The following is a 57671-nucleotide window of genomic DNA, read 5'->3' as shown; positions in this document are numbered from 1 at the left end:
CACACCCCCGACAAGGGCGCCCGGCGGTGCCGGAAGGCCCTCCGGCGGGGCCGCACCGGGCACCGGTTCGCGCGACGGGGCGGTCGTGTGGGACGGGGCTCCGCGGCGCCGGCTCTGCCCGGGGGTCTGACCGTGAGCCTGCCCGTGTCCCTGTCCCTGCCCCGGTTCGCGTGCCACGGAGCCGTCGGCGGGAGATATCAGCCAGCGCGAGGCCGGTGTGGCGTAGGCCGACACCGAGAAGGAACCGGCGAGCGACTGCCAGATCCCGCCACCGCCGCGCCGACCGGCGAGGTCGAGCCGGTAGAGGTCGGTCGCCGAGCGCACGGCGGCCCCCACGTCCCGCGGGAAGGCCAGCCCCACCTCGGGCGCCGGATCCGCGTCCGCGAGACCGATCTCGTGCAGCGGTACGGGCCGGCCCAGCTTCGCGCCGATGGCGGCCGCGATCAGGTGCGGGGCGGCGCCCTGCGGCACCATCCCCTTCGACACCCACCGGGCCACCGAAGTCTTGTCGTACCGAAGCGTCAGGCCGCGCTGTGCGCCGAGGTCGTTGACCCGGCGTGCCAGCCCGGCATTGCTGATGCCCGCGAGGGCGAGGACGGCGCCGAGCTTCTCATTGGGCTCGCGGAGCTCCCTGGACATGCGCCACCCCTCGTCACACGCGGAACGCATACGCCGCCGGGGCATAGGCGCCCGGCATTTCGTAAACCCAGCGTAGTTCCCCGCCTCCCAAGCGTTAAGGCCCCGAGTTCCGTATGGCGGGATTGTTGTCCGTATGCACAGTCGGGCGGGATCCCGGGCCCGGGGCGCACGTGTCACGGCGTGCTCCGCCCGTGTGGCCGTGCGCCCGGCCGTGCGCTCTGGCCGCTCCGCCGGACCGACGATTCGATGACGGTGCGTGGGTCGGCCCGCTGCGTGAATCCGGCGGGCCGGGGGATGCCGCTGCCTCAATCCCCGCGGGTGGCGGAACGGTCCGGGGGGTGGATTCCGCCTCCCGGACCGCGCTCCGCGCACCGGGCCCGGTGGGCCCCCGGTACGGCCGCGGTGCGGCCGCAGTACGGCCTCGGGACGGCCGCAGGATGGTTTCGGCACGACCGCAGGACGGTCGAAGAATGGCCGAAACCGACCTATGGGACGGTGGGAACGGAACGCCAAATACCGCATGGACGGGGCGTGTTCGTTTGCATGTGCGCCCCCTTTAACCACTCTCGCACGCCTGTCACGTGGCAGCATGGACCCCGAGCCACCCGGGGTCCCGCCGGCCGCGCCCAGTAGCGCCGACCGCGCGGTTCGCACCCCGGTCAGGTGCCCACGGGCTGTGGAGGCGGCGGTGCGCTGGTTGGTGGGTTGGAGCAGTATCGCCGCGAGCTTCGGCACGGCCGGACGGGTCGCGGGGCAGAGCCCTGCGCAGGGCTCCGGCCAGGGGGGATACGGCTCCGCGCACGGAAACGGCTCCGCCCCGTACGGAAACGGCTCCGCGTACGGGAACGGCTCCGGCCACGGCGAGCGCTGGGGCGAGGGCCGGGGCGACGGCCTCCTGCGCGGCGGCCTCGCCGACGCGGACCACCCCGACGCCCCGGGCGCCGCCGATGCCGACCGCACCGTGGTCCCCGTGGGAGCCCAGCTCCTGTGGGGCGACCCCGACCCCCTGTGGGCCGTCGGCGACTGGCGCCCGGACGAGATCCGCACCCTCACCGCCGACCCGGCCGACCCCTTCACCCGGCTCGCCGTCCTCGGCTGCTGCGGGGCCACCGACGAGGAACTGCGCCGCGCCCTCTACGCCGCCCGCGGCGGCGCCCTGCGCCATCTCACCCAGTGGCCCGGCAGCTACACCGCCGTGGTCCAGGCCGGCCGCCGCATCACCGTGGTCGGCGACCTCGCGGGCGCCCGGCCCGTCTTCTACACGCCCTGGGCCAGTGGAACCGCGTACGCCACCGCCGCCCTCCCGCTCGCCGACCTGATCGAGGCGCAGCTCGACATCGGCCACCTCGCCGCCCTGCTGGCCTGCCCCGACAGCCCGGAGGCGCTGGGCGACGGCACACCGTACGTCGGCGTACGCCGTATCCCGCCCGGCCACGCGCTGATCCTGCGCGAGGGCTCGCGGGAGATCACCGGATACGAGCCGGTGGCCTCCCTCGCGGTGGCCGCGCCGACTGCCGACCCCGAGCGGGCGGTGGAGGGCGTACGGGAAGCGTTGGTCGACGCGGTGCGCGCCCGGCTCACGGCTCCCCGCCATGCCCCCGACACACTGCCCCACGATCCCGGGCCCGTTCCCGGAATGGGCCCCGCCGACCGGCGGGCGGCCCGCGGCGCCCCCGTACCCGGAGTCGGCGCCGACCTCTCCGGCGGCAGCGCCTCCGCCACCCTCGCCCTGCTGGCGGCCGGCCTGCCCGGAGCCCCCGGCACGGTGGTGCGGCAGTCCGGCGAACGGCTCCTGGCCGTCACCTTCAACGACCTCGCCACCCCCCGGGGCCGCGAGGCCGAACTGGAACGCGCCCACGCCATCGCCGCCAACCCCCGCCTGCACCACGTGGTCGTCGCCGCCGCCGAGGAAGCCCTCCCCTACGCGGACCTCGACGGCCCCCTCACCGACGAACCGGGGCCCTCCCTCGTCTCCGCCGCCCGCGAGCGCCGCCGCCTGGCCGCCGGCTCGGCCGACCACTTCACCGGCCACGGAGCCCGCCAGGTCCTCGACGCCCACCCGGCCCGCCTCGCCGACCTCCTCCTCGACCGCCGCCGCCGTCACCTGCTGCGCCCGGTCGCCGCCCTCACCCGCTCCGCCCCCGGGGAGTCCCTCCTGGTCCCCTTCTCCATCTACTCGGCGGCCCGCCGCCTGGCCCGTACTCCGTACCGCGTGGGCATGGAGACGGCCGCGGCCCGTCTGCGCGAGGGCGCGGTCACGGGCGCCGCCGCCTCGTCCCCGGTCGACGCCTCGCTCGCGGCCCTGACCTGGTCCCGACCGGGCCCGGCAGCGGCCTGGCTGACGGGCGAGGCCCTGGCCGAGGTATCGATCCGCCTCCACGCCGCCGCGGGCCGTCCTCCCCTCTCCCTGCGGCCCGGGGAGGCCAGGGCCCGCGCCGTCCTGGCCCGCCACGCCGCCGACCACCGGGTCTTCGAACAGGCCGTGGAGGTCCGCAGCCAGCGCCTGCACGCGCCCTTCCTGGACAACCAGGTCGTACGGGCCGCCCGCGCCCTTCCCGAATCCCTGCGCGTCCAGCCCGGCGCGCGGGCGGCGATCCTGCGCAGCATCCTGTCCTCGGCCGGGGTCCGCGAGCTCCCGCCCGGCTGGGGCGCCACGGCCCACGCCCCGAACGAATCCGCGACCCGCCTGGGTCTGAGCGCGGCCCTGCCGGCCCTCCTGTCCCTCTTCGCCGCCCCCCTCCTCGCGGACGTGGGCCTCATCGAAGCCAGAGTCGTCCGCCAGGCCCTGCTCGACGCCGCGGACGGCCGCCCGGTCCCGCTGGACGGCCTCGCGGAACTCGTCTCCATGGAACTGTGGCTGGGCCGCCTGATGTCCCGCCGGGGCACCTGCTGGACCGGCACCTCCACCCCGCGCCGCCGGGCGGTCCCCAAGGGCCTCCCCAGCCGCCGCCCCGCCCTTTCCTGACTCCGGGCCCGGACAGACGGCGCCGCAGCCGAAAAAACGGGCCCGCACCAGCACCCACCACCTGTGCAGAATGACCCCGTGCCCTACCTCATCCTCGGCAACACCGAGGCCCGCGACGGGACGAACACCCCACTCCCCCTCGGCGGAGCCCGCCTCCGCGCCCTCCTCACCGCCCTCGCGATCCGCTCCGCCGCTTCCCCGGCAGCCCCCGGCCCCGGCTCCAACTCCGGCTCCAACTCCGGCCACAGCCACGGGCACGGCCAAGTCCCCGTCCCCGACCTGATCGACGAAGTCTGGGGCGACGACCCGCCCGGGGACGCCCCCGCCGCGCTCCAGGCCCTGGTCGCCCGCCTGCGCCGCGCCCTCGGCGGCAGGGACACCGTCCTCGCCGACCCTGCAGGCGGCTACCGCCTCGCCGTCGCGGGCCCGGACGACGTGGACCTGCACCGCTTCACCCGGCTCGCCCGCCAGGGTGCCCAGGAGCTGGCCACCGGCCAGGATCCCGCCACCGCCGCCGGAACCCTCCGCTCCGCCCTGGCCCTCTGGCGCGGCCCCGCCTTCGCCGACCTCGCGGAGCCCGCCCGCACCGCCCACGCCGCCGTCGCCGAGGCCCACCGCAGGGCCGCGCTCCGCGACCGCATCGAGGCCGACCTGCGCTCCGGCCTCACCGCTCCCGCGACGCTCCTCCCCGAGATCGAGGCGCTGATCCGCGAGCACCCGTACGACGAGCCCCTCCGCGCCCAGCAGCTACGCGCCCTGCGCGCGGCCGGCCGCCCCGCCGAGGCCCTCGCCGCCTACGACAGCACCCGGCGCACCCTCGCGGACGCCCTCGGTACGGACCCCGGCCCCGAACTGGCCGCCCTGCACGCGGAACTCCTCCGGCCCGCGCCCCCCACGCCCACCCCCCAGGGAAACCTCCGCCCCCGCCTGACCTCCTTCGTCGGCCGCGAACCCGAACTGGCCGCCCTCCAGGCCGACCTGGCCCGGCTGCGCCTCATCACCCTCACCGGGCCCGGCGGTTCGGGCAAAACCCGCCTGGCCGAACACGCGGCAGCCGCGTACGCCGCCGCCACGCCCCACCACCCCGAGCCGGTCTGGCTGGTGGAACTGGCCCGCCTGGACCACCCGGCCGCCGTCCCCGGCGCCGTCCTCAGCGCCCTGGGCCTGCGCGAAGGCAGCCTCGTCGCCCGCGAGAAGACCGCACGCGAGAAGGCGGTCCGCGAGAAGACCGCCCCCGAGGACGCGACCACCCTCCTCGTGGAGCACTGCGCGAACCGCCGCCTGCTCCTGGTCCTGGACAACTGCGAGCACGTCGTCGCGGCCGCCGCCGACCTCGCCGACCGGCTCCTCGCGCACTGTCCGGGCGTGCGCATCCTCGCGACCAGCCGCGAGCCCCTCGGCGTCCCCGGTGAAACGATCCGCCCCGTGGAACCGCTCCCGCCCGCCCCCGCGCACCGCCTCTTCGCCGACCGTGCCCGCGCCGCCCGCCCGAGCTTCACCCCCGCCGAGGATCCGGCCGCCGTGGCCGAGATCTGCGCCCGCCTGGACGGCTTGCCGCTGGCGATCGAGCTGGCGGCGGCCCGGCTGCGGTTGCTGACTCCGCGGCAGATCGCGGACCGTCTGGACGACCGGTTCCGGCTCCTGACCAGTGGTGCGCGCACGCTCCTGCCGCGTCAGCAGACCCTGCGTGCGGTGGTCGACTGGTCCTGGGACCTCTTGGACGAGCCCGAGCGCACGGTGCTGCGTAGGTTGTCGGTCTTCGCGGGCGGCTGCGATCTGACGGCCGCCGAAGCCGTCTGTGCCGAGGGCGGGGACCTGGACGTCGCGGACCTCCTCGGCTCCCTCGTCGACAAGTCCCTCGTCCTGGCCGAGCCGGCCGGCCCCGCCGGCATGCGCTACCGCATGCTCGAAACCATCCACGAGTACGCCACCGAACGCGCCGCGGAACACACGGCCGCCCAACAACCCCCACCCACCTCCACGCCCACCTCCACGCCCACGCCTGCCGCCCTCCGCCACGCCGCCCACTTCACGGCCCTGGCCGAGGAAGCCGAACCCCACCTCCGCTCCGCCGACCAGCTCCCCTGGATCCGCCGGATCGAGATCGAGCTCGACAACCTCCGCGCCGCCCTCCACACCGCCGTCACCCACCGCGACACGGGCACCGCCCACCGCCTCGTCTTCGCCCTCGGCTGGTTCTGGTGGCTGCGCAACTACCGCGACGAGGGCTCCGCGTGGGCCACCGAGGTCCTCGCCATCACCCCGCGCGACCCGTCCGAGGGCTCCCCGGAGTACTGGAGCCTGATGCGCCTGCACGTCCTGCGCGTCTTCCTGCTCGCCGAGGGCCGCGCGGTCGAGGAGTTCCACACCCCGGAGTACGCCGCCCTCTGCACCCGCATCACCGAGGCCTTCCGCCACGGCACCCCCGAGACCGCCCGGTTCCCCGGCATGCTCTGGCCCATGGCCGCGTACCTCACCGGCGGGGTCCTCGACTTCCACGCCCACCTCGACACCACCGTCGAGAGCTGCCGCCGCCACGGCGGCGACTGGGAACTCGGCGTCACCCTCATGCTCCGCACCCACGTGGCCATCGACATCACCGGCGGCCTGCCCACCGTCGACGAGGACATCGCCGAACTGCGCGAGATCGCCGGCCGGGTCGGCGACCGCTGGACCCGCTCCACGGTCGCGAGCGCGGCCGGCGAGCTCGCGCTATCGCGAGGCCGGTACGACGAGGCCCGCGCGGAGTACGAGGAATGCCTGCGCCTCGCCCGCGAGGTCGGCGCCTACATCGAGGCACCCTTCGCCCTCGTCCGGATCGCCGAGTCGGCCTTCTCCGCAGGCGAGTTCGACACCGCCGAGCAGCTGCTGGCGCAGGCGGACCGGGAGGCGGAGGAGTACGGCGTGGCCTCCGACGTGCGCGCCTACAGCCGACTGGTCGCCTCGCTGCTCGCGCTCTTCCGGGGCGACCTCGACCGGGCGCGCACCGAGTGCGAGCTGGCCCGTGCCGAGGCGGGGCAGGTCACGGGGCCGCCGCAGCTCACCGCCGGGCTCGACAACATCGACTCCGTCCTGACCGCCCGCGCGCACGGCCCGGCGGCCGGACTGGCCCGGATCGCGCCCGCCCTGGCCGCGGCGGTGGCCGGGCACTGCGCGGAACGGGTCCTCGCCGCCCTCGCCGAGACCGCCGCCGGTCAGCTGGCCGGCGTGGGCCGCTCCGCCGAGGCCGTACGGGTCTTCGCGGCCGCCACCGCCTGGCGCGCGGGCAACCCGCGCTCGGTCCCGGAGCGGATGGCCCTGGCCGAGTTCCCGGCCCGTACCCGCGCCGCCCTCGGCGCCCGGGACCACGCCCGGGAGGAGGCGGCGGGCGCCGCACTCACCCCGTCGGAGGCGGCGGCCCTGGTCACCGGAGCAGCCTGCGCCCTGACCCTCAACGACAGCTGATGACGGCGTCCGCCCAGCTGGCCAGCGTCGGCAGGCGGCCGCCCCCGGCACGCTCCACGACCAGGCGCAGCGTCTTGTGCCCGGAGAGGGGTACGGACACGCTCGCTGCGGCGTCCTCGTAGCCCATGGGCCGGGACTGCCACAGCCGCTGCCCGTCCTCGTAGACGGAGAAGACCACCTCCCCGTCGGTGTGCACCGCCAGCCCGTCCACACCGACCCGCGCGGAGAAGTTCGTGCACTGCCGGTTGAGGGCGATCTCCACGGAGGAACGGGGGCCGACGGTGATCCCCTGGGCGAAGCGCTGTCCGCCGACCTTCAGCCCCCAGCGCTGCCACACCCAGCTGCTCTGCCAGGTTCGGATCTCGGGGTCTTCGTGATCCCCGTAGGCGGACTGGCCCAGTGCCGCGAGCCGGAACGGCTCCGGGGCCTTCGGCGGCGGAGGCGGGGTGGGCTTCGGAGTCGCCTTCGGACTCGGGCTCGGGGTGGCGCTCGGGGTCGGACTCGGCGACGGCCGCTCCCGGGTCGGCGAGGCCACCGGAGAGGCCGGAGCCTTGCTCGCCGGGGGCGCGGGCGTCGACGCCGGCGGCGGTACGGGGCCTCGTGCGGGCGGCGGCTGCGCCTTTGAAGGGCTCGGCTCCTGCGCGGCCGGGCTCGGACCCCGCGGCGCCGGCACGACCGGCGCGGCCACGGCCGGAGCGGGCTGCGCCCGGGCGGGCGTCTCGGCGTCATCGCCGGTCAGGGCGAAGACCACTCCGGCGGCCGCGGCGACCACGACCCCGGCGGCGATGGCGGCCTTGGCCGGAAGCCCCAGCCCTTCCGAAGCCAGCGCTCCGCCGGCCCCGGAAGCCCCACCCGACCCGGCGGCCCCACCCGCGGCGGCTCCCGCCCCGGCAGCCCCGCCGGCCCCGGCCCCGGCGGTCGACCCGCCGACGGCGGCCGCCGCAGCCCCGGCACCACCAGCGGCCACGGCCCCGCCGGCCACGACTCCGGCCGCCTTGGCCGCGTACCCGGCGGCGAACCACCCGATGACGGCGACCGGCAGCAGCGCGGGAATGCCCGCGTTGACGTCCTTGAGCTCCCCGGCGGCGACCCGGCACCGGGCGCACTCCTCCAGGTGCTTGCGCAGCCCCCGCTCGGCCCGCATCCGCAAGCCGCCGCGGGCATAGGCCCCCAGCCGGTCGGCGAACCGGGCGCAGTCCCCGCCGGAGCTCAGCGCGGTGCTCACATGGGCCTGCAGGTAGGCCTGCTTGAGCCCTTCCCGGGCCCGACTGGCCAGTACCGCGGTCGCGTTGGCGCTCAGCCCGAAGAGCGGGGCGATCGTGCTGGGCGAGGCCTCCTCGACGGTGGTGTGCCAGAGCACGGCCTGCCACCGCTCCGGCAGGCTCCGGAAGGCCTGCATGGCCAGCGACTGTTCGGCTTCGTGCATCGCCCGCACATCGGCGCCGAGTTCCAGGGTGTCGTCCCCGGTGATCCCGACCGCGCCGTCACCGGAAGGCCCGGAGGCCTGCTCCGCGAACAGCGCGAAGTCCTCGACGAGATGCTCCCGCTTCGCCGTCTTCGCCCATGCGGCGGCGACCCGTCGCACGGTGGTCAGGAGATAGGCCCGCACCGACTGGTCCGGACCCGCCCCGCCCCGTACCGCCTGGAGCGTGCGCGCGAACACCTCGGCCGTCAGATCGTCGGCGGTGTGCCCGTCGCGGCAGCAGGTGCGGGCATAACGGCGCACGGCATCGGCGTGCCGGCGGAAGAGTTCCTCGTACGCGCCGTCGTCGCCCCCGCGCATCCGCGCGATCAAGTCCCCGTCGGACGGCGGCAGCTCACCGCTCGCCCCGGCGGCGTGGCGCCCGCGCGGTTCGCGCTGCGCCGGTACCTGCCGGGCCGGCAGACTCCCCGCCTCGAGCTCGCCACCGGCGCCACCGCGTGGCTCTTCCCGCCCGTCAACGCTCATCGCGGAAGCTCTCGCACGACACACTCAACCGGTACACCGATCCAGCGTGTCACATGGCGAGTGCGTGGCGAGACCCTCTCGACACCATCCACTCATCCGGGCATGATCCGGCGAATTGCCGTAGACCGGCCCACCCGTTCGAGCGAACGCCCGCCACCTGCCCCAGGTTGACCGCACGACCTACGCGAGACGACCTGCGTCGGACAGACGACCTGCACGAGACGACGCGCATCAGACGGACGACCCGCCCCGGACGACCTGTCCAAGGCGAACCCGCCCCGGACGAGCCCGTACGAGACGGCCCACTAAGGACCGTCCGCACGAGCACGTCCAGCACGAGCACGACCACACGACCCCGCCCCGACCAGACGACCGGCCCGAACCAGACGACCAGTCCCGACCGGACAACCGCCCCGAACCGGATGACCCGCCCCGACTAGACCGTCCGGGACCGCAGCCCCTCCAGCAGGATGTCGAGCAGCCGGGCCGAAGCCGCCGCCTGCTGCGCCGCGTCCGGCAACGCGGGCGCCGCCGTGGCTATGACCAGCAGGACATCGGCCACCGTGACATCGGCACGCAGCTCACCGGCTTCCCGGGCCCGGTCCACCAGACGGCCGACGACCTCCAGCAGTTCGCCGGCGCCCGCGTCGTCCGAGGGCTCGTCGTCCTGGCCGCTGCGCGACGTGGCGCCGACCACCCGCAGCTCGGGCACCCCGCCGGCCACGACGGCCTGACGCTGGTGCGGGACCCGCGCGGCCTCGGCGTCGGCCTCGTCATCGCCGGGACCGCCGACCCGCAGCACCTGCGGCGGCAGCAGCCGACCGGCGCCGGAGGCCACGGAGGTGCGCAGGAAGCGCGACAGCGCCTGCCACGGCTCCTCCTCCTGGCCGAGCGCGGTCCGTGCCTGCTTGGTCAGCCGGGAGGTCTCCTCCTCGGCTATCCGCCGGACCAGGACGTCCTTGCTCGGGAACCGCCGGTACACGGTGCCGACGCCGACCCGCGCACGGCGGGCGACGTCCTCCATCGGAGCCCCGTAGCCCAGCTCGCCGAAGACCTCGCGAGCTGCGCGCAGTACGTGTTCGAGGTTGCGCTGGGCATCGACACGCAGCGGCGTGGAACGGCCCACCCCGTGCGTGGTCGCGCCGCTCGCCATCAGCCGGCCGTTGCTCTCCGAAGAGGACGTGGCGGACGACAGAGCGGTCGCAGAAGCATGGAAATCGGAAATGTTCATATGTATCCCCCGGTAATCATTTGTCTCCCCCCGGAGACACTCCCCGCCTTCGTATCGAGGGGGGCCACGGTCATGAGGGCCCTGGTCCTACTCCTCGACGAGATACGAACATAGTTGAGCCAGAGTCAATTCAGAAGAGGCAGCCCCGGACGGACCACCGCCCGATCGGAGCATTCACCCGCACTTTTCCGATCCAAGCCTCCGGAATCACCCCCTCCGCACCGCTTGACCTGCACACCTTCACCTCAATCCAGACACCTCGACACCCCTGTCCCAGCACCCTGCCCGGTCACACAATTTGTCGGGCCTGTGGACAAACTCCCGGCCACGTTGCGTCATGGGGTGGTGAAGGCTGCTAACTCCCGGGGCGCGGCCCCCGGTACCCCGCCCCGCACGCGGATCCTGATCGTCGGCGGCGGCTACGTAGGCATGTACACGGCACTCCGGCTCCAGCGAAAGCTGAGAACCGGCGAGGCCGACGTCACGGTGGTCACTCCCGAGCCGTACATGACGTACCAGCCCTTCCTCCCGGAAGCGGCCGCGGGCTCCATTTCCCCACGCCACGTCGTGGTCCCGCTGCGCCGCGTGCTCGCCAAATGCCGCATCGTCATCGGCGAGGCCCACCGCATCGACCACGCCAAACGCACCGCGACGGTCGTCACCCTCGCCACCGAGGAGGAGGGCGCCGGCCCCGTCGAGATCGAGTACGACGAACTCGTCCTCGCCCCGGGCTCCGTCTCCCGCACGCTCCCCATCCCGGGACTCGCCGACTACGCCATCGGATTCAAGACCGTGGAAGAGGCCATCGGCCTGCGCAACCACGTGATCGAACAGATGGACATCGCCTCCTCCACCCGCGATCCCGCCATCCGCGACGCCGCCCTCACCTTCGTATTCGTCGGTGGCGGCTACGCGGGCGTCGAAGCCCTCGGCGAGCTGGAGGACATGGCGCGCTACGCCGCCCGCTACTACCACAACGTCAAACCCGAGGACATGAAATGGGTGCTGGTCGAGGCCAGCGACCGGATCCTCCCCGAAGTCGGCCCCGAGATGGGCACGTACACGATCCGCGAACTGCGCCGCCGCGGCATCGACCTGCGCCTGGAGACCCGCCTCGAATCCTGCGAGAACCGCGTCGCCGTGCTCAGCGACGGCGCCCGCTTCCCCACCCGCACCGTCGTGTGGACCGCGGGCGTCAAACCGCACCCGATCCTGGCCGCCAGCGATCTGCCCAAGAACGAGCGAGGCCGCCTGGCCTGTACCTCCTTCCTCACCGTCGAGGGAGTGGAGCACGCCTGGGCCGCGGGCGACGCCGCCTCCGTCCCCGACATCACGGCCGCGGAGAAGGGCGTCCCGTGCGCCCCCAACGCCCAGCACGCCGTCCGTCAGGCCAAGGTCCTCGCCGACAACCTCGTCTCGTCCCTGCGCGGCGGACTCCTCACCGAGTACGCCCACAAGTACGCCGGCTCCGTGGCCTCCCTCGGCCTCCACAAGGGCGTCGCCCACATCTACGGCCGCAAGCTCAAGGGCTACCCGGCCTGGCTCATGCACCGCGCCTACCACCTCAGCCGCGTACCCACCCTGAACCGCAAGACACGCGTGCTGGCCGAGTGGACGCTCTCCGGTCTCTTCAAACGCGAGATCGTTTCCCTAGGATCCCTCGAACACCCCAGGGCAGAATTCGAACTCGCCGCGGGCGGAGGTCCCAAGGAACCCCCGAAGAAGAGCGCGGGCTGAGGCCGACAGTGCCTACGGCCACACTGGACGTGTGACCATAGGTGGGCTCACACCTGCACAGAGTGACATCCGAGTGCCACCCGATTGCCACCGAGTGACATAGCGACCACGAGCGACACCACGAGGCTAGAAAGCAGTGAACTTCACGCGCTGGAGCGCCCGGTTTCCCGGAACGCAGCGCCGCGCCGCTGCCCGGTCCGAACACGCCGCCGCCCAGGCCAAACGGGGCGAGGGCTCGGTCCCGGCCGCACGCGGCGCCGTCGGCCATTCCGGGACCGCGTCCGACTGCGGCTCCGCCGACCCCACCGTCCGCGGCACGGGTACGGGAACCACCGCCGCGGGTGCGCAGGCCGGTACGAGCGCCCCCACCCCCTCGCTCGACGAGCTCTCCGTGCGGGACGTCCTCGGCCGCCTCCCCGCCCTCGTCGCCCTCGTGCACGGCCCCGAGCACCGCGTCGCCTACGTCAACGACGCCTATACCGCCGGGTTCGGCGCCCGCGCCCCCGGCGCCCCCGCGCACCTGGCCCTCCCCGAGCTCGGCGAGCTCGGGCTGCTCCCGCTCCTCGACCAGGTCCAGCGCAGCGGGAAGCCCCGTACCGCCAAGAACCGCACCGCGCCGGGCGGCGGCAGCTCGTACACCGTCACGTGCACCCCGATCGAGTTCCCCAAGGCCGCGCCCGACACCGAGGACGGCACGGCCACGGCCACGGGCGCAGCCGAGCACACCGGTACGGGCCACACCGCCGAACCGGACGACGACGGCCCCCACCACACCGGCGTCCTGATCCACCTCGCCGACGTCACCGACCACGCCGAGGCCGCGGACCGGCTGCGCGCCAGCGAGCGCCGCCAGCGCGAGGCCGTCGTCACCCTCCAGCGCTCCCTGCTCCCGCAGGAGCTGGAACAGCCCGACGACCTGCGCGTCGCCGCGACCTACCAGCCCGGCGGCACCGAGGCCGCCGTCGGCGGCGACTGGTACGACGTCATCACCCTCGGCGCCGGCCGCACCGCCCTCGTCATCGGCGACGTCATGGGCCGGGGGGTCCGCGCCGCCGCCGTCATGGGCCAGCTCCGCACCGCCGTCCGCGCCTACGCCCGCCTCGACCTGCCCCCGCACGAGGTGCTCCAGCTCCTCGACGGCCTCGCGGCCGAGATCGACGCCAGCCAGATCGCCACCTGCGTCTACGCCGTCCACGACCCCAACGAAGGCCTCCTCGCGTACGCCTCCGCCGGCCACCTCCCGATCCTGGTCCGCGACGAGGACGGCACCGTCCGCCGCGCCGCCGACCCCACCGGCCCGCCGCTCGGCACCGGCGGCTGGCTGCACACCTCCGGCACCATCGCGCTGGGCCCCGGCTCCACGGCCGTCCTCTACACCGACGGCCTGGTCGAACGCCGCGGCGAGGACATCGACGAAGGCGTCGCCGCGCTGGAGCGCGCCCTCTCCGGCGCCCAGGGCACCCCCGCCGTCATCTGCGACCGCCTGATGCGCGCCCTCGGGGTCGACGCCGATCACGACGACGACGTCGCCGTGATGGTCCTCCAGCAGCCCGCCCGCACCGGAGCCGACGCCGAGCTCTTCCACAACGCCGCCCTGGAGCTCCTCGGCGGCATCGAGGCCGCCCCGCGCGCCCGCGCCTTCGCCCAGGGAGTCCTGGCCTCGTGGCGCTTCCCGGTCGAGCTGTGCGACCTCGGCGTCCTGGCGGCCAGCGAGCTCGTCGCGAACTCCCTCCAGCACGGCACCCCGCCGATGCGCCTGCGGCTGCGCCGCACCGACCGCCGCCTGATCATCGAAGTCACCGACGGGGACGACCACCTCCCGCGCCGCCGCCGCGCGGAACCGGCCGACGAGACCGGCCGCGGCATCTCGATCGTCGCCACCATCGCCTCGTCCTGGGGCTCCCGCCGCACCCCGGGCGGAGGAAAAGCCGTGTGGTGCGAGTTCGCGCTCCCCGACAAGGACCGCGACAAGGACAAGTAACCGGACACGCAGAAGGCCCCGATCCACCGGACCGGGGCCTTCTCCTTCTCTACGCGCGCTACGAGCCCTACGCGGGCACGGGCTCGGCAGCCCTGGCCGGCTCCGCCTCGGACATGTGCCGGGCCAGCGACGGGTTGTCCTGCGCCGGAGTCAGCTGCTTGCCGAGGCGCAGCGCCAGCCAGGCGATGCCGAGCGAGACCAGGATGAAGATCCCGATGTAGAGCATCGGCACGCCCGCGCCCAGCGGCACACCGAGCGGCCCGAGCGCCAGAGCCATCTGCTTGACCAGGGCGAAGGCCGAGTTGTACTGCCCGACCGACCCCTCCGGAGCCAGGTCGGCCACCAGCGGCGCCAGGGTCGGCGACAGCATGGCCTCGCCGATGCCGAAGAGCGCGTACGTGGTGATGAACGCGGCGGCGGCCATCACCGCGCTGCCGTGCCCGAGCCCGGAGAACCCGGCGATGATCCAGGCACCCGCCCAGATCAGGCCGACGAGCGCGATCACCCGGGACCGGCGGCGGCGCTCGACCAGCTTCAGCACGACGAACTGCGCGACGACGATGGCGCCGGTGTTGGCGGCCAGCGCGAACCCGAGGACGGACGGCGAAACCCCGGCGGCCTCGGTACCGAAGGCGGACAGACCCGACTCGAACTGTCCGTAGCAGGCGAAGAACAGCACGAAGCCGAGGACGCAGAACTGCACCATCGCCTTGTGCTCCATCAGCCGCTTCCAGCCGCCGCCCGCCTGCGCGGCGTCCTTGGCCAGGGCATTGCTGATGGCCGGCACCTGCGGCATGCGCACGGTGGCGATGATCCCGGCCAGGACCAGGAACATCACGGCCTCGATGCCGAACAGCAGGGTGAAGCTGCCGGGCCGCGTCTCGTCGACGATGAGTCCGCCGATGAGCCCGCCGATGCCCAGGCCCAGGTTCGCCATGAAGAACTGGAGGGCGAAGGCACGGGTCCGGGTGGACGGGGTGGAACACCGCACGATCATCGTGGCCAGCGCGGGCTGCATCACGGCCTGCCCGGCGCCGAGCGCCAGGGCGGACAGCAGGATCGGCAGGGCGGTGGTGGAGAGACCGAGCGAGAGCGCGCCCAGGGAGGCGAGCACCGCCGCGCCCATGACCACGGGGACGGGCCCGCGCCGGTCGATGACCCGGCCGGTGAAGGGCAGCGCGAGCAGCGCACCGAGGGCGAACGCCACGAACGTGCACGTCGCCCACATGGGGTCCAGCTCTCGCACCTTCGCCGCATAGACGTACAGGAACGGAACCGTGAAGCCGATACCGAACGCGGTCAACGCGTTCCCGGCCTGGATCCTCCGCATCGCAGCGCCCATCACCTTGGTCACTTCTCACCACCTTGATTGCTGAAGCCTGAAGACTTCATTCCTAAAGTTCGACCCTTAACTCTACACATCGAAGGAGTTAGATGGCAACGGGCCCGTGCCATACTTCGGACCATGGGTGATACCCCCGACGGCACTGCGCCCGTCCACGAGCCGAGCCTCGACGAACAGATCGCCGTCTATCAGCGTGAGTTCCAGGACCTCGACCCCCAGGTGGAGAAGGTCGTATCGGCCCTCAGCCGCCTGAACCGCCGGATGAACGTCGCCTACGGCCGCCAGACCGCGGCCCTGGGCATCAGCAACGCGGAGTGGGAGGTCCTCAAGGCCCTGGTGCTCTCCGGAGCCCCGTACCGGATGGGCCCGAGCGAGCTCGCGAAGCAGCTGGGGCTCACGCCGGCGGCGATGACCCACCGGATCGACCGCATGACGGCCGAAGCCCTGGTCACCCGCGAGCGCGACGAGAACAACCGCGTACGAGTGATCGTGGAGCTCACGGCGGAGGGCCGCAGCAAGTGGCTGGACGCCATGCGCGCGGCGACGGTCTTCGAGGAGGACCTCCTCCAGGACCTCTCCACCTCGGAGCGCGGGCAGCTGGGCGACATGCTCACCCGCCTCCTGGACCGAGTAGAGGCCCTGCAGTCCCCGAGCTGAGCCGGGGCCGCCGGCCCACCGGCTCGGCCCGATGGACACGGAGTTGCCGTGGGGTTGACACGGACCCCACGGATCCGTAAGGTTCTTCGAGTTGCCTCTGAGCCGAAAGGTTTCGGAGAAGACGAATCCCGCCGCCTCGTTGCGGCACCCAACTCAGCAAGATCTCCCACCGGGAACGCATTCGGCATGCCCGAATTCATTTCCGAAGGTCGATTATGAATCGCCCGGGAAATCCACTAGAGTTCTGGGAGTCGGAAGGGCCCAACAGCCCGGAAGGCAAAACCCGCTGACTGGGAATCGGACACGAAAGAGTCTGATAGAGTCGGAGACACAAGAACGAAGGAAGCGCCCGGAGGAAAGCCCGAGAGGGTGAGTACAAAGGAAGCGTCCGTTCCTTGAGAACTCAACAGCGTGCCAAAAATCAACGCCATAAAGTTGATACCCCGTCCATTTCGGTGGATGAGGTTCCTTTGAAAAAGACCTGTGAGGTCGCGGTTCTGCCGTGATGCTTGCAGGCAATTACACAGCGAGGACGCAGTGGACGGTCGGTCTTATTCCGACATGACTGTCCCGCTCTAAGTGCGTGTGCACCCGATTACGGGTAAACATTCATGGAGAGTTTGATCCTGGCTCAGGACGAACGCTGGCGGCGTGCTTAACACATGCAAGTCGAACGATGAAGCCCTTCGGGGTGGATTAGTGGCGAACGGGTGAGTAACACGTGGGCAATCTGCCCTTCACTCTGGGACAAGCCCTGGAAACGGGGTCTAATACCGGATAACACTCCTGCCTGCATGGGCGGGGGTTAAAAGCTCCGGCGGTGAAGGATGAGCCCGCGGCCTATCAGCTTGTTGGTGGGGTAATGGCCCACCAAGGCGACGACGGGTAGCCGGCCTGAGAGGGCGACCGGCCACACTGGGACTGAGACACGGCCCAGACTCCTACGGGAGGCAGCAGTGGGGAATATTGCACAATGGGCGAAAGCCTGATGCAGCGACGCCGCGTGAGGGATGACGGCCTTCGGGTTGTAAACCTCTTTCAGCAGGGAAGAAGCGAAAGTGACGGTACCTGCAGAAGAAGCGCCGGCTAACTACGTGCCAGCAGCCGCGGTAATACGTAGGGCGCAAGCGTTGTCCGGAATTATTGGGCGTAAAGAGCTCGTAGGCGGCTTGTCACGTCGGATGTGAAAGCCCGAGGCTTAACCTCGGGTCTGCATTCGATACGGGCTAGCTAGAGTGTGGTAGGGGAGATCGGAATTCCTGGTGTAGCGGTGAAATGCGCAGATATCAGGAGGAACACCGGTGGCGAAGGCGGATCTCTGGGCCATTACTGACGCTGAGGAGCGAAAGCGTGGGGAGCGAACAGGATTAGATACCCTGGTAGTCCACGCCGTAAACGTTGGGAACTAGGTGTTGGCGACATTCCACGTCGTCGGTGCCGCAGCTAACGCATTAAGTTCCCCGCCTGGGGAGTACGGCCGCAAGGCTAAAACTCAAAGGAATTGACGGGGGCCCGCACAAGCAGCGGAGCATGTGGCTTAATTCGACGCAACGCGAAGAACCTTACCAAGGCTTGACATATACCGGAAAGCATTAGAGATAGTGCCCCCCTTGTGGTCGGTATACAGGTGGTGCATGGCTGTCGTCAGCTCGTGTCGTGAGATGTTGGGTTAAGTCCCGCAACGAGCGCAACCCTTGTCCTGTGTTGCCAGCATGCCCTTCGGGGTGATGGGGACTCACAGGAGACCGCCGGGGTCAACTCGGAGGAAGGTGGGGACGACGTCAAGTCATCATGCCCCTTATGTCTTGGGCTGCACACGTGCTACAATGGCCGGTACAATGAGCTGCGATACCGTGAGGTGGAGCGAATCTCAAAAAGCCGGTCTCAGTTCGGATTGGGGTCTGCAACTCGACCCCATGAAGTCGGAGTTGCTAGTAATCGCAGATCAGCATTGCTGCGGTGAATACGTTCCCGGGCCTTGTACACACCGCCCGTCACGTCACGAAAGTCGGTAACACCCGAAGCCGGTGGCCCAACCCGTAAGGGAGGGAGCTGTCGAAGGTGGGACTGGCGATTGGGACGAAGTCGTAACAAGGTAGCCGTACCGGAAGGTGCGGCTGGATCACCTCCTTTCTAAGGAGCACAGTACCGATTGCAGACAAACGTTCTGCACGGTCAGCTCAGGGTGGAACGTTGATTAGTTGGCACGGTTTCCAAAACCTTCTGTGAGTACTGCTTCGGCGTGGAAAACAGTTTGAGTGGCGGGGATCGTGCTTGGCACGTTGTTGGGTATCTGAGGGTACGGCCGTAAGGTCTTATCTTCTGCGATGCCGGCCCCAGTGAACTTCACTTCTAGTAGGTGAGGGTGATGGGTGGCTGGTCGTTGCTTGAGAACTACACAGTGGACGCGAGCATCTGTGGCCAAGTTTTTAAGGGCGCACGGTGGATGCCTTGGCACCAGGAACCGATGAAGGACGTGAGAGGCCGCGATAGGCCCCGGGGAGCTGCCAACTGAGCTTTGATCCGGGGGTGTCCGAATGGGGAAACCCGGCAGTCGTCATGGGCTGTCACCCACTGCTGAACACATAGGCAGTGTGGAGGGAACGCGGGGAAGTGAAACATCTCAGTACCCGCAGGAAGAGAAAACAACCGTGATTCCGGGAGTAGTGGCGAGCGAAACCGGATCAGGCCAAACCGTATGCGTGTGATACCCGGCAGGGGTTGCGCATGCGGGGTTGTGGGAATTCTTTTGATCGGTCTGCCGGCCGGTCGGCGAGTCAGAAACCGTTGATGTAGTCGAAGGACATGCGAAAGGTCCGGCGTAGAGGGTAAGACCCCCGTAGACGAAACATCAGCGGCTTGCTTAAGAATCTCCCAAGTAGCACGGGGCCCGAGAAATCCCGTGTGAATCTGGCGGGACCACCCGCTAAGCCTAAATATTCCCTGGTGACCGATAGCGGATAGTACCGTGAGGGAATGGTGAAAAGTACCGCGGGAGCGGAGTGAAATAGTACCTGAAACCGTGTGCCTACAAGCCGTGGGAGCGTCGCCGTTATTCTTCGGAATAACGGTCGTGACTGCGTGCCTTTTGAAGAATGAGCCTGCGAGTTAGCGGTGTGTAGCGAGGTTAACCCGTGTGGGGAAGCCGTAGCGAAAGCGAGTCCGAATAGGGCGATTGAGTTGCACGCTCTAGACCCGAAGCGGAGTGATCTAGCCATGGGCAGGTTGAAGCGGAGGTAAGACTTCGTGGAGGACCGAACCCACCAGGGTTGAAAACCTGGGGGATGACCTGTGGTTAGGGGTGAAAGGCCAATCAAACTCCGTGATAGCTGGTTCTCCCCGAAATGCATTTAGGTGCAGCGTCACGTGTTTCTTGCCGGAGGTAGAGCACTGGATAGGCGATGGGCCCTACCGGGTTACTGACCTTAGCCAAACTCCGAATGCCGGTAAGTGAGAGCGTGGCAGTGAGACTGTGGGGGATAAGCTCCATGGTCGAGAGGGAAACAGCCCAGAGCATCGACTAAGGCCCCTAAGCGTACGCTAAGTGGGAAAGGATGTGGAGTCGCAGAGACAACCAGGAGGTTGGCTTAGAAGCAGCCACCCTTGAAAGAGTGCGTAATAGCTCACTGGTCAAGTGATTCCGCGCCGACAATGTAGCGGGGCTCAAGCGTACCGCCGAAGTCGTGTCATTGCAGCAATAGGGCCAACGCCCGCTGTGATGGGTAGGGGAGCGTCGTGTGCCGGGTGAAGCAGCAGCGGAAGCTAGTTGTGGACGGTTCACGAGTGAGAATGCAGGCATGAGTAGCGATACACACGTGAGAAACGTGTGCGCCGATTGACTAAGGGTTCCTGGGTCAAGCTGATCTGCCCAGGGTAAGTCGGGACCTAAGGCGAGGCCGACAGGCGTAGTCGATGGACAACCGGTTGATATTCCGGTACCCGCTTTGAAACGCCCAATATCGAATCAGGCGATGCTAAGTCCGTGAAGCCGTTCCGGACCCTTCGGGGAAAGGAAAGTGGTGGAGCCGACGAACCAGACTTGTAGTAGGTAAGCGATGGGGTGACGCAGGAAGGTAGTCCAGCCCGGGCGGTGGTAGTCCCGGGGTAAGGGTGTAGGCCGAGGGGTAGGCAAATCCGTCCCTCATATAAGGCTGAGACCTGATGCCGAGCCGATTGTGGTGAAGTGGATGATCCTATGCTGTCGAGAAAAGCCTCTAGCGAGTTTCATGGCGGCCCGTACCCTAAACCGACTCAGGTGGTCAGGTAGAGAATACCGAGGCGTTCGGGTGAACTATGGTTAAGGAACTCGGCAAAATGCCCCCGTAACTTCGGGAGAAGGGGGGCCATCACTGGTGAAGGAACTTGCTTCCTGAGCTGGGGGTGGCCGCAGAGACCAGCGAGAAGCGACTGTTTACTAAAAACACAGGTCCGTGCGAAGCCGTAAGGCGATGTATACGGACTGACGCCTGCCCGGTGCTGGAACGTTAAGGGGACCGGTTAGTCACATTTCGGTGTGGCGAAGCTGAGAACTTAAGCGCCAGTAAACGGCGGTGGTAACTATAACCATCCTAAGGTAGCGAAATTCCTTGTCGGGTAAGTTCCGACCTGCACGAATGGCGTAACGACTTCTCGACTGTCTCAACCATAGGCCCGGTGAAATTGCACTACGAGTAAAGATGCTCGTTTCGCGCAGCAGGACGGAAAGACCCCGGGACCTTTACTATAGTTTGATATTGGTGTTCGGTTCGGCTTGTGTAGGATAGGTGGGAGACTTTGAAGCTGTGACGCCAGTCATGGTGGAGTCGCCGTTGAAATACCACTCTGGTCGTGCTGGATGTCTAACCTCGGTCCGTGATCCGGATCAGGGACAGTGTCTGATGGGTAGTTTAACTGGGGCGGTTGCCTCCCAAAAAGTAACGGAGGCGCCCAAAGGTTCCCTCAGCCTGGTTGGCAATCAGGTGTTGAGTGTAAGTGCACAAGGGAGCTTGACTGTGAGACCGACGGGTCGAGCAGGGACGAAAGTCGGGACTAGTGATCCGGCGGTGGCTTGTGGAAGCGCCGTCGCTCAACGGATAAAAGGTACCCCGGGGATAACAGGCTGATCTTCCCCAAGAGTCCATATCGACGGGATGGTTTGGCACCTCGATGTCGGCTCGTCGCATCCTGGGGCTGGAGTCGGTCCCAAGGGTTGGGCTGTTCGCCCATTAAAGCGGTACGCGAGCTGGGTTTAGAACGTCGTGAGACAGTTCGGTCCCTATCCGCTGTGCGCGTAGGAATATTGAGAAGGGCTGTCCCTAGTACGAGAGGACCGGGACGGACGAACCTCTGGTGTGCCAGTTGTCCTGCCAAGGGCATGGCTGGTTGGCTACGTTCGGGAGGGATAACCGCTGAAAGCATCTAAGCGGGAAGCCTGCTTCAAGATGAGTATTCCCACCTCCTTGAGAGGGTAAGGCTCCCAGTAGACGACTGGGTTGATAGGCCAGATGTGGAAGCCCGGTAACGGGTGGAGCTGACTGGTACTAATAGGCCGAGGGCTTGTCCTCAGTTGCTCGCGTCCACTGTGTTAGTTCTGAAGTAACGAACTGTGTTCATATCCGGTTGGTTAACTTCATAGTGTTTCGGTGGTCATAGCGTTAGGGAAACGCCCGGTTTACATTCCGAACCCGGAAGCTAAGCCTTTCAGCGCCGATGGTACTGCAGGGGGGACCCTGTGGGAGAGTAGGACGCCGCCGAACAATCATTGTAGAAAGCCCCGTACCAGGGAACTGGTACGGGGCTTTTCTGCGTTCACAACCTTTTCCGAAACCACCCGCCGGCCCTCCGTCAGCCCCTGACGATGCAGAAGGGATGCCCGGCCGGATCGGTGAGGACCCGCCACTTGTCCTCATGCGGCTGCTGATCCGCCTTGCCGGCGCCCAGCTCCAGCAGCCGGGCTTCCGCCTCGTCCAGATCCACGACGTCGAAGCAGAGATGCAGCTGCTGGGGAACGGTCTGATCGGGCCAGCTCGGTGCCCGGTAGTCGTCCACCCGCTGGAAGCCGATGAGGAGTCCGTCCTCACGGTTGAGTCCGGCGAAGTCGGCGTCCGACTTCGGGTGGGGTTCAAGGCCGGTGGCCTGCTGATAGAACGCTGCCAGAGCCAGTGGATCCGAGCAGTCGAGTGTTATCGCGCTCAACTTCATCTGCAAGGGCATGACGCCTCCAAGTCGATCAACGGACTATCCCGATGCGTACCGTAAGGGCGTGCAGATCTTTAACTCGTAGCTTTCCACTCGGTGGTTCGTTGGTCTGGCATGAGCGGGTTGAAAGGGCAACGGGCCGTGCTGGCAGCCAAGTTCGCGGTGATTTTGCCGCATCTGGATGAGCGGCAGCGTCGCCTGCTGATAGGGGCGGAGGCCCAGTCTCTCGGCCATGGCGGGATCCGAGCGGTCGCTCGTGCCGCCAGTGTCCGTGAGGCCACGGTGTCTGCCGGAGTACGGGAACTCGGCTCCGGAGAGGCCCCCTTGGGACGCGTCCGCCGGCCCGGTGCCGGACGCAAACGCGTCGCCGAGCGGAACCCGGCTGTTCGGGAGGCACTTCTTGCGCTGGTCGAGCCCGACGTCCGCGGAGATCCCATGTCGCCGCTGCGCTGGACTACCAAATCCACGCGCAAGCTCGCTGAGCAGCTGACCCGACAGGGCCACAGGATCTCCGCGGACACGGTGGGCGACCTCCTGCGCGAGGAGGGCTTCAGCCTGCAGAGCAACGCCAAGACGCTGGAAGGCAAGCAGCACCCCGACCGGGACGCACAGTTCCAGTACCTCAACGAGCAGGCCCGCGGCCATCAGGACTGCGGGGCTCCTGTGATCAGCGTGGACACGAAGAAGAAGGAACTGGTCGGCCCATTCAAGAACAACGGCCGTGAGTGGGAGCCGAGAGGCGAGCCGGTGCGAGTCGACACCCACGACTTCCCCGACCGCGAGCTGGGCAGAGCAGTGCCCTACGGCATCTACGACGTCGCCGCGAACACCGGCTGGGTCAACGTGGGCACCGACCACGACACCGCCGCGTTCGCCGTCGAATCGATCCGCCGTTGGTGGAACGCCACCGGACGGGCCACCTACCCGACGGCCGGCCGACTGCTGATCACCGCCGACGCGGGCGGCTCCAACGGCTATCGCACCCGCACCTGGAAGACCGAACTTGCCAGGTTTGCTGCCGAGGCCGGCATGACGGTCACCGTCTGCCACCTGCCTCCCGGCACTTCCAAGTGGAACCGGATCGAGCACCGGCTGTTCTCCCACATCACCATGAACTGGCGTGGAAGGCCGCTGACCAGCCACGAAGTCATCGTCGAGAGCATCGCGGCGACCACGACCAAAACCGGCCTGACCGTGCACGCCGAACTCGACACCAACCCCTACCCCACCGGCATCCAGGTCAGCGACGACGAGATCGCCGCCCTGCCGATCACCCGGCACCGCTTCCACGGCGACTGGAACTACACCCTCCACCCCCAGCATCCGATGGACGCGGCGACGACCGAGAACACGTCAGTCCAGGCCCCGGCGAACAGACCGCCTCGCCTCACACGGTGTTCACTGCAGGACCCAGAACTGACCGGGATGACCCGCCAACAACTCAGCGAGCTCATCGCCACGCTGACTCCAGCGCTGGAACTTCAACGCGAGCAAGTGCTCCGAACACGTCGCGGTCACGAGCGTCTGATGGCCCCTGGCGCAGGTGCCAAAGCCAAGCTCACCCCAGCCGACCGGGTCCTGGCCACCGTGCTCCACCTGCGGAAACTCGCGACCATGGACCTACTCGGCCAACTCTTCGACGTCACCGCCATGACCATCAGCCGCGCGAAACAGGAGGTCCGACCACTCCTGGAAGCACACGGTCACCACATCACCCCCTCTACCGCCCGCCTTCGCACACCAGCCGACGTCGCAACGTTCCTCGCTCCCGACTCCACCCAGACCAAGGTCAAAACGACGAGTTAAAGATCTGCACGCCCTAAGAGGTCGTATCAGTTGGTGCGCAAGTCACATACCGCGGTCTGGGCCGTACGCCTCGCGTGCGGGTTGGCCTGGTCCAGCAGGCGGGTACCCCAACCACACACGGCGCCTTGGTCGGTGGCGGCGATGGGTACGAGGCCGGCGGCCGTTCCGAAGCTGAGCCGGGGGAGTTCGCAGAAGACGCGAGGATCGTCGTCCGGCCCGGTGATGTCGGAATCCCAAGCACTCTCGGACCAGACCTCCGATGCCGAGCGGATCTCCTCGCCCAAGCTGCCGTCACGGTCCTCCAGACTCCTGGAGGGCCGGGGCAGGCGGGACTCGACGCTGTCTTCCTCAAGAACATCGACCCGGTCGTCGCGATCGCCCAGCTCGAAGCCATCATGACCGGCTGTTTGCCGAGCCATGGTCGATGACCGACGAACTCCGGCAGATCGGGATCAAGGTCGAGGCCACGGCTGAAGTTCTGGAAGCCCTGGCCGGGCTGGCTCAGCGCGCTCGGGCTTCCGACCGGCGGTTGTATTGCTGGTGGGCCCTGTGACTCACCGGCGGCGCCAGCGGGTGCGCTAGGAGTCCCCGACAAGGGTGTGGACCAGCACCCGGGTCAGGTGGGCGAGCATCGACGGCATGCCTTCCTTCGGTGAGCCCGTCGCGGTGGCCGGCTTGGGCTTGGTGGCTGTGGGCACGTATCACTTCGCCTTCGTGGTGGGCGGCTTGAAGTCGACGCCGACGAACCGGACGATGACCAGCGACTTCGTGCCCCCGGCCGATTCATTCGTTTCCGAGGACCACAGGTCGCACTGGGTGATGCTGACCAGGGGGCGATGCCCACGTACTCGGACGTTGCCCGCCGGACAGGACACCTCGGCGGGGCGGGCGGTGGCCCGATCACCGGCACGCCGTGGATGCACCTGCCCGAGCACTTTGGGTCGTGGAAGGGCGGGGGCCTCGGCGAAGCAGGCCTGGAACTCCACCCTCCAGTAATGGGGCTGCCAGTACGGATCCTGCCGATCGCCGTCCTCGATGACCGTCAACAGGCGTCCGAGAGACAGCGCGGGCCGCCTCCATGGTGCAGGCACCAGCGGCGACGCCATGCCGACGCAATATCCGTTCGAACTCTGCGGCGCTGGACCGCGGAGGTCCCCTCCTCGTGATCCGCAGCAAACGGCCTAGCTGCAGTCCCACATGAAACGGCCCTCGAGGTGGTCGGTGCTGAGGAAGACGAAGCCGCTTCCGTAGCCGAAGTTGAGGAAGAAGGGGTCCTCCTCGGCCTCGCCCCGATCCTCGAACTGGCAGAGGAACAGCCAGGAGGCATCGATGCCGAAGGCGTGGCCGTTGGGGTAGAAGGCCTCGCCACCCAGGAAGTCCGGGGGCCAGTCCTCCTCGGGATATTCGGCGTCAGGGCCCTCGCCCCGCAGGTACCGGGAGTACGCGGCGGCCCGGTTCGCTGCTTCGTCGAGTTCCGGTGGTACCGGAGCCAGGTCCGTCAGCCATTCGACGGGGACCTCCGTGCGGTCCGGACCCCACCGCCAGAGGGTCCGCCCCTGAGTGCCGGGGGCCCCGATCGACGCGAAGGGCGGTATCCGTCCGCCAGGCTGGACCAGGACTACGGCCTCGCCGTCGTCCGGAGCGTCGCCGCCCATGACCACGTCCTCCTCGTGCAGGAACAGGTATGCGAGGCGCACCTCGTCCCCCGGCACCCGGAACTGGCCGATGAAGACCAGGGGCTCGCCCGAACGGGGATGCACCGGCCAGGCCGGTCCGTCCAGCCAGACCGGCTGCCCGCCGAACTTCGACACCGGTTCCGTGACCGGCTTGGGCGTGGGCCGGAAGGACATCCGCAGCCGGGGCAGGAAGGCTGCATCGTAGGGGCCCGCGGCCCGGTTCGTCGGCTCGGAGATCACGCTTTCGACGCTACGGCACCCCACCGACAGCACCCGGCTCTGGTGGGGACGACCGCAGGCTCCCTCCCTAACAGGCGCCTCCGCTATTGCGGCGCGTATAGGGGCTACGGGCGTCAGGATGTCCGGATGGGCACGGTGGTGGAGCTGGTCGGGCAGGCGCGGGTCGCTTTCGGGGCGGAGGACTGGAGTGGGTACGAGGCTCTGATGTGGCGGGCCGCCGGGGACGGGGCGGGGGCGTTGGCGGCCGGGCTGGGGATGATCCGGTCCGGGGACCCGGTCGAGCGGGAGATGGGCTGCGATCTGCTGGGGCACACGAGTGAACAGAACGAGGCGTGCCGTGTTGAGACGGTGGGGGTGCTGGTCGCCCTCGCCGAGGGGGAGAGGGAATCGGGTGTTCTGTCTGCCCTGGCGCGCGCGATCGAGAGGACGTACGACCCGCGGGCCCTTCCCGTGCTCCTGGTGCTCGCCGAGCACTCCGATGCCGAGGTCCGCCGGCAGGTGGCCTGTTCGTTCCCCGGGATCCTCACGGATGCGCCGGACGGGCCGGATGTGCACGCGCTCATTGCCCTGACCCGCGACCAGGACCCCGAGGTCCGCAACTGGGCGACCTTCACCCTGGGGTCCCAGGCCGAGGCCGACAGCCCCGCGATTCGTGATGCGCTCTGGGAGCGGACGACGGACGAGAACGCCGACGCCCGTGAGGAGGCGATCCACGGGCTGGCCCGGCGGCGCGACCTCCGCGCGGTCCCGCTGCTGATCGAGCTGCTCGGAAATCCCGAGGGAGCGCACGTACTCACGTTCCGCGCGGCGGAGGCCATGGGCGCCCCTGAGCTGCTGCCGGCTCTGTTGGGGTACGAGCCCGACGGGGTTGGAGTGGCTGCCGCAGTAGCGGCTTGTGACCCCGCTCGGCGGGCCGCACCGTGAGGTGGGGACGGAGTGGGGGCGGGGACAGTACGGGGTCACGGGCGTTCTGTCGCGCCGATTTTGACGGTGCAGGGGGCGTCATGTAGAGTCAAACGGTTGCCTGGAACTGGACAAGTTCGGCAGCCGGCCCCCAATGAAGCAATTCAGAGTGGGCACCCTCGACTCCTCATCCAGGAATCTGAAGCCGGGAAATCCGGTGGAAAACTTCTGATAGAGTCGGACTCGCCGGAAAGGGAAACGCGAAAGCGAAGAACTGGAAAGCAAATCCCGCTGACTGGGAATCGGACACGAAAGAGTCTGATAGAGTCGGAGACACAAGAACGAAGGAAGCGCCCGGAGGAAAGCCCGAGAGGGTGAGTACAAAGGAAGCGTCCGTTCCTTGAGAACTCAACAGCGTGCCAAAAATCAACGCCAAAAAGTTGATACCCCGTCCACCTCGGTGGATGAGGTTCCTTTGAAAAAGACCTGTGAGGTCGCGGTTCTGCCGTGATGCTTGCAGGCAATTACACAGCGAGGACGCAGTGGACGGTCGGTCTTATTCCGACATGACTGTCCCGCTCTAAGTGCGTGTGCACCCGATTACGGGTAAACATTCATGGAGAGTTTGATCCTGGCTCAGGACGAACGCTGGCGGCGTGCTTAACACATGCAAGTCGAACGATGAAGCCCTTCGGGGTGGATTAGTGGCGAACGGGTGAGTAACACGTGGGCAATCTGCCCTTCACTCTGGGACAAGCCCTGGAAACGGGGTCTAATACCGGATAACACTCCTGCCTGCATGGGCGGGGGTTAAAAGCTCCGGCGGTGAAGGATGAGCCCGCGGCCTATCAGCTTGTTGGTGGGGTAATGGCCCACCAAGGCGACGACGGGTAGCCGGCCTGAGAGGGCGACCGGCCACACTGGGACTGAGACACGGCCCAGACTCCTACGGGAGGCAGCAGTGGGGAATATTGCACAATGGGCGAAAGCCTGATGCAGCGACGCCGCGTGAGGGATGACGGCCTTCGGGTTGTAAACCTCTTTCAGCAGGGAAGAAGCGAAAGTGACGGTACCTGCAGAAGAAGCGCCGGCTAACTACGTGCCAGCAGCCGCGGTAATACGTAGGGCGCAAGCGTTGTCCGGAATTATTGGGCGTAAAGAGCTCGTAGGCGGCTTGTCACGTCGGATGTGAAAGCCCGAGGCTTAACCTCGGGTCTGCATTCGATACGGGCTAGCTAGAGTGTGGTAGGGGAGATCGGAATTCCTGGTGTAGCGGTGAAATGCGCAGATATCAGGAGGAACACCGGTGGCGAAGGCGGATCTCTGGGCCATTACTGACGCTGAGGAGCGAAAGCGTGGGGAGCGAACAGGATTAGATACCCTGGTAGTCCACGCCGTAAACGTTGGGAACTAGGTGTTGGCGACATTCCACGTCGTCGGTGCCGCAGCTAACGCATTAAGTTCCCCGCCTGGGGAGTACGGCCGCAAGGCTAAAACTCAAAGGAATTGACGGGGGCCCGCACAAGCAGCGGAGCATGTGGCTTAATTCGACGCAACGCGAAGAACCTTACCAAGGCTTGACATATACCGGAAAGCATTAGAGATAGTGCCCCCCTTGTGGTCGGTATACAGGTGGTGCATGGCTGTCGTCAGCTCGTGTCGTGAGATGTTGGGTTAAGTCCCGCAACGAGCGCAACCCTTGTCCTGTGTTGCCAGCATGCCCTTCGGGGTGATGGGGACTCACAGGAGACCGCCGGGGTCAACTCGGAGGAAGGTGGGGACGACGTCAAGTCATCATGCCCCTTATGTCTTGGGCTGCACACGTGCTACAATGGCCGGTACAATGAGCTGCGATACCGTGAGGTGGAGCGAATCTCAAAAAGCCGGTCTCAGTTCGGATTGGGGTCTGCAACTCGACCCCATGAAGTCGGAGTTGCTAGTAATCGCAGATCAGCATTGCTGCGGTGAATACGTTCCCGGGCCTTGTACACACCGCCCGTCACGTCACGAAAGTCGGTAACACCCGAAGCCGGTGGCCCAACCCGTAAGGGAGGGAGCTGTCGAAGGTGGGACTGGCGATTGGGACGAAGTCGTAACAAGGTAGCCGTACCGGAAGGTGCGGCTGGATCACCTCCTTTCTAAGGAGCACAGTACCGATTGCAGACAAACGTTCTGCACGGTCAGCTCAGGGTGGAACGTTGATTAGTTGGCACGGTTTCCAAAACCTTCTGTGAGTACTGCTTCGGCGTGGAAAACAGTTTGAGTGGCGGGGATCGTGCTTGGCACGTTGTTGGGTATCTGAGGGTACGGCCGTAAGGTCTTATCTTCTGCGATGCCGGCCCCAGTGAACTTCACTTCTAGTAGGTGAGGGTGATGGGTGGCTGGTCGTTGCTTGAGAACTACACAGTGGACGCGAGCATCTGTGGCCAAGTTTTTAAGGGCGCACGGTGGATGCCTTGGCACCAGGAACCGATGAAGGACGTGAGAGGCCGCGATAGGCCCCGGGGAGCTGCCAACTGAGCTTTGATCCGGGGGTGTCCGAATGGGGAAACCCGGCAGTCGTCATGGGCTGTCACCCACTGCTGAACACATAGGCAGTGTGGAGGGAACGCGGGGAAGTGAAACATCTCAGTACCCGCAGGAAGAGAAAACAACCGTGATTCCGGGAGTAGTGGCGAGCGAAACCGGATCAGGCCAAACCGTATGCGTGTGATACCCGGCAGGGGTTGCGCATGCGGGGTTGTGGGAATTCTTTTGATCGGTCTGCCGGCCGGTCGGCGAGTCAGAAACCGTTGATGTAGTCGAAGGACATGCGAAAGGTCCGGCGTAGAGGGTAAGACCCCCGTAGACGAAACATCAGCGGCTTGCTTAAGAATCTCCCAAGTAGCACGGGGCCCGAGAAATCCCGTGTGAATCTGGCGGGACCACCCGCTAAGCCTAAATATTCCCTGGTGACCGATAGCGGATAGTACCGTGAGGGAATGGTGAAAAGTACCGCGGGAGCGGAGTGAAATAGTACCTGAAACCGTGTGCCTACAAGCCGTGGGAGCGTCGCCGTTATTCTTCGGAATAACGGTCGTGACTGCGTGCCTTTTGAAGAATGAGCCTGCGAGTTAGCGGTGTGTAGCGAGGTTAACCCGTGTGGGGAAGCCGTAGCGAAAGCGAGTCCGAATAGGGCGATTGAGTTGCACGCTCTAGACCCGAAGCGGAGTGATCTAGCCATGGGCAGGTTGAAGCGGAGGTAAGACTTCGTGGAGGACCGAACCCACCAGGGTTGAAAACCTGGGGGATGACCTGTGGTTAGGGGTGAAAGGCCAATCAAACTCCGTGATAGCTGGTTCTCCCCGAAATGCATTTAGGTGCAGCGTCACGTGTTTCTTGCCGGAGGTAGAGCACTGGATAGGCGATGGGCCCTACCGGGTTACTGACCTTAGCCAAACTCCGAATGCCGGTAAGTGAGAGCGTGGCAGTGAGACTGTGGGGGATAAGCTCCATGGTCGAGAGGGAAACAGCCCAGAGCATCGACTAAGGCCCCTAAGCGTACGCTAAGTGGGAAAGGATGTGGAGTCGCAGAGACAACCAGGAGGTTGGCTTAGAAGCAGCCACCCTTGAAAGAGTGCGTAATAGCTCACTGGTCAAGTGATTCCGCGCCGACAATGTAGCGGGGCTCAAGCGTACCGCCGAAGTCGTGTCATTGCAGCAATAGGGCCAACGCCCGCTGTGATGGGTAGGGGAGCGTCGTGTGCCGGGTGAAGCAGCAGCGGAAGCTAGTTGTGGACGGTTCACGAGTGAGAATGCAGGCATGAGTAGCGATACACACGTGAGAAACGTGTGCGCCGATTGACTAAGGGTTCCTGGGTCAAGCTGATCTGCCCAGGGTAAGTCGGGACCTAAGGCGAGGCCGACAGGCGTAGTCGATGGACAACCGGTTGATATTCCGGTACCCGCTTTGAAACGCCCAATATCGAATCAGGCGATGCTAAGTCCGTGAAGCCGTTCCGGACCCTTCGGGGAAAGGAAAGTGGTGGAGCCGACGAACCAGACTTGTAGTAGGTAAGCGATGGGGTGACGCAGGAAGGTAGTCCAGCCCGGGCGGTGGTAGTCCCGGGGTAAGGGTGTAGGCCGAGGGGTAGGCAAATCCGTCCCTCATATAAGGCTGAGACCTGATGCCGAGCCGATTGTGGTGAAGTGGATGATCCTATGCTGTCGAGAAAAGCCTCTAGCGAGTTTCATGGCGGCCCGTACCCTAAACCGACTCAGGTGGTCAGGTAGAGAATACCGAGGCGTTCGGGTGAACTATGGTTAAGGAACTCGGCAAAATGCCCCCGTAACTTCGGGAGAAGGGGGGCCATCACTGGTGAAGGAACTTGCTTCCTGAGCTGGGGGTGGCCGCAGAGACCAGCGAGAAGCGACTGTTTACTAAAAACACAGGTCCGTGCGAAGCCGTAAGGCGATGTATACGGACTGACGCCTGCCCGGTGCTGGAACGTTAAGGGGACCGGTTAGTCACATTTCGGTGTGGCGAAGCTGAGAACTTAAGCGCCAGTAAACGGCGGTGGTAACTATAACCATCCTAAGGTAGCGAAATTCCTTGTCGGGTAAGTTCCGACCTGCACGAATGGCGTAACGACTTCTCGACTGTCTCAACCATAGGCCCGGTGAAATTGCACTACGAGTAAAGATGCTCGTTTCGCGCAGCAGGACGGAAAGACCCCGGGACCTTTACTATAGTTTGATATTGGTGTTCGGTTCGGCTTGTGTAGGATAGGTGGGAGACTTTGAAGCTGTGACGCCAGTCATGGTGGAGTCGCCGTTGAAATACCACTCTGGTCGTGCTGGATGTCTAACCTCGGTCCGTGATCCGGATCAGGGACAGTGTCTGATGGGTAGTTTAACTGGGGCGGTTGCCTCCCAAAAAGTAACGGAGGCGCCCAAAGGTTCCCTCAGCCTGGTTGGCAATCAGGTGTTGAGTGTAAGTGCACAAGGGAGCTTGACTGTGAGACCGACGGGTCGAGCAGGGACGAAAGTCGGGACTAGTGATCCGGCGGTGGCTTGTGGAAGCGCCGTCGCTCAACGGATAAAAGGTACCCCGGGGATAACAGGCTGATCTTCCCCAAGAGTCCATATCGACGGGATGGTTTGGCACCTCGATGTCGGCTCGTCGCATCCTGGGGCTGGAGTCGGTCCCAAGGGTTGGGCTGTTCGCCCATTAAAGCGGTACGCGAGCTGGGTTTAGAACGTCGTGAGACAGTTCGGTCCCTATCCGCTGTGCGCGTAGGAATATTGAGAAGGGCTGTCCCTAGTACGAGAGGACCGGGACGGACGAACCTCTGGTGTGCCAGTTGTCCTGCCAAGGGCATGGCTGGTTGGCTACGTTCGGGAGGGATAACCGCTGAAAGCATCTAAGCGGGAAGCCTGCTTCAAGATGAGTATTCCCACCTCCTTGAGAGGGTAAGGCTCCCAGTAGACGACTGGGTTGATAGGCCAGATGTGGAAGCCCGGTAACGGGTGGAGCTGACTGGTACTAATAGGCCGAGGGCTTGTCCTCAGTTGCTCGCGTCCACTGTGTTAGTTCTGAAGTAACGAACTGTGTTCATATCCGGTTGGTTAACTTCATAGTGTTTCGGTGGTCATAGCGTTAGGGAAACGCCCGGTTTACATTCCGAACCCGGAAGCTAAGCCTTTCAGCGCCGATGGTACTGCAGGGGGGACCCTGTGGGAGAGTAGGACGCCGCCGAACAATCATTGTAGAAAGCCCCGTACCAGGGAACTGGTACGGGGCTTTTCTGCGTTCACAACCATTTGACGTGGGAAAACCCGGGTGAAGTCCAACCCAGTGGCTGGTTAGGATCCCGGGTTATGAACCAGCACGTGATACGTCCGGTACGGGGCGACGAGTGGGTGAAGGTCAAGGAGCTGCGGATCGCGGCGTTGAAGGACCCGGCGGCGCCGGTGGCCTTCCTCGAGACGCTCGCCGGCGCCGAGGCCCAGCCTGATGAGTTTTGGCAGGGACGGACCGTCAGGGGATCCGAAGGGCGCGCCATTCGGCAGTTCGTAGCCGAGGCGTCCGACGGGCGGTGGGACGGATCGGTGACCCTGATCGTCGAGGAGGCCGGGGCGGACGACCTCTTCGAAGGGGTCGTCGAGCGGACGCAGGGGCACCTCGTGGGGGTGTTCGTGCGGGCCGAGCAGCGCGGGACCGGGCTGACCGAAGCCCTGTTCGCGGCCGCGCTGGACTGGGCCTGGTCGCTGGAGGGGCCGGCGCTGGAGCGCGTACGGCTCTTCGTGCACGAGAAGAACCCGAGGGCCCAGGCGTTCTACCGGCGGTACGGGTTCGAGCCGAGCGGGGTCGTCGTACCGATGCCGGGGGATCCGTCCGCGAAGGAACTGGAGTACGTGTTCGCGCGGCCTTAATAGGTACTGACGGGCAGGTCCGCTTCCGGCCAGCGGGAGCGGGCCTGTTCGCGGCTGCGGCACAGCGCGAGCAGGGGGAGCGTCCGGTCCTCCAGGAGCTGCGGGAGCTGGGGGAGCGGGGCCACCGCGGCCACGTCGTCGAAGACGAGCGCCAGTGGTGGGTCGAGCCGACCGTGGGATGACCGTGCGGCCATGCGGCGGCCGTGCTCGACCACGCTGGAGGCGAGTGCGGTGAGGAGGGGCATTGCACCCGGGTGGGTACGGGGGTCTTCCAGGGATTCGCCCACCACGTAGAGGGTGCCCCCTTCGGAGACGAACGATGCGAGGGCGAGCGAATCGCTTCGGTTCGGGGTGCAGGATTCGCGGATGTGGATCGAGGACAGGGCGGTCAGGGCGCGGGCCGTGAGGTGCTGGGCGAGTTCGCGGCGCTCCGGGTGGGCGGTCAGGGCGCTTTCGAGTTCGCCGGCCGCGCCGGGGGCGGCGGAGGCCGCCTGGGGGTGGGTGCGCAGGATGCGGACCGGCTCCTGGGCGTTCGTTCCCTGGGCCCAGCGCTGGAGCTGCTTGAACGGACGGTTGTCCAGGGCGGCGGCCTGGAGCCAGCTGCGGAGGAGCGTTTCAGCGGTCTCGGCCACGGCGGCGTCCATGCGGGCCTGGGGGCGGACGGGTGCGAGGAGCGCGGTGGCACGGGCGGTGGCGGTTGCGCGGTCCGCGCAGTCGGTGGCCGGGTTCCAGTGCAGGCGGGCCGGGGTGTCGCAGAGGTGGGACGGGTCGTAGAGGAGGACGGGGCCGAGCTTGGCGCGGGCGTCCTTGGTCTCTGCCCAGAGGGCGGGGGAGGACGTGATGACGAATACCGGGCCGGTGGCCGTTGCGATGGCCTCGGCGGCGGCGGTTCGGCGGGCCGCCGGGTCGGCGTAGGTCAAGCGGCCGGGTGCGGGTGCGGGTGCCGGTGCCTTGGCGGGGGCGTAGCCGAAGCCGTAGCGGTACGCCTCGTCCGTGGGGGGTGGTTCGGCGCCGTTGCCGGGGGCTCTGCCCCCGCGCCCCCGCGCCTCAAACGCCGGCGGGGCTGGATTTGTCGGGGCTGGATTTGTCGCCGCAGCTGGGTTGGCCTGGGCCGGGATTTCGGGCGTGCGGGCACGGTTGGCCCTGGTGCGGGTGATGAGGCCCAGGACGAAGATCGCCAGGACCAGCAGGATGAGGAGCTGGCTGATGAACAGGCCCCAGAACAGGCCCCAGCCCGAGAGGGATTGGGCGGGGGTGTCGGGCCAGGCTGCCGCGAGGTTGTGCGGTTGAGCTATCAGCGAGCGGACCGCGGTCGGGGTGCGGGTGAAGGTGACCGTGGAGGGCCAGTCGCCCTTCGTGAAGAGGGCGGACAGGCCGGTGGCCGTCCAGATGAGGACGGCCAGGCCCAGAAGGAATGCCAGGAGGCCTACCAGGAGGCCGTCCGGGATGCCGCCCTGGGGGCGGGTGGTGCGGTCGGGCATGTCAGGCCACCGTGGTTGCCGAGCCGGCGCCGCCGTTGCGGTGGCGCTCCATCAGGAGGGCGCGTTCCTCCGCCTCCAGTTCGGCGGCCAGGAGGTCGTCGGGGAGGCGGTGCTGGGCCGAGGATTCGGTCATGGCGCGGTCCGTGTAGACGAGGGGGCGTTCGGCCTCGGTGATCAGGTGTTTGACGACCTGGACGTTGCCGTTGACGTCCCAGACGGCGATGCCGGGGGTGAGGGTCGGGATGATTTCCACTGCCCAGCGGGGCAGGCCCAGGACGCGGCCCGTGGCGCGTGCTTCGTCCGCCTTCTGGGCGTAGATGGTGCGGGTGGAGGCCATTTTGAGGATGGCTGCCGCCTCGCGTGCCGCCGCGCCGTCGACCACGTCGGAGAGGTGGTGGACGACGGCCACGAAGGACAGGCCCAGGCGGCGGCCGAACTTGAGGAGGCGCTGGAACAGCTGAGCCACGAAGGGGCTGTTGATGATGTGCCAGGCCTCTTCCACCAGGAAGATGCGCTTCTTGCGGTCCGGGCGGATCCAGGTGTGTTCCAGCCACACGCCGACGATCGCCATGAGGATGGGCATGGCGATGGAGTTGCGGTCGATGTGGGAGAGGTCGAAGACGATGAGCGGGGCGTCGAGGTCGATGCCGACCGTCGTCGGGCCGTCGAACATGCCGCGGAGGTCGCCGTCGACCAGGCGGTCGATGACCAGGGCCACGTCCAGGCCCCAGGCTCGGACATCGTCTATGTCCACATTCATCGCCTGGGCGGACTCGGGCTCGGGATGGCGCAGTTGTTCCACGATGTCGGTCAGGACCGGCTGGCGGCTGGTGATCGTCTCGACCACGTACGCGTGCGCGACCTTGAGGGCGAAGCCGGAGCGTTCGTCGAGGCCGTGGCCCATGGCGACTTCGATGATGGTCCGGAGCAGCGCGAGCTGACCGGTCGTCGTGATCGCCGGGTCGAGGGGGTTGAGGCGGATCCCGTCGTCGTTGGCGGCGATGGGGTCCAGGCGGATGGGGGTTATTCCCAGCTGCTGGGCGATGAGGTTCCACTCGCCCACGCCGTCCTCGCCCTGGGCGTCGAGGACCACGACCTGGCGGTCCCGGAAGCGCAGTTGGCGCAGGACGTAGGTCTTCTCCAGGGCGGACTTGCCGTTGCCGGATTCGCCGAGGACCAGCCAGTGGGGGGCGGGCAGTTGTTGGCCGTAGAGCTGGAACGGGTCGTAGATGTAGCCCTTGCCGCTGTAGACCTCACGGCCGATGATGACGCCGGAGTCGCCGAGTCCGGGGGCGGCGGTGGGGAGGTAGACCGCTTGGGCCTGACCCGTCGAGGTGCGGACGGGCAGGCGCGTGGTTTCTACCTTGCCGAACAGGAAGCTGGTGAAGGCGTCCGTCAGGGCGGACATGGGATCTCGCATGGGCGGCCATTCCCTCCAGCTAGCGTCGGATGCCGGTGGCGAACGGCAGGGTGTTGACGAAGGCGCGGTGGTGCTCGCGGTCGCACCATTCGAGCTTCAGGTAGGACTTGCCCGCGGAGGCGCGGATGGTGCGCTTGTCGCGGGCGAGGGCCTCTGGGGAGCGGGAGGACACGGTGATGTACCCGACCAAGTTGACCCCGGCGGCGCCGCTCGCGAGGTCTTCGCCACGCTGGTCGAGCCGGCCGTGTGCGGCGATGTCGCGGGGGTCGACCGTGCGGTTCATCTTGGCGGCGCGGCTGGCGTCGGCCTCGTCGTTGGTCTTCTCCGTGAGCATGCGCTCGATGGCGATCTCGGTGGGTTCCAGGTCCATGGTGACGGCGACCGTGCGGATGACGTCGGGGGTGTGGACGAGGAGCGGGGCGAGGAAGTTGACGCCGACCGGGGTCATCGGCCATTCCTTCACCCAGGCCGTGGCGTGGCACCAGGGGGCGCGGGTGGAGGATTCGCGGGTCTTGGCCTGGAGGTAGGTGGGCTCGACGGCGTCGAGTTCGGCCGGCCAGGCGTTGCGCTTGGTCATGGCCTGGATGTGGTCGATGGGGTGGTCCGGGTCGTACATGGAGTGCACGAGGGAGGACAGCCGGCCCTGGCCGAGCGGCTGGCGGACGCGGATGTCGGCCTCGGCGAGGCGGGCGCAGATGTCGGTGAGTTCGCGGGCCATGACGATGGCGAGGCCGGCGTCGCGGTCGAGCTTGCGGCCCTTGTACGGGGTGCCCGCGCGGGCGATGGTGTTGGCCTCGGCGGCGAGTTCGCGCGTGAAGTGCATGCAGGCGACGAGGTACGCGCGGTGCTGCTCGGAGGAGGTGGAGACCATCGACTGGAGCTGCTCGTACGAATCGCGCAGCCAGACGGGGGCGTTGGTGTCGCCGCGCTGGGCCACGTCCTTGGCGTGCGCGTCGGGGTCGGCGGGCAGGGTGCGGGCGAGCATCTGGATGCGGGTGACGAAGCCGTCGCCGTTGGCCACGTGCTTGAGGAGGGTGCCGAAGCGGTCCACGAGGGCCTCTTGGTCCTCGCTGTCGCGCAGGCCGACGCCGGGGCCCTCGATCTCGATGGCGGCGGTGACGGTTCTGCGGTCGGCGTGCAGGAGCACGGCGATCTCGTCGGGGCCGAAGGGGGCGGCGAGCCAGTTGATCCGGCCGATGCCGGGGGGCGGGCCGACCTCGACCTCGCGGCCGTCGGAGGCGCGGACGCCGGCTTCCATGGTGCCCGAGCGGAAGGTCGTGCCGCGGCGCAGGGTGCGCTTGTAGCTGCGGTTGATCTCGAACCAGCGGTAGAAGGTGCGGCCGCGGTAGGGGATGTAGACGGCGGCGAGCGCGAGCATCGGGAATCCGGCGAGGGAGACGATGCGCAGGGCGAGGTCGGGGACGAGCAGTCCGCTCATCATGCCGAGGAACGCACCGGCGATGATCAGGGCGATCTCGCCGGTTTCGCGGTTCTTGCCGACGATCGCGTTCGGCCGGGCCCGGCCGATGAGATACGTGCGGCGGGGCGCGACCGGGTGGAGTTGGTGGAGCTGGTGGGACTGGGTCGTCACCGCCCGTCACCTCCTGTGTTCCTCGTGCTGGAGCCCGTACGGGGTGCGGGTGCTGCGGCGGACCCGCTGCCGGACCCTCCGGTTCCGCCGCCGGAGCCGCGGCTGCTGTGTGCGGCCATGCCTCCGGAGATCTGGTTGGCACCGCCGCCGCCTCCGCCGCTCGCGCGGTGGGCGCCGCCGCTTGCGCCGCCCCGGCTGCTGTGGGTCTTGATGCCCTGGGAGACGAGGGAGGCCGGGGAGCTGATGACGGCGGCCGCCTGGGCGCCGTCGGTGGCCTTGCTGCGGTTGGTGCGGGCGGAGGCGATCTCGTCGCCGAAGCCGGGGACGAAGCGGTAGATCATCGCCGAGGCGAAGATCGCCAGCAGGATGATGGCGAGGCCGGAGACGACGGCGGAGAAGGAGTCCGGGCCCTTTTCGCCGGCCAGGGCCCCGGCGAGGCCGAGGACGATGACGATGACCGGCTTCACGAGGATCACGGCGATCATGATGCCCGCCCAGCGGCGGACGTGGCCCCAGAGGTTGCGGTCGACGAGGCCGGCGTAGACGACGGTGCCGAGCAGGGCGCCGACGTAGAGGAGCGCGGCCCGGATCACGAGCTCGAGGCAGAGGACGCCGGCGGCGAGGACGGTGACCAGGGCGACCACGATCAGCATGATCGGGCCGCCGCCGATGTCGTCGCCCTTCTTGAGGGCCTCGGCGAAGGAGCCGAAGAACACGTCGGTCTGGCCGCCGGTGGCAGAGGCGATGACCTCGGTGACGCCGTCGGTGGCGGAGACGACGGTGTAGAGGATCAGGGGGGTGAAGGCCGAGGCGAGGACGGTGAGCCAGAGGAAGCCGATGGCTTCGGACATGGCGGTGGTGAAGGGGACGCCGCGGATGGCTCGTTTGGCGACGGCGAAGAGCCACAGGACGAGGGTGAGGATGGTGGAGGCGGCGAAGACGATGGCGTACTGCTTGAGGAAGGCGCCGTTGGTGAAGTCGACATTGGCGGTGCCGTTGACCGCCTTGCTGAGCTGGGCGACGATCCAGGCGGCGGCGTCGGCGCACCCCTTGGCCAGCGAGGAGAGCGGGTTGAGGGCATCGGGGGCGTTCGGCGCGAGCCCGGTACCGCCCGTTCCGGCGGGATTTCCGCCGCCGACGCTGCGCTCGCACGACTCCTTGACCGGTCCGAAGACCCCCTCGCACTTGTTGGAGGCCGAGCCCGACGGGCTCGGGGTGGGGGAGGGCGCTGCGACGGCCCGGGCGGACAGCAGGACCACTGCCGTCTGTACGGAGATCAGCGCTCCGGCAATACGGAAGCGGCGGCTACCGGGCATAGGTGAACCCTCCGAATTCCTTCACGGCCTTGCTGATGTCGTCGGACGTGGAGGCGGCTACGTCGCCGGGGACCGGGGCCGGGCCGTCCTGCTGGGTGTCGGCGCTGACCTTCCAGCCGTCGCCGGCCCAGGACAGTTCGAAGGTCCAGGTCTTCCAGGTGGTGCGCACGGGGTCCGTGGTCTTCGGGCCCGACATGCCGACCAGCCCGGTGTACCAGACCGCGACCTTCGCGGCGGTGGGTCCGTAGCTCTCGACCCGGGTGCCGATCGGGACGGCCCGGGTGACGAAGGTGCTGCCCTGTGGAGGGTTCCCGTTCGCGTCGAGCCCCAGCGTGGTGAGGAAGGCCGCCGAGTACGCGGTGTCCTGAGTGCCCTTCAGACGAGCCGCCGCCTCCGGCGTGTAGATGCCGTCCATGATGGCGTGGCGGCGGTCCCTTTTGAGCATTCCTTCGGAGCCGAGCGTCACGGTGTAGTTGGCGGCCGCCGACTGGGCGCCCTGCTCGTCGTGGGCGAAGCCCTTCGGGATGCCGTCGGTTCCGGTGGCTACGGGCTCGGTGCCGGTGGGTGCCGTCGGGTTGGCGGTCGCGGGTTTGTCCGAGGTGGGAGGCGCCTGCGGGGTGTGGGACTGGTTGGCGAAGGCGATGGCCGCGATCAGGAGGACCACCACGCCCACCACCGCGATCAGGCCCCGGGAGGCGCGGGGGGTGCGGCGGGGGGTGTTGTAGGGGTCTGAGGAGGACTCCGGGAGGCGGGTGCGGGTCTGGCCCGTGCCGCCGACTTCGCCGTGGCCCGCGCCGCCGCCACCGTATTGGTCGTCGTTGCTCATTCGGTGTTCGCCCCCTCCGCGTCGTACGACGGTAGCGCTGATATCCGCGTAGGCGCGGCGTAGTGAGTCCGCATCAGGGCTCTGGCTAGACGGCCATTCCGTAGACGATGGTGAAGAGGGTGCCGAGGGAGCCGATGATGAAGACGCCCGTCAGGCCGGCCACGATCAGGCCCTTGCCCTGTTCCGCGCTGAAGGTGTCGCGCAGGGCCGTCGCGCCGATGCGCTGTTTGGCCGCGCCCCAGATGGCGATGCCCAGGCAGAGGAGGATGGCGACTGCCATGACCACCTCGACCATGACCTTCGCTTCGTTGCCGAGACTGCCGAACGGCCCCCAGTTCGGGGCGATTCCGCCGATGATGGTGGTGATGTCGCCTTTTTCGGCTGCCAGGATCATGTAACTCACCGCCCCTGCATGGGTAGTTCCTGCTGCCCGTGCCCGGACGGCAGGGGTCACGCACTATCTTCGCTGATGAAACGCTGTCGCATGTCGACTTGACGGCTCTCTTTACCCGATCCGCGTTCCCACGCTCCGTCCGTGTGCTCTGACCTGGGCCCCGGCGGCGTGTGGGGGAAAGAACGTATGGTCACTCTGTGTATCACGCGGGGTGACCCCGGGCAATGATTGAGGTGCCGTCGTACAGGGTGACTGTCGAGTGGCCGCCATTCGGCTCAGTGGACCGGTGTGTCGTTCGACCAACCCGATGACATATGTCCGACATTCCGTCAGTCGTTCCATCCTCACGCGGTGTTGCGGGGGATGCTCCTCGTCGTTCGGTACGCAGGCGTGAGGAGTGGGTGACGGATGGGTTGCTTCAGCAGGGCGGGGCGACGGGCGACGTGGTGGGCCGGCGGGGTCGCGGTCCCGTTGGCGCTCCTGCTCGCGGGGGTTTCCGCTCCGGGGGCCGTGGCGGCGACCGCGGTGGGCGCGGCGGGCGGTGTCTGCGCGAAGCCCCGGGGGGACGACGACCTGAGGTCGTCCGGGAGCGTGGCGGCGAAGGCCGGGAAAGCGGGGAAAGCGGGGAAAGCGGGGAAGGCCGGGAAGGCGGTGCCCGCTGCTGCCGGTGGCGGGTGTCCGGGGCCGCCGGGGCCGCGCGGGCCGAAGGGTGAACGGGGGCCCAGGGGTGAGCGCGGGCCGATGGGCGAGCGGGGGCCGGCCGGGCCGTGCGTGGACATGGACTCGGTCAGGGGCCAGTCGGATCAGGAGCTCAGTGCCGCGCTCAGCCGGGGGCGGGTGTACCTGGGCCGGCGGACGGTGTCGGGGAACACGGTCGGTCCGTACTCCTGGAAGGACCTGACCACGCCGGCCAATCCCGGCTTCCCGAGGGACGCGTGCGGGGTGTCCATCACCTACAACGGCCTCTACCGGGCGTACGTGAAGGTGCTGACGACCGGCGGGGACGTTTCCGAGATCTTCTGCGACTACTCGGCCATGGGCGTCGTCTGTCCGCTGGGCTGGCAGGCCGTCGTCAGGCCCTGATGTCCGGCGGCCGGCTTCCGCGCCGGTGCCGCGCCCGGGGCACGAGCCGGGCGCGGCACCCGCGGGGTGTCCGGGTGTTGGCGGGTCGGGTAGGACGGGTGGCGGGTGGTTACGGGACGTAGAGGTTCGAGGCGAACGGCGCGAACCGGGTGTCTCCGGGGTGGATGACGTCGACGATGAAGCCGGTGCAGAAGCGGCCGCTGGTGACGAAGACGGGGTTGTCGGTGTGGTTCGTCACCGAGGCGGGGCCGTTGTGCGTGATGCAGCCGGACGGTTCGTGGAGCGGGTAGCCGTTGATGACCAGTTCCCCCGAGGACGCGTGCGCGGAGCCGCCGAGGCCGAGTGCGAGGGTGGCGGCGGCCGCGAGGGTGCCGAGGGTCGTGGTCAGTCGTCGCATGGTGAGGAACCTCCAGTGGTCCGGTCGATGACGATCATCTTCCGGTTGCGTGGCTCACCGTATTGGGTCAGTTGCACATCGTCACGGTCGGTGCGGGGCGTACGGATGCGCGAGGGGCGCACATGTGTCCTGCGGGCGCCGGTGACGGGCTACGCGAGCCAGTGGGCCGGGTGGGTCAGGTGGGGCGGGAGCTGGGTGGCGGGGGTGCCCTTGGCCGCGTTGAGCTGGGGCTGGGTGAGGAAGAGGGCCTCGCGCAGGTCGGCACCGCACAGGTTGGTGTCGCGGAAGTCCGCGCCGATCAGGTCGGCGGAGCGCAGGTCGGCGCCGCTGAGGTCGGCCGCGATCAGGTAGGCGCCGCGCAGGTTCGCGCCGCGCAGGTCCGCGCCGGAGAGGCGGGCGCCCATCAGGTCGCCGCCGCGGTGGTTCTTCTTGCGGCCCGGCACCTTGGCCCGTACGAGCTCACTGGCCTTCAGGAGGAGGGTGTTGACCTCCTGGCGCAGGGGGCCGATGTCGAGGGCCGCGAGGGCTTCGGGGGTGGCTTCGGTCCAGCGAGCGGTGTCGGCCAGGGCCGAGCGCAGCTGGGTGTGGACCGGGCGGGCGGCCGGGAGCGCGAGGGCTTCGGAGATGTAGAGGAGCAGCTCGTGCAGGTGCCGCATCACGGGGAAGACCTCGTACATGGCGCCGGCGGTGCCGGGGTGGGTGCGCCAGTCGCGGCCGCCGAAGGTGACCTGTGAGACCTGCTGTCCCGCGCCGAAGCAGTCGAAGACCGTGCAGCCCTGGAAGCCCGTGTCGCGCAGCCGGGTGTGGATGGAGCAGCGGAAGTCCTGCTGGAGGTTCTTGCAGGGGGTGCCGGCGGGCTTGTTCACGGCGAAGTCGGTGGACTTGGCGAACGGCAGGGCCACGCAGCAGAGAGCGAAGCAGTTCGCGCAGTCCGCCTGCAGGACAGGGAGAGGGGGGCGCGAAGGCGAGGCGGGAGGAGACTTGGGCACGTCGCCATTGTCCCCCGGTGGGGGAGGCGGGGTGTCCGGCGGACGTCCGGTGGGTGGCGGGATGCGCAAAGCCCTTGATCGCGGGGGAGGGCGCGGCGAGCATCGGCTCATGACCGAACTGCTGGCAGTCGCACTCATCACCTTCCTCGCCGTCGTCAGTCCGGGCGCGGACTTCGCCATGGTGGTCCGCAACAGTTACCTCTACGGGCGCCCCACCGGCCTGCTCGCGGCCGCCGGGGTCGCGGCCGGCGTGCTGGTCCACGTCTCGTACACGATGCTCGGCGTCGGCCTGCTGATCGCCTCCTCCGCCGGGCTGTTCACGGCGATCAAGCTCGCCGGCGCCGCGTACCTGGTGTGGATCGGGGTGAAGACCTTCCGGTCGCGGGCCGAGGTGACCGTGGACCTGGAGGAGAGGGCCGGGCTGACGCCGTTCGGGGCGCTGCGGACCGGGTTCCTGACCAATGTGCTCAATCCGAAGACCACGCTGTTCGTCGTCTCCACCTTCACCCAGGTGGTCGGGCCGGGGACGCCTGTGTGGCAGCAGGCCGGGTACGGGCTGTTCATGTCGGCGGCGCATCTGGGCTGGTTCGGGGCGGTGGCGCTGTTCTTCTCCAACTCGCGGCTGCGCGACCGGATGCTGAAGGCGCAGAAGGCGCTCAACCGGGCCATCGGCTCGGTGCTGGTGGGACTCGGGGTGGGGCTGGGCTTCGCCCGCTGAGGCCCGCGGAGGCTTTCCGGGGTCCGCCGGGCCCCGTCCGAGGTCTGGCGAGGCCGGGTTACCTGTCGGTAGCGTGCCGCGCATGGGCGATGCAGAAGCTGTTGAGGGCGTAGAAGGCGTAGAAGGGTTCTACGAGCGGATCGACGCGGGCCGGTTCCGTGCCACCGCCTACACGCGCGGGCCGTGGGATCCCGGCGCGCAGCACGCCGGTCCGCCGGCCGCGCTGCTCGGGCGGGCCATCGAGGAACGGCCCGACGCGCGGCAGGACATGAGGATCGCCCGCATCACCTACGAGATCCTGCGCCCGGTGCCGCTGGGGCCGTTGGAGCTCACCACCAGCGTGCTGCGGGCGGGCCGCGGCACCGAGGTGGTCGAGGCCGCGCTCGCTCCGGCCGGGGCCGCGCCCGTGATGCTGGCGCGGGCCCTGCGGATCCGGGTGGCGGAGGACTCCGTACCGGCCGTGGTGCCGGGGCCGGAGCTGCCGCCGCCCGGGGAGGTGGGGGTGACGCCGTTCTTCCCGGTGCCGTGGGAGACGGGCTACCACTCGGCGATGGAGACGCGTTTTACCGAGGGGGCCTTCGTCGAACTCGGGCCCGGGACCTGCTGGATGCGGATGAGGGTGCCGCTGGTCGCGGGGGAGGAGCCCAGGCCGCTGGACCGGATCCTGGTCGCGGCGGACTCGGGCAACGGCATCAGCTCGGTGATGGACTTCGGTCGCTACGTCTTCGTCAACGGCGACCTCACCGTCCACCTGCACCGCCATCCGGTGGGCGAGTGGGTGTGCGTGGAGGCCCGTACGAGTGTGGACGGGGCCGGGATCGGTCTCGCGGACGCCCGGCTGCACGACGAGAAGGGGCCGATCGGGCGGAGCGCGCAGAGCCTGTTCGTGGCGCCCCGGGCTGTGGGCGGGAAATAGGGCGGGTGGGCGGGGTCGGTCGGCTCGGTCGACTCGACCGTCTGGGGCGGCGGCAGGAAGTACGTCGTATATTCCGATGAGTTCGGCCGATTCCCCCGGCCGTTGGGCTCAATGGCTTGCGGCATAACGGTTTCCACGGCGCCCCCAAACGGGATGATTCGACACGGGGTGGCGGGAGCTCCGGGAAAAGCCGTTCGATGGGGGAAGGTTGGCGGGTGCGCAGACTCTGGGTGGTCGGTGGAATCAGCTTCGGGGCGTGCCTGTGCTTTCTCGCCCTGCTCGTCGTCGGTACGTACTCGGCCGCCGCGGGCATCGCCAGTGGCGGCGGCGGTGGCCTCGTGGGGCTCACCAAGGGGGCCGTGCCGGGCAAGTACCAGAGCCTCGTGGAGAAGTGGGGCCGGCTCTGTCCCACGCTCACCCCGCCCGTGCTGGCCGCGCAGCTCTACTCGGAGAGCGGCTGGAACCCGAGCGCGGTGAGCCCGGCGGACGCCCGGGGCATCGCGCAGTTCATTCCGGGGACCTGGGCCACGCACGGCATCGACGGCGACGGTGACGGCGACCGCGACATCTGGGATCCCAACGACGCGATCCCGTCCGCGGCTTCGTACGACTGCGAGCTGGCGCGCTACGTGTCCAAGGTGCCGGGCGATCCCGTCGCCAACATGCTGGCGGCCTACAACGCGGGCCCGGGTGCGGTGACGCAGTACCAGGGCGTCCCGCCGTTCCAGGAGACCCAGGGGTACGTGAAGACGATCACGACCCTCGCCAAGAGCTTCGCGGCCCCCGTGGGCCGGGTGGCGCCCTCGCAGCAGGCCGCCGGGGCGATCTACTTCGCGCAGAAGCAGTTGGGGACGCCGTACCTGTGGGGCGGCAACGGGACGGCCGACCAGGGCGGGCGGTTCGACTGCTCGGGGCTGACCAAGGCCGCGTACGAGTCGGTGGGGATCGAGCTGCCGCGGGTGGCGAACGACCAGTACAACGCCGGTTCGCATCCCGCGCGGGCGGATCTGCTGCCGGGGGATCTGGTCTTCTTCTCCGACGATCTGACGAACTCTCGGGAGATCCGGCACGTCGGGCTCTACGTGGGCGGCGGCTACATGATCAACGCCCCGTTCACCGGCGCCGTGATCCGCTTCGACAAGATCGACACGCCCGACTACTTCGGTGCGACCCGGGTCACCAAGGACGGTGCGGAAGCCCTGCCGAAGCGCGAGGGCGCCGGCAACGCAGCGTGAACCAAAGGCCCTGAGCTGCGACGATGAGTCACTCTTCGATAACGTTGGAGTGATCATTCGGTGGAGAGTGGAACGCGGGCGCCGCAACGGCCGTTCCATGGTCAAGGGGACCGAACCACATACTGGATCATCGAGTTGATCACTGGGGGCGTAGGGGCACACACAGGGGTGTGTCCGCAGGGGTACCAAGGCAAGGGCAAGGGGCCGCATCACCATGGCTGGACTCACAACAGGTGGGCCGAACGTGGATGTAAGCCTGCTGTACGAGATCAACGGACTGGCCCGGCAGGCCCCGCACTGGCTGGACCGGGTGGTCTCGGTCGTCGGTGAGTACGGGATCCTGCTGGCCCTCGTGCTCCTGGTGCTGTGGTGCTGGCGCGGGGCGCGCCGGCTGGACGAGGCCGCGGCCGTCGAATCCTTCGCCGCGCTCGTGTGGGCGCCGCTCGCCGCCGGGGCCGCGCTGCTCCTGAACATCCCGCTGCGGGAGTTCGTGGGCCGGCCGCGGCCGGCCGCGCAGCACGGCGGGGTCGAGGTGCTGGATTCCGGCGCCGGCATCGGACACAGCGCGTTCTCGTTCGTCAGCGACCACTCGACGCTCGCGATGGCGCTGGGCGTCGGCCTGTTCGTCGCCCACCGCAGGCTCGGCTTCGTCGGGATCGGGCTGGCTCTGCTGGAGGGCTTCACCCGCGTCTACATGGGCGTGCACTACCCGACCGACGTCATCGGCGGCTTCGCGCTGGGCACCGCGGTGGTGCTGCTGCTCGCCCCGCTCGCGATGGCCCTGCTGACCCCGGTGGTGCGGGCCGTGGCCCGTTCGCCGCGGCTGGGCGTACTGGTCCGCGCGCGCGGCCGGGTAGTGGCCCGGCCGGTGGACCTGCCGCAGGCCCAGGGGCCGCGGGACAAGGGACTCGCCGCGTAGAGCGGGGCCCGGTGTGCGCCGCCCCGTGGTTCAAGGGCGGCCGTAGCGGTCCCAGGCCGACAGGAGGAGGGCCGCCAGGAGGCAGAGGGCGGCCACTGCGAAGCAGAGGCGGACCGCCGCGGGGCGGGAGCGCGGGGGCAGGGTCACGGTTCGCCGCCGCCGTCCGTGCCGTCCGAGGGGGAGTCCGTGTCCTCGCGGCGGTAGCGCGAGCGCAGCCACAGGCCGGTAGCGGCGGCCGCGGTGGTGGTGACCCCGATGGCCAGGACGACATCGCCGGGCCCGTCGGCCGTTCCGACGGGGCTGGCACGGGCCGGTGCGGCCGTTGCGGCCGGGGCGAGTGCGATCAGCAGGGCCCAGAAGAGGGCGGCGAGTCGTGGCGCGGGTCCGGGCATGGGTCAAGGGCATCCGCTCCCGCAGACGTCGGCCACCCGGACCGTCCGAACGGGCGAACGAGGTGCCGGACCGGCCGGGGCCGGTGGCAGGGGCGGACTCGGGGCTACTGCGTGACGTGGGCTCCGGCGTCCTTGCGGGCCAGGTCGCGGGAGCGGCGGGCCGGGCCGCGCCAGCCGCAGCTGCAGACGGCCAGGCAGAAGGAGCCCCGGTCCGCGGTGCTCGTGGTGTGTCCGGCGGGCGGGCGGTCCGATGTCCCCGGGTCTCGGGGCAGCGGCACGTCGGCAAGCGGAGGGACGAGAGTCGCTTTGGTGTGCGGTTCCACGGCACCACGGTACCCGGGCCGGACCGGCTGCGGGACTGTCCTGCGCGGGCGGATCCTCCGGAGCCCGGCCGGGTGCACGGTCGATGGTCGGACGGTTGTTTGCCCGAGTGTGTGCCGTGGTGTGCGCCCCGGCGCGCGGACCGGCCCCGGGGCTCCCACCGGTTCGCGCGGGGTTCACAGGGAGGTTTCGCGGAGTTGGTGAGCCGTTCGAGGAAGGGCCGGGGCCGTGACGGGAGCCCCGGGACCTCGTTAAGCGGAGTGGGTGGGCCTCGGGCAAACAGCGGTCACGCGTTGGGGGTTGGCAGGCGATGGTGGTGCACCGGCACAGGATGCGGCTGGGACGCGCGGGCGGGACGGCGTTCGCCGTCGGCCTGGCCCTGACGTCGGCGGCGTTGAGCGGGTGCGGCGGCGAAGCGGCCGCCGGGGACGACGGCCGCCCCAGCGGCGACCCGGTGGCCACGATCCGCGGAGCCGCCGACGTGCTGGCGAGGACCGGCAGCGCGCGGGCCCGTACGGCGATGGAGATGGCGACCGGCGGCACCAGGGTCACCATTCGCGGCGAGGGCGGGGTCGATTTCAAGAACCGGATGGGCCAGCTCCTGGTCATGCTCCCGGACGACGCCAAGGGCAAGGCCGAACACCGGCCCATCACCGAGCTGCTGGTGCCCGGCGCGCTCTACATGAAGAACCGGGGCGCGGGCGTCCCCGACGACAAGTGGGTACGGGTGGACACGACGGCCCTGGCCGACGGGAACCTCGTCACGGGCGGGGCCACCGACCCGATGGCCGCCGCCGAGCTGCTGCGCGGCGCGCAGGAGGTGACGTACGTGGGCGAGACCGAGGTGGCGGGGACCAAGGTGCGGCACTACCGGGGTACGACCGACATCGTGCGGGCCGCGGCGGATGCCTCGCCGGCGGTGAAGGGTGCGCTGGAGGCGGCGGCGAAAGGGTTCAGCAAGGACGCGGTGCCGTTCGACGCGTACCTCGACGCGGAGGGCCGGCTGCGCAAGGTCCGGCACCGTTTCACCTACGTCAACAACGGCGTGATCGATGTCTCCTCCACCACGCTGCTCTACGGGTTCGGGACTCCGGTCACCGTGGTCCTGCCGGCGGCGGGCGACATCTACGCGGGGAAGATCGCCGACTAGCGGTGCGGGCCCGTGCCGGGCGGCGCGATCGGGCCATGGTCGGCCGTCGGTCCCGTGTGAGGGGCCGGAAATGGTCCATCCGTGTCATGCGCGCGGCGCCCTCCCGTCCCTACGCTGAGGACCCGGGCGCCGGCGACCCGACGACGGCAGAGAGAGGCGGAACGCGTGACTCCCGCAGGCGGTACGACGGTGCAGGACTACGTGGCCCTCGCCGAGATCGAGTTGTGCGGCGAGCTGATCATCGCGGCCTCGGCCGCGAACGAGGACCGGCTCAGCCAGGACCGCATCGACGAAGTGCTGATGACGCAGTACTGATGACGCAGTACTGATGGGGCGCCGGCCGCCCGTCCGCCCCACCCGTCCGCCCGCCCGCCGAAACCTCAGGTCCGCAGCAGCCGTGCGATGGCCTTCGTCGCTTCCTCGACCTTGGCGTCGATCTCGCCCCCGCCCTTGACGGCCGCGTCCGCGACACAGTGCCGCAGGTGCTCCTCCAGCAGCTGGAGCGCGAAGGACTGGAGCGCCTTCGTGCTCGCCGAGACCTGGGTGAGTATGTCGATGCAGTAGACGTCCTCGTCGACGAGGCGCTGGAGTCCCCGGATCTGGCCCTCGATCCGGCGCAGCCTCTTGAGGTGCTCGTCCTTCTGGTGGTGGTAGCCGTGCACGGCTGCGGCCGCCACGGCCTCGGTGCCCGCTTCGGCTCCGGAGCCCTCCGCCTGGATGGCAGTCATGCGTCCTCCCGTGGTCCGGAATGAGGGGTGCATACCCCTCATGGGTATATGATACCGGGCCCCGTCCGCAGAGGCAGGGGCCCGTGGTCCTCACTCTGCCTGATGGAGGACACTGGGGAACTGCCGGTTAGCCGTGGCCGGGGGATGCGCCTAGCATCAGCCTGACCGAATCCAATGCACCCCGAGGACCTCACGTGCGATTTCGTCTGACCCCCAGGGAGACGAGCTTCTACGACATGTTCGCCGCATCCGCGGACAACATCGTCACGGGCTCCAAGCTCCTGATGGAACTGCTCGGAGCGGACTCCTCCGCCCGAGCCGAGATCGCGGAGCGGATGCGGGCAGCGGAGCACGCGGGGGATGACGCCACCCACGCGATCTTCCACCAGCTCAACTCCTCCTTCATCACGCCGTTCGACCGCGAGGACATCTACAACCTGGCGTCCTGCCTCGACGACATCATGGACTTCATGGAGGAGGCGGTCGACCTGGTCGTCCTCTACAACGTGGAGGAGCTCCCCAAGGGCGTCGAGCAGCAGATCGAGGTACTGGCGCGCGCGGCCGAGCTGACCGCCGAGGCCATGCCGCACCTGCGGACCATGGAGAACCTGACCGAGTACTGGATCGAGGTCAACCGCCTCGAGAACCAGGCCGACCAGATCCACCGCAAGCTGCTCGCCCAGCTCTTCAACGGCAAGTACGACGCCATCGAGGTGCTCAAGCTCAAGCAGATCGTCGACGTGCTCGAAGAGGCGGCCGACGCGTTCGAGCACGTCGCGAACACGGTGGAGACCATCGCGGTCAAGGAGTCCTGAACCTCGTGGACACCTTCGCTCTGATCGTGACCATCGGTGTCGCGCTCGGTTTTACGTACACCAACGGTTTCCACGACTCGGCGAACGCGATCGCGACCTCGGTCTCGACCCGCGCGCTGACCCCGCGCGCCGCGCTCGCGATGGCCGCGGTGATGAACCTCGCCGGTGCCTTCCTGGGCAGCGGGGTCGCCAAGACGGTCAGCGAGGGCCTCATCGAGACGCCCCACGGCAACCGGGGCATGTGGATCCTCTTCGCGGCGCTGGTCGGCGCGATCGTGTGGAACCTGATCACCTGGTACTTCGGCCTGCCCTCGTCCTCCTCGCACGCGCTGTTCGGCGGCATGGTGGGCGCGGCGCTGGCGGGCGGCACCGAGGTGCTGTGGTCGGGCGTGCTCGACAAGGTCGTCATCCCGATGTTCGTCTCGCCGGTCGTCGGCCTCGTCGTCGGTTACCTGGTGATGGTCGCCATCCTGTGGATGTTCCGCCGCTCCAACCCGCACAAGGCCAAGCGCGGTTTCCGCATCGCGCAGACGGTCTCGGCGGCCGGCATGGCCCTCGGCCACGGTCTGCAGGACGCGCAGAAGACCATGGGCATCGTGATGATGGCCCTGGTCATCGCCGACGTGCAGAACGCGGGCGACGAGATTCCGGTCTGGGTCAAGATCGTGTGCGCCGTGATGCTGTCGCTGGGTACCTACGCGGGCGGCTGGCGGATCATGCGGACCCTCGGCCGCAAGATCATCGAGCTGGACCCGCCGCAGGGCTTCGCGGCGGAGACCACCGGCGCCTCGATCATGTTCGGTTCGGCCTACCTCTTCCACGCGCCGATCTCCACCACCCACGTGATCACCTCGGCGATCATGGGTGTGGGCGCGACCAAGCGGGTGAACGCGGTCCGCTGGGGCGTGGCCAAGAACATCATCCTCGGCTGGTTCATCACCATGCCGGCCGCGGCGCTCGTCGCCGCGGTCTGCTTCTGGATCGTGAACCTGGCCTTCGTGCAGTAGCGGTATCCGTACGGCAGGAACGAAAGCGGGCCGGCTCCCCCCACCCAGGGGGAGCCGGCCCTTTCGCCTTGCGGTGGCACCGCCATGCAGCACCGCAGGACGTTCAGCACCCACGCGGCACGGCCGCATGGAGTCTCGCGGGTTTAGCCGAAGCGGCCCGAGATGTAGTCCTCGGTCGCCTGCACGGACGGGTTCGAGAAGATCCGGTCCGTGTCGTCGATCTCGACCAGCTTTCCGGGCTGGCCGACCGCGGAGAGGTTGAAGAAGGCGGTGCGGTCGGAGACGCGGGCCGCCTGCTGCATGTTGTGCGTCACGATGACGATCGTGAAGCGTTCCTTGAGCTCGCCGATCAGGTCCTCGATGGCGAGGGTGGAGATCGGGTCGAGGGCCGAGCAGGGCTCGTCCATCAGGAGGACCTGGGGCTCGACCGCGATGGCGCGGGCGATGCACAGGCGCTGCTGCTGGCCGCCGGAGAGGCCGGAGCCCGGCTTGTTCAGGCGGTCCTTGACCTCGTTCCAGAGGTTGGCGCCCTGGAGCGACTTCTCGACGATGTCGGTCAGCTCGGACTTCTTGAAGGAGCCGTTCAGCCGCAGGCCCGCCGCCACGTTGTCGAAGATCGACATGGTGGGGAAGGGGTTCGGGCGCTGGAAGACCATGCCGACCGTGCGGCGGACCGCGACCGGGTCCACGCCGGGGCCGTACAGGTTCTCGTCGTCCAGCAGCACCTTGCCCTCGACGCGGCCGCCGGGGGTGACCTCGTGCATGCGGTTCAGGGTGCGCAGGAAGGTGGACTTGCCGCAGCCGGAGGGGCCGATGAAGGCGGTCACGGAGCGGGGCTCCACGGTCATCGAGATGTCGTCGATGGCCTTGTGGGTGCCGTAGAAGGCGGACAGTCCGCTGACGTCGATTCGCTTAGCCATGAGGGGTCACTTCGCTTTCGGGTGGTCACTGCGGCGGAGCCGCTAATGGGCTCGCTTTTAGCGACCGGTCTTGGGAGCCTTCCAGCGGGCGATGCCGCGGGCCACCAGATTGAGGATCATGACGAAGGCGATCAGGACGAGCGCTGCGGCCCATGCCCGGTCGTAGGAGGCTTCACTGCCGACCTTGTACTGCTCCCAGATGTACAGGGGGAGCGAGGACTGGGCGCCTTCGAAGGGGTTGTTGTTGATCAGCTGGGAGCCGAAGACCAGCAGCATGATCGGCGCGGTCTCGCCCGCGATTCGGGCGACGGCCAGCATCACGCCGGTGGAGATCCCGCCGATGGCGGTGGGCAGCACGACCTTGAGGATCATGCGCCACTTCGGCACACCGAGGGCCAGGGCGGCCTCGCGCAGCTCGTTGGGGACGAGCTTGAGCATCTCCTCGGTGGAGCGGACCACGACGGGCATCATCAGGATCGACAGGGCCAGCGAGCCGGCGAAACCGGAGGGGCCGAAGCCGAGCATCAGGTTCCAGGTCGTCAGGATGAACAGACCCGCGACGATGGAGGGGATGCCGGTCATGACGTCGACGAAGAACGTCACGGCCTTGGCGAGCGAGCCCCGGCCGTACTCGACCAGGTAGACGGCGGTCAGCAGGCCGATGGGCGCGGAGATCGCGGTGGCCAGGCCGACCTGCTCGATGGTGCCGAGCAGCGCGTGGTAGACGCCGCCGCCGTGGTCGAAGGAGGTCACGCCGTTCATCGAGTGGCTGAGGAAGTTGCCGTCGAGGAGCTTGATGCCGCGGCTGATGGTGGTCCACAGGAGCGAGAGCAGCGGGACGACCGCGAGCAGGAAGCAGACCCAGACGACGGAGGTCGCGACCCGGTCCTTGGCCTGGCGGCGGTTCTCGATCAGCGCGCTGGCCGTGTACGTGATGACCACGAACAGGATGGCGGCGAGCAGACCCCACTGGATCCGGCTGTGGAGGCCGAAGACGGCGCCGAGGCCGCAGCCGAGGGCGACCGAGAGGACGGCGATGCCGGCCGGGGCCCAGCGGGGCAGGCTGCCCTGCGTCAGGCTGGTGGGGGCGACGGACGTGCGGGCCCGGGAGGGGCGCGGGTCCTGGAGTGCGTGGCTCATCAGGCGTTCGCCCCCGAGAAGTCCTTGCGACGGGCGATGATCAGCCGGGCGGCGCCGTTGACCAGCAGGGTGAGCAGGAAGAGCACGAGACCGGAGGCGATCAGGGCGTCGCGGCCGAACTCGTTGGCCTCGTCGAACTTGGCGGCGATGTTCTGCGCGAACGTGCCGCCGCCCGGGTCCAGGATGTGGCCGGAGATCAGGAAGCTCGGGGACAGCACGGTGGCGACGGCCATGGTCTCGCCGAGCGCGCGGCCGAGGCCGAGCATCGAGGCGGAGATGACTCCGGAGCGGCCGAAGGGCAGCACTGACAGGCGGATGACCTCCCAGCGGGTCGCGCCGAGGGCCAGTGCGGCTTCCTCGTTCATGCGCGGGACCTGCAGGAAGACCTCGCGGCTGACGCTGGTGACGATCGGGAGGATCATGATCGCGAGCAGGATGCCGACGGTGAAGAGCGAGCGCGCGACGCCGACCTGGGTCTTGTCGAAGACGTAGGTCCAGCCCATGTACTCGTCGAGCCAGGAGTTCAGGCCGCCGAGGTACGGGACGAGGAAGAGCGCGCCCCAGATGCCGTAGATGATCGAGGGCACTGCGGCGAGCAGGTCGACCACGTAGGCGAGGGGGGAGGCCAGCTTGCGCGGCGCGTAGTGCGAGATGAAGAGGGCGATGCCGACAGCGATCGGAACCGCGATGACCATCGCGATGATCGAGCTGACGACGGTGCCGAAGAGCAGGACGGCGATGCCGAAGACGGGGGGCTTGGCCGACGCGTTCCAGTCGAACGTGGTGAGGAAGTTGCCCTCGTTGTCGGCCAGGGCGATCGAAGCGCGGTAGGTGAGGAAGACGGCGATCGACGCCATGATCACCAGGAGCAGGATGCCGGAGCCCTTGGAGAGGCCGGCGAAGATCTTGTCACCGGCGCGGCCGGTGGACCTTCCGCTCTTGGCGACAGGCGGAGCCGTGTCTATCTGGGTGGGTGTGGTGGAAGCCATGGTCTTTCCGGTCTGGATGGGGGGCAGGCCCCCTGGCGGCGGTGCACCGGATCCCCTGGGTGGAGGGGAGGGTCCCCGGGCCGGGCCGCTCTCCCCGGACGGGGGGAAGCGGCCCGGATGGTCCGGGGGTCTGGATCAGGCGAGCTTCGCGATGACCTCGCGGACCTTGGCGTTGATCTCGGTCGGGATCGGGGCGTAGCCGATCTCGGAGAGCGCCTTCTGGCCGGCGTCGGAAGCGGTGTAGTTCAGGAAGGACTTCACGGTCGGGAGCGTCTCGGCCTTGTTGCCCTTGTCGCAGACGACCTCGTAGGTGACCAGGACGATCGGGTAGGCGCCGTCGGCCTTGGTGGTGTAGTCGAGCTTCAGCGCCAGGTCGTCGCCGGTGCCGGCGATCTTGGCGGCGGCGATGGCCTTGGAGGCGTTCTCGCTGCTGGCCTTGACCGGAGCGGCGGCGCCCGTGTTCACGTCCACGGTCTTGATGGACTGCGAGGAGGCGTAGGAGAGCTCGAAGTAGCCGATCGCACCGTCAACGGCCTTGACCTGCGAGGCGACACCGGCGGAGCCGGAGGCGGCCTGGCCACCCGGGGCCGGCCACTTCTTCGCGGCGTCGTAGGACCAGGCGTCGGGGGCCGCGGCCTTGAGGTACTTGCCCAGGTTCTCGGTGGTGCCCGAGTCCTCGGAGCGGTGGAAGGCCTGGATCGCGGTGGAGGGAAGCGTGACGCCGGGGTTCAGCTTCTTGATCGCCTCGTCGTCCCACTTCTTGATCTTGTCGTTGAAGATCGCGGCGATGGTGGGGGCGTCCAGCGTCAGCTTGTCCACGCCGGCGACGTTGAAGCCGATCGCGATCGGGCCGCCGACCATCGGCAGGTCGATGCCCTGACCGCCGGTGCAGACCTTCTTCGACTCCTCGACGGCGTCGGGCTTCAGCGCGGAGTCCGAACCGGCGAAACCGACCGTGCCCTGGTTGAACGCGACGATGCCTTCACCGGAGGAGGAGGACTTGTAGTTCACCTCGACGCCGGAGCAGGCCGCCATGTAGTTCTTGATCCACAGGTCGACCGCGTTCTTCTGCGCGGAAGAGCCGGAGGCGAGCAGCTTGCCCTTGGCGCCGTCGCACTTGATGTCGCTCGGGGCGGTGCTCGGCTTGCCGGACGCGGAGGCGTCGGTCTTGGTGTTGTCGTCCGAGCCGCACGCCGTGAGGACCAGGGCACCGGACACGACGAGGGCTCCGAGGACGGAGGCGCGGAGCCGGTTCTTGCGCTGAAGCTTCACTTTCGGGTGTTTCCTTCCAGAAGCCGCCGGCCGCTTTCTGTATCGGGGCGGCGTGCGAAGAGGACTACGTCGGGTGCTCGGGGGAATCGTTCGCCTTCGCGGTGACTCGCACCTTGCATCTACGAAGTTAGGCAGATCAGGTGAAGCGGCCGACCGGGGTAGGTGAACGGATGGTGAACCGTGACGGACGGGGTGGTGTGTCCGGCCCGGTTCGCACCCTGCCGTAATCCGGCGTTATCTTGCCGTTACCGATACGTGACCGGTTTCGGCCTCTGGAAGGGCGTGGCCGGATTTCGGCTGCCAGATGTGGCAGAAGGTCAGCCGGGAGGCCTCGACCTCGTGGCGCTGATCCGCGTGCAGGATGCCCAGGGCGTAGGCCGTCGCCGGGGCGATACGGGGCGTGCGCGCGGCCGTGGCCGAGGCCGCCGCGGCCTCTGCCGCGTCGCGGTGGCGGTCCAGGGCCTCGCCCGCGGCCGCCTGCCGGGCCACGTCCTCGCCCAGCGCCTCCCGTGCGTAGCGGTGTACCCGCAGGAGGCGGCGTACCTCGTTCCAGGGGCCGTCGTGGTCCGCGTTGTACGGGTGCGAGGGGCAGGGGGCGGGGAGGGAGGCCACCGCCGCGGACAGGCGGGATCCGGCCACTTCCGCCAGCGGTACGAGTACCTCGTCGACCCGGCCCCGGGCCGCGACCACGTCCAGCGGGACCTCTGAGGCCAGCACCGCCACCGCGTCCGCGACCGCGTGGAAGCGGGAGGAACCCAGCGCCTGGAGCGTGGCGGAATGGGCCCGGGTGCGCGCCAGGGTGAGCTGGCGCTCCAGCAGGGCGCCGGCGCGCGCCGAGCCCACGGTGAGGGATCCGGAGGCGGCGCCCCGGGGGGCCGGCACCTCGGGGGAGCCCGAAAGCCGGTGCAGGGCGTCCATCAGCCGGGTCAGGCGGGCGGCGTACGCGTGCTCGTCGGCCAGGGTCGCGGAGAGCCAGACCAGCTCGGTGCGCAGCGAGTCCGCCCAGGCGGAATCGGTCACCGCCCTGAAGGTGGAGAGGGAAGAGGCGATGCGGCGCGCGGCCCCCCGCAGGCTGCGCGCCGCCTCGGTGCCCTCGGCCGCGTCGGCCCCGCTCTCCTCGTGCAGGCGCAGTCCGCGCAGGAACGCGGTGGCCTGCGAGCGCAGGTAGACGCCGAGCACGTCACCTGCCGTAATCGCGGTCGGGTCATGGTTTGGCTGAGCCACGCCGGCGCCTCCGGGCGTCTATGAGCATCTCCTGAACGTGCCGCAGCGGCTGGCCCTCGCTGTCCGTGCTGTGCCGGGTCCATTCGCCGTCCGGGCCCAGGTGCCAGGAGGAGGTGGCGTCGGACATGCCGGTTTCCAGCAGTCGGTCCAGTGCCGCGCGGTGGGCCGGGTCGGCGACCCTGACCAGTGCCTCGATACGGCGGTCGAGGTTGCGGTGCATCATGTCGGCGCTGCCTATGTACACCTCGGGTTCGCCGCCGTTGCCGAAGGCGAAGACCCGGGAGTGCTCCAGGAAGCGGCCGAGGATCGAGCGGACCCGGATGTTCTCCGAGAGCCCGGGGACCCCGGGGCGGATCGCGCAGATGCCGCGGACCCAGATGTCGATGGGCACCCCCGCCTGCGAGGCCCGGTAGAGGGAGTCGATGAGCGCCTCGTCGACGATGGAGTTCATCTTGAGGCGCACGTACGCGGGGCGGCCGGCCCTGTGGTGGGCGGCCTCCTTGTCGATGCGGGAGACCAGGCCGCCGCGCAGCGAGCGCGGTGCCACGAGCAGCCGGCGGTAGGTCTCGCGGCGCGAGTAGCCGGACAGCCGGTTGAAGAGGTCGGAGAGGTCGGCGCCGACCTGCGGGTCGGCGGTGAGCAGCCCGAGGTCCTCGTAGAGCCGTGCCGTCTTGGGGTGGTAGTTGCCGGTGCCGACGTGGGAGTAGCGGCGCAGCTGGTCGCCCTCCTGACGGACGACGAGCGACAGCTTGCAGTGGGTCTTGAGGCCGACGAGGCCGTAGACCACGTGGCAGCCGGACTCCTCCAGCTTGCGGGCCCACTTGATGTTGGCCTGCTCGTCGAAGCGTGCCTTGATCTCGACGAGCACGAGGACCTGCTTGCCCGCTTCGGCGGCGTCTATCAGGGCGTCCACGATCGGGGAGTCGCCGGAGGTCCGGTACAGCGTCTGCTTGATCGCCAGGACGTCCGGGTCGGCCGCGGCCTGCTCCAGGAAGGCCTGCACCGAGGTGGAGAAGGAGTCGTACGGGTGGTGCAGCAGCACGTCCCGTTCGCGCAGCGCGGCGAAGATGTCGGGGGCGGACGCGGACTCGACCTCGGCCAGGTCGCGGTGCGTGCCGGCGACGAACTTCGTGAACTTCAGCTCCGGCCGGTCCAGCGAGGCGATGCCGAAGAGCGCGGTCAGGTCCAGCGGGCCGGGCAGCGGGTACACCTCGGAGGCGTTGACCTTCAGCTCCTGCACGAGGAGGTCCAGGACGCCGGGGTCG

43 protein-coding genes and 6 rRNA genes (2 of these 49 running past the window's edge) are annotated in these 57671 nt (G+C 68.5%); 24 read left to right on the top strand and 25 right to left on the bottom strand.

Translation table 11 applies throughout. The features are described 5' to 3' along the window. Positions 1-639, bottom strand: the 5' end (the start) of a protein-coding gene (locus AC3IYJ_RS18835) for an NsdA family TPR-like regulatory protein (protein WP_489402453.1). The gene continues 972 nt to the left of window position 1, outside the view; the window shows 639 of its 1611 coding nt (coding positions 1-639); the start codon lies at positions 637-639; its stop codon lies beyond the left edge, outside the window. A 688-nt stretch (positions 640-1327) separates the two neighbouring features. On the opposite strand from AC3IYJ_RS18835, the gene AC3IYJ_RS18830 reads away from it, so the two are divergent. Both AC3IYJ_RS18830 and AC3IYJ_RS18825 read left to right on the top strand, forming a co-directional pair. After that, the gene (locus AC3IYJ_RS18830) at positions 1328-3604 is read left to right on the top strand and encodes an asparagine synthase-related protein (RefSeq protein WP_489402452.1); all 2277 of its coding nucleotides are present in this window, start codon (positions 1328-1330) and stop codon (positions 3602-3604) included. Positions 3605-3682: 78 nt separating this feature from the next. Next, positions 3683-7048, top strand: coding sequence for an AfsR/SARP family transcriptional regulator (locus AC3IYJ_RS18825; RefSeq protein ID WP_489402451.1), 3366 nt, complete (start codon positions 3683-3685; stop codon positions 7046-7048). Here AC3IYJ_RS18825 and AC3IYJ_RS18820 read toward each other — a convergent pair. After that, positions 7035-8996 (bottom strand): sigma-70 family RNA polymerase sigma factor, encoded by a 1962-nt coding sequence (locus tag AC3IYJ_RS18820; protein ID WP_489402450.1) that lies wholly within the window; start codon positions 8994-8996, stop codon positions 7035-7037. The two genes, AC3IYJ_RS18825 and AC3IYJ_RS18820, sit on opposite strands and share 14 nt — an antisense overlap. 436 nt (positions 8997-9432) lie before the next feature. After that, positions 9433-10227 carry a TetR/AcrR family transcriptional regulator gene (locus tag AC3IYJ_RS18815; protein WP_489402449.1) on the bottom strand — a complete coding sequence of 265 codons (795 nt, stop codon included), beginning with the start codon at positions 10225-10227 and terminating at the stop codon, positions 9433-9435. 342 nt (positions 10228-10569) lie between these two features. Between AC3IYJ_RS18815 and AC3IYJ_RS18810 the strand changes: the two genes are divergently transcribed. After that, entirely contained in the window at positions 10570-11964 is a 1395-nt protein-coding gene (locus tag AC3IYJ_RS18810) for an NAD(P)/FAD-dependent oxidoreductase (RefSeq protein ID WP_489402448.1), read from the top strand. A 136-nt stretch (positions 11965-12100) separates the two neighbouring features. Next, positions 12101-13945 (top strand): ATP-binding SpoIIE family protein phosphatase, encoded by a 1845-nt coding sequence (locus AC3IYJ_RS18805; protein WP_489402447.1) that lies wholly within the window; start codon positions 12101-12103, stop codon positions 13943-13945. 67 nt (positions 13946-14012) lie between these two features. On the opposite strand, the gene AC3IYJ_RS18800 is transcribed toward AC3IYJ_RS18805, so the two are convergent. Beyond that, entirely contained in the window at positions 14013-15287 is a 1275-nt protein-coding gene (locus tag AC3IYJ_RS18800) for an MFS transporter (RefSeq protein WP_489402855.1), read from the bottom strand. 123 nt (positions 15288-15410) lie between these two features. Between AC3IYJ_RS18800 and AC3IYJ_RS18795 the strand changes: the two genes are divergently transcribed. From AC3IYJ_RS18795 to rrf (AC3IYJ_RS18780), 4 genes are all read left to right on the top strand, one after another. Next, on the top strand, positions 15411-15947 hold the full coding sequence (locus tag AC3IYJ_RS18795) for a MarR family winged helix-turn-helix transcriptional regulator (protein WP_489402446.1): 537 nt from the start codon (positions 15411-15413) through the stop codon (positions 15945-15947). 608 nt (positions 15948-16555) lie between these two features. Further along, a 16S ribosomal RNA gene (locus tag AC3IYJ_RS18790) occupies positions 16556-18080 on the top strand. Between the two features lie 286 nt (positions 18081-18366). Then, positions 18367-21490 (top strand): 23S ribosomal RNA (locus tag AC3IYJ_RS18785). Positions 21491-21564: 74 nt separating this feature from the next. Next, a 5S ribosomal RNA gene (gene rrf / locus AC3IYJ_RS18780) occupies positions 21565-21682 on the top strand. Together the 16S, 23S and 5S rRNA genes form the textbook arrangement of a ribosomal RNA operon. Positions 21683-21770: 88 nt before the next feature. Here the strand turns inward: rrf (AC3IYJ_RS18780) and AC3IYJ_RS18775 are convergent. Then, positions 21771-22139 carry a VOC family protein gene (locus AC3IYJ_RS18775; protein WP_489402445.1) on the bottom strand — a complete coding sequence of 123 codons (369 nt, stop codon included), beginning with the start codon at positions 22137-22139 and terminating at the stop codon, positions 21771-21773. Positions 22140-22238: 99 nt separating this feature from the next. Between AC3IYJ_RS18775 and AC3IYJ_RS18770 the strand changes: the two genes are divergently transcribed. Continuing rightward, complete coding sequence (locus tag AC3IYJ_RS18770; protein WP_489399408.1) at positions 22239-23930, top strand: ISAzo13 family transposase; 1692 nt, start codon at positions 22239-22241, stop codon at positions 23928-23930. A gap of 26 nt (positions 23931-23956) precedes the next feature. Here AC3IYJ_RS18770 and AC3IYJ_RS18765 read toward each other — a convergent pair whose 3' ends face one another. After that, on the bottom strand, positions 23957-24349 hold the full coding sequence (locus tag AC3IYJ_RS18765) for a hypothetical protein (RefSeq protein WP_489402444.1): 393 nt from the start codon (positions 24347-24349) through the stop codon (positions 23957-23959). A gap of 5 nt (positions 24350-24354) precedes the next feature. Here AC3IYJ_RS18765 and AC3IYJ_RS18760 point away from each other — a divergent pair, with 5 nt between their 5' ends. Beyond that, positions 24355-24483: a hypothetical protein gene (locus AC3IYJ_RS18760; protein ID WP_489402443.1), complete on the top strand. Its 129-nt coding sequence runs from the start codon at positions 24355-24357 to the stop codon at positions 24481-24483. 148 nt (positions 24484-24631) lie between these two features. Here the strand turns inward: AC3IYJ_RS18760 and AC3IYJ_RS18755 are convergent, their stop codons facing one another. Together AC3IYJ_RS18755 and AC3IYJ_RS18750 are read right to left on the bottom strand one after the other, a co-directional pair. Beyond that, positions 24632-25036 (bottom strand): hypothetical protein, encoded by a 405-nt coding sequence (locus tag AC3IYJ_RS18755; RefSeq protein ID WP_489402442.1) that lies wholly within the window; start codon positions 25034-25036, stop codon positions 24632-24634. Between the two features lie 75 nt (positions 25037-25111). Continuing rightward, complete coding sequence (locus AC3IYJ_RS18750; RefSeq protein WP_489402441.1) at positions 25112-25846, bottom strand: hypothetical protein; 735 nt, start codon at positions 25844-25846, stop codon at positions 25112-25114. A gap of 126 nt (positions 25847-25972) precedes the next feature. On the opposite strand from AC3IYJ_RS18750, the gene AC3IYJ_RS18745 reads away from it, so the two are divergent. The 5 genes from AC3IYJ_RS18745 (at position 25973) to AC3IYJ_RS18725 (ending at position 33163) form a co-directional block, all read left to right on the top strand. Then, entirely contained in the window at positions 25973-26770 is a 798-nt protein-coding gene (locus tag AC3IYJ_RS18745) for a HEAT repeat domain-containing protein (protein ID WP_489402440.1), read from the top strand. Between the two features lie 592 nt (positions 26771-27362). After that, positions 27363-28887 (top strand): 16S ribosomal RNA (locus AC3IYJ_RS18740). Positions 28888-29173: 286 nt separating this feature from the next. Beyond that, positions 29174-32297, top strand: a 23S ribosomal RNA gene (locus AC3IYJ_RS18735). Positions 32298-32371: 74 nt separating this feature from the next. Next, positions 32372-32489 (top strand): 5S ribosomal RNA (rrf, locus tag AC3IYJ_RS18730). Positions 32490-32608: 119 nt separating this feature from the next. Further along, positions 32609-33163 (top strand): GNAT family N-acetyltransferase, encoded by a 555-nt coding sequence (locus AC3IYJ_RS18725; protein WP_489402439.1) that lies wholly within the window; start codon positions 32609-32611, stop codon positions 33161-33163. On the opposite strand, the gene AC3IYJ_RS18720 is transcribed toward AC3IYJ_RS18725, so the two are convergent. The 6 genes from AC3IYJ_RS18720 to AC3IYJ_RS18695 form a co-directional block, all read right to left on the bottom strand. Beyond that, entirely contained in the window at positions 33160-34644 is a 1485-nt protein-coding gene (locus AC3IYJ_RS18720; protein WP_489402438.1) for a P-loop NTPase family protein, read from the bottom strand. The genes AC3IYJ_RS18725 and AC3IYJ_RS18720 overlap by 4 nt on opposite strands. 1 nt (position 34645) lies before the next feature. Next, on the bottom strand, positions 34646-36064 hold the full coding sequence (locus tag AC3IYJ_RS18715) for an ATP-binding protein (RefSeq protein WP_489402437.1): 1419 nt from the start codon (positions 36062-36064) through the stop codon (positions 34646-34648). A gap of 19 nt (positions 36065-36083) precedes the next feature. Then, positions 36084-37655: an SCO6880 family protein gene (locus tag AC3IYJ_RS18710; protein ID WP_489402436.1), complete on the bottom strand. Its 1572-nt coding sequence runs from the start codon at positions 37653-37655 to the stop codon at positions 36084-36086. Beyond that, entirely contained in the window at positions 37652-38971 is a 1320-nt protein-coding gene (locus tag AC3IYJ_RS18705) for a hypothetical protein (RefSeq protein WP_489402435.1), read from the bottom strand. The genes AC3IYJ_RS18710 and AC3IYJ_RS18705 overlap by 4 nt, the downstream gene beginning before the upstream one ends. Continuing rightward, the gene (locus AC3IYJ_RS18700) at positions 38961-39797 is read right to left on the bottom strand and encodes a DUF8175 domain-containg protein (RefSeq protein WP_489402434.1); all 837 of its coding nucleotides are present in this window, start codon (positions 39795-39797) and stop codon (positions 38961-38963) included. Before AC3IYJ_RS18700 ends, AC3IYJ_RS18705 begins: the two co-directional genes overlap by 11 nt. 85 nt (positions 39798-39882) lie before the next feature. Then, complete coding sequence (locus tag AC3IYJ_RS18695) at positions 39883-40191, bottom strand: DUF8827 family protein (protein WP_136213834.1); 309 nt, start codon at positions 40189-40191, stop codon at positions 39883-39885. A gap of 741 nt (positions 40192-40932) precedes the next feature. Between AC3IYJ_RS18695 and AC3IYJ_RS18690 the strand changes: the two genes are divergently transcribed. Beyond that, complete coding sequence (locus tag AC3IYJ_RS18690) at positions 40933-41274, top strand: hypothetical protein (RefSeq protein ID WP_489402433.1); 342 nt, start codon at positions 40933-40935, stop codon at positions 41272-41274. Between the two features lie 109 nt (positions 41275-41383). Here the strand turns inward: AC3IYJ_RS18690 and AC3IYJ_RS18685 are convergent, their stop codons facing one another. After that, positions 41384-41671, bottom strand: a complete 288-nt coding sequence (locus AC3IYJ_RS18685) for a hypothetical protein (RefSeq protein WP_489402432.1) — start codon at positions 41669-41671, stop codon at positions 41384-41386. A 149-nt stretch (positions 41672-41820) separates the two neighbouring features. Beyond that, the gene (locus AC3IYJ_RS18680) at positions 41821-42771 is read right to left on the bottom strand and encodes a pentapeptide repeat-containing protein (protein WP_489402431.1); all 951 of its coding nucleotides are present in this window, start codon (positions 42769-42771) and stop codon (positions 41821-41823) included. On the opposite strand from AC3IYJ_RS18680, the gene AC3IYJ_RS18675 reads away from it, so the two are divergent. The 4 genes from AC3IYJ_RS18675 (at position 42770) to AC3IYJ_RS18660 (ending at position 46448) form a co-directional block, all read left to right on the top strand. Then, complete coding sequence (locus AC3IYJ_RS18675) at positions 42770-43378, top strand: LysE family translocator (protein ID WP_489402430.1); 609 nt, start codon at positions 42770-42772, stop codon at positions 43376-43378. The two genes, AC3IYJ_RS18680 and AC3IYJ_RS18675, sit on opposite strands and share 2 nt — an antisense overlap. A gap of 82 nt (positions 43379-43460) precedes the next feature. Next, a complete protein-coding gene (locus AC3IYJ_RS18670) occupies positions 43461-44294 on the top strand; it encodes a thioesterase family protein (protein ID WP_489402429.1) in 834 nt (277 codons plus the stop codon). Between the two features lie 215 nt (positions 44295-44509). After that, positions 44510-45529, top strand: a complete 1020-nt coding sequence (locus AC3IYJ_RS18665; RefSeq protein ID WP_489402428.1) for a C40 family peptidase — start codon at positions 44510-44512, stop codon at positions 45527-45529. Between the two features lie 214 nt (positions 45530-45743). After that, a complete protein-coding gene (locus tag AC3IYJ_RS18660; protein ID WP_489402427.1) occupies positions 45744-46448 on the top strand; it encodes a phosphatase PAP2 family protein in 705 nt (234 codons plus the stop codon). 143 nt (positions 46449-46591) lie between these two features. Here AC3IYJ_RS18660 and AC3IYJ_RS18655 read toward each other — a convergent pair whose 3' ends face one another. Continuing rightward, positions 46592-46840, bottom strand: a complete 249-nt coding sequence (locus AC3IYJ_RS18655; protein ID WP_489402426.1) for a hypothetical protein — start codon at positions 46838-46840, stop codon at positions 46592-46594. Between the two features lie 104 nt (positions 46841-46944). Next, entirely contained in the window at positions 46945-47163 is a 219-nt protein-coding gene (locus AC3IYJ_RS18650; protein WP_489402425.1) for a hypothetical protein, read from the bottom strand. Positions 47164-47471: 308 nt separating this feature from the next. Here AC3IYJ_RS18650 and AC3IYJ_RS18645 point away from each other — a divergent pair, with 308 nt between their 5' ends. Both AC3IYJ_RS18645 and AC3IYJ_RS18640 read left to right on the top strand, forming a co-directional pair. Beyond that, positions 47472-48311: an SCO4651 family lipoprotein gene (locus tag AC3IYJ_RS18645; RefSeq protein ID WP_489402424.1), complete on the top strand. Its 840-nt coding sequence runs from the start codon at positions 47472-47474 to the stop codon at positions 48309-48311. Between the two features lie 165 nt (positions 48312-48476). After that, a complete protein-coding gene (locus tag AC3IYJ_RS18640; RefSeq protein WP_489402423.1) occupies positions 48477-48626 on the top strand; it encodes a hypothetical protein in 150 nt (49 codons plus the stop codon). 65 nt (positions 48627-48691) lie between these two features. On the opposite strand, the gene AC3IYJ_RS18635 is transcribed toward AC3IYJ_RS18640, so the two are convergent. Further along, a complete protein-coding gene (locus tag AC3IYJ_RS18635; protein WP_489402422.1) occupies positions 48692-49039 on the bottom strand; it encodes a metal-sensitive transcriptional regulator in 348 nt (115 codons plus the stop codon). 194 nt (positions 49040-49233) lie between these two features. Between AC3IYJ_RS18635 and AC3IYJ_RS18630 the strand changes: the two genes are divergently transcribed. Together AC3IYJ_RS18630 and AC3IYJ_RS18625 are read left to right on the top strand one after the other, a co-directional pair. Further along, the gene (locus tag AC3IYJ_RS18630; protein WP_150519007.1) at positions 49234-49854 is read left to right on the top strand and encodes a DUF47 domain-containing protein; all 621 of its coding nucleotides are present in this window, start codon (positions 49234-49236) and stop codon (positions 49852-49854) included. 5 nt (positions 49855-49859) lie between these two features. Beyond that, the gene (locus AC3IYJ_RS18625) at positions 49860-50861 is read left to right on the top strand and encodes an inorganic phosphate transporter (RefSeq protein ID WP_489402421.1); all 1002 of its coding nucleotides are present in this window, start codon (positions 49860-49862) and stop codon (positions 50859-50861) included. 143 nt (positions 50862-51004) lie between these two features. Here the strand turns inward: AC3IYJ_RS18625 and pstB are convergent, their stop codons facing one another. The 6 genes from pstB to AC3IYJ_RS18595 all read right to left on the bottom strand — a co-directional run. Then, positions 51005-51781, bottom strand: coding sequence for a phosphate ABC transporter ATP-binding protein PstB (gene pstB, locus AC3IYJ_RS18620; protein ID WP_328299559.1), 777 nt, complete (start codon positions 51779-51781; stop codon positions 51005-51007). Between the two features lie 57 nt (positions 51782-51838). Further along, on the bottom strand, positions 51839-52921 hold the full coding sequence (pstA, locus tag AC3IYJ_RS18615; RefSeq protein WP_489402420.1) for a phosphate ABC transporter permease PstA: 1083 nt from the start codon (positions 52919-52921) through the stop codon (positions 51839-51841). Then, complete coding sequence (pstC, locus tag AC3IYJ_RS18610; RefSeq protein ID WP_489402419.1) at positions 52921-53910, bottom strand: phosphate ABC transporter permease subunit PstC; 990 nt, start codon at positions 53908-53910, stop codon at positions 52921-52923. Before pstC ends, pstA begins: the two co-directional genes overlap by 1 nt. Positions 53911-54045: 135 nt before the next feature. Continuing rightward, positions 54046-55182, bottom strand: a complete 1137-nt coding sequence (pstS, locus tag AC3IYJ_RS18605) for a phosphate ABC transporter substrate-binding protein PstS (RefSeq protein ID WP_489402418.1) — start codon at positions 55180-55182, stop codon at positions 54046-54048. 234 nt (positions 55183-55416) lie between these two features. After that, positions 55417-56406, bottom strand: a complete 990-nt coding sequence (locus AC3IYJ_RS18600) for a CHAD domain-containing protein (RefSeq protein ID WP_489402417.1) — start codon at positions 56404-56406, stop codon at positions 55417-55419. After that, positions 56387-57671, bottom strand: the 3' portion of a protein-coding gene (locus AC3IYJ_RS18595) for an RNA degradosome polyphosphate kinase (protein WP_489402416.1). It continues 1046 nt past the right edge of the window; only the last 1285 of its 2331 coding nucleotides appear in the window; the start codon falls outside the window, past its right edge; its stop codon occupies positions 56387-56389. The genes AC3IYJ_RS18600 and AC3IYJ_RS18595 overlap by 20 nt, the downstream gene beginning before the upstream one ends.

It is taken from the genome of Streptomyces sp. GL_140 (assembly GCF_057834465.1).
Note: the sequence above shows the minus strand (reverse complement) of the source record. Positions and strands in the feature narration are given on the sequence as shown.

What these genes read in the sequence shown, in the direction of transcription:
- AC3IYJ_RS18820 (WP_489402450.1), bottom strand. Translation starts at nt 8,996, where the DNA reads ATGAGCGTTGACGGGCGGGAAGAGCCACGCGGTGGCGCCGGTGGCGAG.
- AC3IYJ_RS18815 (WP_489402449.1), bottom strand. Translation starts at nt 10,227, where the DNA reads ATGAACATTTCCGATTTCCATGCTTCTGCGACCGCTCTGTCGTCCGCC.
- AC3IYJ_RS18800 (WP_489402855.1), bottom strand. Translation starts at nt 15,287, where the DNA reads ATGGGCGCTGCGATGCGGAGGATCCAGGCCGGGAACGCGTTGACCGCG.
- AC3IYJ_RS18795 (WP_489402446.1), top strand. Translation starts at nt 15,411, where the DNA reads ATGGGTGATACCCCCGACGGCACTGCGCCCGTCCACGAGCCGAGCCTC.
- AC3IYJ_RS18775 (WP_489402445.1), bottom strand. Translation starts at nt 22,139, where the DNA reads ATGCCCTTGCAGATGAAGTTGAGCGCGATAACACTCGACTGCTCGGAT.
- AC3IYJ_RS18770 (WP_489399408.1), top strand. Translation starts at nt 22,239, where the DNA reads ATGAGCGGGTTGAAAGGGCAACGGGCCGTGCTGGCAGCCAAGTTCGCG.
- AC3IYJ_RS18765 (WP_489402444.1), bottom strand. Translation starts at nt 24,349, where the DNA reads ATGGCTCGGCAAACAGCCGGTCATGATGGCTTCGAGCTGGGCGATCGC.
- AC3IYJ_RS18760 (WP_489402443.1), top strand. Translation starts at nt 24,355, where the DNA reads ATGACCGACGAACTCCGGCAGATCGGGATCAAGGTCGAGGCCACGGCT.
- AC3IYJ_RS18755 (WP_489402442.1), bottom strand. Translation starts at nt 25,036, where the DNA reads ATGGCGTCGCCGCTGGTGCCTGCACCATGGAGGCGGCCCGCGCTGTCT.
- AC3IYJ_RS18745 (WP_489402440.1), top strand. Translation starts at nt 25,973, where the DNA reads ATGGGCACGGTGGTGGAGCTGGTCGGGCAGGCGCGGGTCGCTTTCGGG.
- AC3IYJ_RS18725 (WP_489402439.1), top strand. Translation starts at nt 32,609, where the DNA reads ATGAACCAGCACGTGATACGTCCGGTACGGGGCGACGAGTGGGTGAAG.
- AC3IYJ_RS18720 (WP_489402438.1), bottom strand. Translation starts at nt 34,644, where the DNA reads ATGCCCGACCGCACCACCCGCCCCCAGGGCGGCATCCCGGACGGCCTC.
- AC3IYJ_RS18715 (WP_489402437.1), bottom strand. Translation starts at nt 36,064, where the DNA reads ATGCGAGATCCCATGTCCGCCCTGACGGACGCCTTCACCAGCTTCCTG.
- AC3IYJ_RS18705 (WP_489402435.1), bottom strand. Translation starts at nt 38,971, where the DNA reads ATGCCCGGTAGCCGCCGCTTCCGTATTGCCGGAGCGCTGATCTCCGTA.
- AC3IYJ_RS18700 (WP_489402434.1), bottom strand. Translation starts at nt 39,797, where the DNA reads ATGAGCAACGACGACCAATACGGTGGCGGCGGCGCGGGCCACGGCGAA.
- AC3IYJ_RS18695 (WP_136213834.1), bottom strand. Translation starts at nt 40,191, where the DNA reads ATGATCCTGGCAGCCGAAAAAGGCGACATCACCACCATCATCGGCGGA.
- AC3IYJ_RS18690 (WP_489402433.1), top strand. Translation starts at nt 40,933, where the DNA reads ATGGGCGAGCGGGGGCCGGCCGGGCCGTGCGTGGACATGGACTCGGTC.
- AC3IYJ_RS18685 (WP_489402432.1), bottom strand. Translation starts at nt 41,671, where the DNA reads ATGCGACGACTGACCACGACCCTCGGCACCCTCGCGGCCGCCGCCACC.
- AC3IYJ_RS18675 (WP_489402430.1), top strand. Translation starts at nt 42,770, where the DNA reads ATGACCGAACTGCTGGCAGTCGCACTCATCACCTTCCTCGCCGTCGTC.
- AC3IYJ_RS18680 (WP_489402431.1), bottom strand. Translation starts at nt 42,771, where the DNA reads ATGAGCCGATGCTCGCCGCGCCCTCCCCCGCGATCAAGGGCTTTGCGC.
- AC3IYJ_RS18670 (WP_489402429.1), top strand. Translation starts at nt 43,461, where the DNA reads ATGGGCGATGCAGAAGCTGTTGAGGGCGTAGAAGGCGTAGAAGGGTTC.
- AC3IYJ_RS18660 (WP_489402427.1), top strand. Translation starts at nt 45,744, where the DNA reads ATGGCTGGACTCACAACAGGTGGGCCGAACGTGGATGTAAGCCTGCTG.
- AC3IYJ_RS18655 (WP_489402426.1), bottom strand. Translation starts at nt 46,840, where the DNA reads ATGCCCGGACCCGCGCCACGACTCGCCGCCCTCTTCTGGGCCCTGCTG.
- AC3IYJ_RS18645 (WP_489402424.1), top strand. Translation starts at nt 47,472, where the DNA reads ATGGTGGTGCACCGGCACAGGATGCGGCTGGGACGCGCGGGCGGGACG.
- AC3IYJ_RS18635 (WP_489402422.1), bottom strand. Translation starts at nt 49,039, where the DNA reads ATGACTGCCATCCAGGCGGAGGGCTCCGGAGCCGAAGCGGGCACCGAG.
- pstB (WP_328299559.1), bottom strand. Translation starts at nt 51,781, where the DNA reads ATGGCTAAGCGAATCGACGTCAGCGGACTGTCCGCCTTCTACGGCACC.
- pstA (WP_489402420.1), bottom strand. Translation starts at nt 52,921, where the DNA reads ATGAGCCACGCACTCCAGGACCCGCGCCCCTCCCGGGCCCGCACGTCC.
- pstC (WP_489402419.1), bottom strand. Translation starts at nt 53,910, where the DNA reads ATGGCTTCCACCACACCCACCCAGATAGACACGGCTCCGCCTGTCGCC.